This window comes from Marinimicrobium sp. UBA4209 (genome assembly GCF_002381585.1).
Taxonomy (GTDB): domain Bacteria; phylum Pseudomonadota; class Gammaproteobacteria; order Pseudomonadales; family Cellvibrionaceae; genus Marinimicrobium; species Marinimicrobium koreense.
Genome location: NZ_DFTP01000094.1, coordinates 53,245 through 97,915 on the forward strand (window position 1 = coordinate 53,245; position 44,671 = coordinate 97,915).

Consider the following 44,671-nt stretch of genomic DNA (forward strand, 5'->3'; position numbering starts at 1 on the left):
GACCATGCATACCGACTCGCCGGCGGTGATTCAGGCGGCCGAGGCACGCGGCGTCTACTCCGTAGGCTTCAATTCGGACATGAGCAGCTATGGTCCCAAATCCCACCTGACCGCGGCGGTGATGCACTGGGAAAGCATTTATCGCTCCAAGATTCAGGCCGTAATTGACGGCACCTGGGAACCGACCGCCCTCTGGCATGGCCTGAAGGAAGGCGTCGTGGATGTGGCGCCGTTTAACGACGCGGTGCCCGAGTGGGTTGTTGAAAAGGTCAATAGCGTTAAAATGCAGATCATCAATGGCGAGCATGCCGTCTTTGAAGGCCCGATCTACAATCAGGCCGGTGAGCTGATGGTGAAAGAGGGTGAAGAGCTGAGCGACGAGGATCTGCTTGAGCTGGAATGGTACGTAAAAGGCACCGACGGATAAAGGCAACAGGGAATCAGAGCCCTACAACGGAGAACATGATAACAATGGTCAATAAAGCACTGGAAAACGCGATGGACTTCGACCCCAACGAAACCCCGACCGGCAAGTACAGGGCGGGGAAAATTCGGGACCGCAACCTGACCAATATTATCAAGGCGGCGGAGGAAGAGTTTGTTCAACACGGCTACCGGGGTACCAGCATCCAGGCCATCGCCGATCGAGCCCAGATTCCGAAGGCCAATGTCCATTATTATTTCAAGAGCAAGTCCAACCTGTACATTGCGGTGTTGGATAACCTGATCCATCTGTGGAACAACTTTTTCGACGAAATTACCGAAAAGGATGATCCGGCGGTGGTACTGGATGAGTTCATCCGGAAGAAGGTCGAGCTGTCCTACACGCACCCTCGCGCATCCAAGCTGTTCGCCATGGAAATCGTTCAGGGCGCACCGCATTTAAAAGACTACATTCGCACCGAAATGCGTCAATGGGTCCGACGCAAGGCGGCGGTCATCGATACCTGGATCGAGCAGGGGCGCATGGCGAAGGTGGACTCCATGCAGTTGATCTTCCTGATCTGGTCCTCCACTCAGCATTACGCCGACTTCGACACTCAGGTACTCACCATCATGAACCGGGCGGAGTACGAACCGGATATGATCCGCGATATTTCCGATTTTCTGAGTCAGTTGATCTTGCGCGGCTGCGGCCTTGAGCCCCCCGCGCGGCCGGCGGCGCAAACCGCGTTGGATGAAGCCGAGTCATGAGCGTTCTATGGCTGCGCCACCCGCTGGCATGCTGGACCGGCACAGGGGAGAACGCCGACAACGGGTTGGTGGTGCGAGACAACCACATCGTCGAGCTGGTGGCGAAAGGCCGAGAGCCCGCCACCGCCTATGATCAGACATTCGATGCCTCAAACCATGTGCTGCTTCCCGGCCTGATCAACTGCCACCATCATTTTTACCAAACCCTGACCCGGGCCTTTCCCCCCGCATTGAACAAAGGTCTGTTCGACTGGCTACAGACGCTCTACCCGGTGTGGACGAACCTTGACGATGATGCCATTTATGCATCAACCCGACTGGCATTGGCCGAGCTATTGATGTCCGGCTGCACCACCGCTGCTGATCATCATTACGTATTCAGCACGCTATTGCCCCGCGCCATTGATACTCAGGTATCGGCCGCACACAGCATCGGCATGCGGGTCACGCTGACACGCGGTTCCATGAGCCTTGGCGAATCAGCAGGGGGGCTGCCACCGGACTTCTTGGTGGAAACCGAGGCAAGCATTCTGAGTGAAAGCCGGCGACTGGTTGACCGCTATCACGACCGGCGCCCCGAGTCCTTTTGCAGAATTGCTCTGGCGCCTTGCTCGCCGTTTTCAGTGACTCCGGATCTGATGCGTGAGAGCGCCCAACTGGCAGTCGAGAAAGATGTGCTGCTGCATACGCACCTTGGGGAAACCGAAGACGAGAACCAGTTCTGCCTGAATCGCTTCAACCAGCGACCGGTGGACTATCTGGACAGCGTGGGCTGGCTGAACGAGCGCGTCTGGCTCGCCCATGGTATTCACTTCAACGATGGCGAAATTCAACGTCTGGCGGGCAGCGGGGTGGGCGTATGCCACTGCCCCAGCTCTAACATGCTGCTGGGCTCGGGCCAATGCCGGGCGCAGGAGATGCGCCACGTTGGGGTGCGCTTGGGCTTGGGGGTAGACGGCTCGGCTTCGAACGACGGCTCCAACATGATTCAGGAGGCGCGCCAGGCCATGCTGATGCAGAAGCTGACTTACGGCGCAGCGGGATGCAGTCACCGGGATGCGTTAACCATGGCGACCAGCGGTGGCGCGGCCCTGTTGCAGAGACCGGAACTGGGGACGCTGGCAAAAGGACAACAGGCCGACCTGGCACTGTTTCGTCTGGAGAAACCACGCTTCTCCGGGCACGGGGACCCAGTTGCGGCACTGCTGTTGTGCGGGGCTCATCGAGCGGACTTCGTCATGGTGGGAGGGCGCTGGAAAGTGAAGGCTGGCGAGCTGATTGACAATGATATCGACCGGATTATTGCCGAGCATACGCAGGCAGCCCAACGTCTTCGCGACAAAGCGGCCTGACTGACGTCGATAAAGACCGATTGAAGGGGCCGCACGCGCGACCCCGGTCAGAATGCGCTAAAGCGCTCCCGGAATTTTGTCCTCGTAGGTGCCCCATCCCTTCAACAGCGTCTGCACGACGCGATTGCCCAGGCCGAAAGCCGCTTCATAAGCCGGCAGACTGTCATCCGGATAAGGCGCGGTGGTGCTCCAGGCCGCTGTTTTATCCGGCGGCTGCAGACTGAAGTTACTGACAGTGCGAAGTACCAACACCCGATCAGTATCCACGCGGCCGGTTTTTGCCAGTCGGTGCAGCGCGGTCAGGGTGCCGTTGTCTTCCATATTGGTGGTGACCATATTGGCATCATCACCCGCATGCAGCTTGACCCAATCATTGGCCCACTTGTTGAGCAACTCACCGTGCCAATAGGTGCTGGCCCCCAACGTATCGCCTATGGTAACGAAAGGAGGTCGTTGCGCATTGGGGTAGCCTTCATAATGTTCGCGAAAGCTTTTCAGCCCAGGCGTGTCCGCCACCGGATGGTCCTTGGTCAATTCATAGGCCCAATCTACCAGGGACGAATTCAGATCGTAGGAGATGGTATCCACCGTCCAACCGGTGGACTCCTGATTCGGCTCTTTGGCACCCAGTGGAATCAGGCCATAATCCCAACTGTCGGGAATTTCCCGACCGTCAATCTCGTAGAGAAGATCGCCATCCACTACGTGTTTGGCCCATACCCCCGTGCCCAGCGATACATCCAGCGGATCGCCACCGCCAATACCCGCAATCACCCAATAGGCATTGGACAGATCGAAACGATCATCCAGACCCAGCGCCATGATGGACGCGGTGGCGTTGGTCACACCACCGCCGGTGCAGATCGCGAGCACACCGTCGTCGTTGACATGCAGATCGTGAGCTCCAAGGGGAAAGTCCACTTTCTCGAGCTTCAGCCGTTCAATCCAGAACTGGTACTCCCCAGGCTCGTCTCCCGTCAGCTCACCATTTTCGAACATGGCGACCACTACCACTTTTACCGGAATCGCCGCCTGGGCGGCAAAAGACATAAATAACGCGGCCATCAACAGCCCCGAACGCAGAATCAATGTTTGCACAAGCTACCTCTCCTGTTGGATGAAAAAGATCAGGATGGCTTATGCAAAATACTGTCCAATTGGACAACATATTGCGGAAGGCCGCGAAACGTCTCGGCAAATGCGCCGGAACGCTCGCCAGGCCCGACAGAAATCGCACAGTTTGTGGGCAGCAACATCACAAGGAGCGCCTTTTTTGCTCATTCCCCAGGCCATTGACGCTATCAATTCCCATTTTTTGACGATCCAGTCAGGTAAATTAAGGTTGGGTACAGAAATTGCTGTCATGCACAAGACGCACCGGAGTTGAGCTCTGATGGTCCATATCGACGTGACGATCCAGTGCTCCCCGCTTTTTACCAACACACTACGAGAAGCCACTATGATGATACTTTCCTCATCCCTTTTACGGGCGACCTTCGGGGTCTTATGCCTTTTGCTGCTTTCAACTCTCAGTCATGCGAACACCGATCTGGTGTACGAGCCCACGGAGACCATCGTCATTCTCGGCGCCGTCCCTCAGGAAATTCCGGTACTGACCGATGCCCTGAAGGACCCGGAAAAGAAAAGCCTGTGGGGAATCCCCTACTGGCAGGGAACGCTGCACGGCAAACCGGTAGTGGTGGCCATCACCGGTATCGGTAAAACCTACACTGGCATGACCACCACTCTTTTTCTCCGGGAGTTCCGCCCCCGTCTGGTGTTGATGACCGGTACCGGCGCCCGTGTGAACCCGGATTTGAGAACCGGTGATGTGGTGGTGGCCACCCATACCTATGAGCACGACTACGGTAGCTTGACATCCAGTGGCATGACCTACCGCCCCATGAACAGCCCGGACGACGGCAAAGAAGTGGAGAATGAATTTACCCCAAGTGGGAATCTTCTGAAACTGGCAGAGAAGGCGATGGAAACCTATCCCGCGCAAACTGTCAGTGCCAACAACGACACCTACAAAAACACTGTCCGCTTTGGGGTGGTGACCTCATCGGATCTGTTCGGGGTGACCGAACGTCGGCTCACACTACTGCGGGAGAAGTTCAAGGCCGACATTATGGAGATGGAATCCGCCCCCCTGGGGCATGTGTGCGAGACCTTCGGGGTGCCCTATCTGATCATCCGCTCCGGCAGCAACCTGGCCAAGGAAGAGCCCAACAACGATTACTTGCGCTTGGGCCCAATCGCTGCCCGGGAGGCGGCCAAGTTCTCCCTGCATCTACTTGAATACCTTTGATCAACGCACTGCGGCCTCCGATGATGGATCATTTGGCGGGACAGTCCTCTGTTTTTTGGGAAAGAAGCTCGGCATGCGTGAACACCTCCGACAGAATCGATTGCTCGATCGCGCTACGCCGGTCGGTCAGCACGGGGATGCGCACCACCAGGTGAACTTCTTCGGCGCTCGGCATCTGCAGGGTAATGCGTGGCTCCACCGAGGGGGCGTCCAGGCCGCGATATTCGTTCAGTCTTTTGAGATAGCGCTTGGCCTCGGCCAGATAGGACGCACAGTGATCATTGGCCGAGGCCAACAGCGCCTGTTGCGCGGCCTGCCAGTTGGCGGTGCGCTTGAAGGGGATGGTGAACACGTGCAGCACATAGTCGTGGGTGTAGCTTTCGTTGATCACCGGCTCGGCCACAAACAGGGCGTTGGGAATCACGATCATCCGCCCGGTGCGCTGGTGGGTCAACTTGCCCGGGCCCACTTCCAGAATGGTGGTCGCGAGCAGACTCTGGTCGATCACATCGCCGCGAAAGTCCTTCACCTGAATGCGGTCCCCGATGTTGAAGGACCCAGCCCCGGCTTTGAGAATGGAGCCGGTCACACACAGAATCAGCTCCTTGGTGGCCACCACAAACGCCACGGCGATGGCCACCACCGACAGTGCCAGGGTGCGCAGCTCTTCCCCCCAGATGATGATCAACCCCAGCAGCATGAACAGCAGCAGGCCGTTACGCGAGTGCACCAGCCAGCGGCGGCGCAACTCCATGGAGGCGACGTTGCGGCGGATGTAGCGGGCGGACAGCGCCCGCACTACCACCACCACGGTGATCAGCAACGCTGTGCTGATCAGCAGCTTCAGCAGCGTTTCCGAGGCGGCCAGTTCGGCGGGGTTGATACCAATGGTTTCCAGCATGGTGGTGTCCTGATCTTACGCCCGACGCGGGCATCGGTAATGGGCGCAGTGTAGCAAATCCGGCGGCAAAGCCATGAACACCGGGCATAAAAAAACGGCGCCCCGAGGAGCGCCGTTTCTCGTTGCTTGCCTCGAGGGGCAAGCGACCTAACGAAGCGACAATCGCTTACATAGGCTGGATGTTTTCCGCCTGAGGACCTTTCTGGCCCTGAGTCACGGTGAAGCTTACTTTCTGGCCTTCGGCCAGGGTTTTGAAGCCAGTGCCCTGAATGGCGCTGAAGTGAGCGAAAACGTCCGGACCGGACTCCTGCTCAATAAAACCAAAACCTTTTGCTTCGTTGAACCACTTAACGGTACCAGTAACTGTAGACATAGTCTTACCTTAATCAATCAAAATGTGTAGATGACCCGAGGGTCGGTTGTGCTGGAAATGGTGCTATTACTTATGACGGACAGGACGACTTGCTACAGGCAGGAATCGAAATGGTTGTGCATAAATATAAAACAAGCTTTCTAGCAGGACCCATAGTATCTGTTCTACAGCCGGCGTCAAGACTTTTTGGATGGCTGGGCATAAAAAAAACCCCGCAGCCATGGGGGCTAACGGGGTTTTTTCAAAGTATGGTGCCCGGAGGCGGAATGCTCGCCCCATCCATGGGGCTCGGCCTGCGGCCCGCCCTTCGGGCGTCCAAAATTGTTCCAGACAATTTTGTCGAACCAGGCGGTGGCTCTCATCCAGCCACCTGGCACCATAAAAAAACCCCCGCCTTTGCAGGCGAGGGTTTTTGTATGGTGCCCGGAGGCGGAATCGAACCACCGACACGAGGATTTTCAATCCACTGCTCTACCGACTGAGCTATCCGGGCTTTTCTTGTCTTGGTCTGCCAGCCCCGGGGGCTCGGCGACAAGAGGCGCGTATTAAACCGTTTCAGGCTCAATGAGTCAAGAGGGGTTGGCAAATTCCTGAGGACTGATGCCTAACCGCCATGTTTTTTCAGGCACTGCTCCAGTTGAGCACGGCTTTCGTCCAAGTGGGCACTCACTTTTTCCCGCCAGTGGGGATAAGGCGCCTCGGGGTTCAGGGCGTCGCAGACGGTCAGTACCTGATGCAGGTGTTCTTCCGCCTCCAGGCACTGGCGAATCAGGCTGACGGTCTGGTCCGCGGAGAACAGGGCCCTGATGCGGTGGATCAGGTGTTCACCGGCTTCTTTTTCGCTGTTCGGGGCCGCCGGCAGGTCGCCGGCGTCGCGGATGGCGTCGGCCAGGCCGTCGGACAGACTGTCGCGGGCATCGGCCAGGCTTGAAAACAGGGCCGCCACGTCATCATCGTCAATGAACTCCGCCAGGTCGCGCAGGTTGTCCGCGCTTTCCTGTACCCCAACGTGCAGGTTTTGCAGGGCGGTTTGCAGATCGGTTCTGAGCAGATTCATAGCATTGGCCTGTCGGTTTCAAAAGCATTGTTCTCCGGTGCCACCACTTCCAGCGCACCGGGGATACAGTGGAACTGTGCCGGCGTGGCGGTTACCGGCTCGCCGTCCGCGTGTATCGACATACCGGTCGGACGGGTCTCTATCTCGATCCGCTGACCCCGCGCGGTCACGACCCGGTGGTCCAGGTCATACTGGCCTTCGCGCAGCAGCGGCGCCAGCGTCAGAAGCTCCCAGACGCCCAGGGGACGTACGCTGTACAGCGACAGCAGGCCATCGTCAATGCTGGCGCAATCCCGGACCACGTTACCGCCACCGTAGTAACGGCCGTTGCCCACCGCCAGTTGGATGGAGCGCAGTTTCTGGCGCTGGCCATCGACGGTCAGTCGGACGCGGAACTGACGACGGCGCAGCAGCGCGGCGAAGAACGCTCTGAGGTAACTGAACACGCCCCACTGTTTCTTGACCTCATCGGTCAGCTCTTCTGTGACCTGCACCCCCAGGCCAAGGTTCGCCACATTGAAAAAATACTGGTCGTTGACCACGCCCAGATCGATTCGGCGACGCGGGTTGGCGGCAATGACGTCAAAGGCGGCGTTCAGCTCCTGAGGCACCCCCAGGGTGCGGGCTAGGTCGTTGGCGGTACCGAGCGGTAGGATCGCCAGCGGCAGTTGGCATTCATACAGGGTCTGGGCCATGGAGCTGATGGTGCCGTCGCCCCCGGCCATGATGACCAGATCCAGTTGCTCGCGGCGCTCGCGCACCGCCCGGCGGCTTTGTTCCGGCCCCTTTGAGAGGTAGAGCTCCACCTCAAATCCGGCGCTGCGCAGGCGCTCGACCCCTTCATCGAGCGTCGCCTCGGAACCCCGACGGCTGCCGGGGTTGATGATCAACAGGGTGCGAATGGCGCTGGCCATCGGGGGCGTCCGTCAGGATGCGCCGTCGGTGTCACTGGGTGGGACGTAGCCTTCGGCCTTGTCGTAATCGTCCCCGGAGAGAAACTTGTCCATCTGCTCGCTCAGGTAAGTGCGCGAACCCATGTCCATCAGATTCAGATGCTTTTCATTGATCAGCATGGTCTGATGCGCCAGCCACTCCTGCCAGGCCTGGCGGGAGATGTTGTCATAGATGTCCTGCCCTTTGGGGCCGGGCAGTGGAGGACGCTCCAGGCCCTCCAGCTCACGTTGGTACTTGCGACAGAATACGGTGCGGGACATACGGCGTGCCTCCTAAGCCTTCAATGTGGCCGGGATACTACTCACTCTGTTCGGCCTTTTCCACAGTGACCCGCTCCAGAGCGCGCTGACGATAGTATTCGCGGAGCACGCCAAAGGCCTCCTTGGGTACGCCGGTTTCGGACAGCAGGCCCTTGCGGTTGAAGTCGTCCTGAACTCCCGGCAGCGTACGACGCGGCGAGCGGAAATCCGCCAGAATCCAGGGTGAGGTACCGACAAAACCATCGATCTTGTCGAGCATAGCCAGGGTTTTGCGGTACAACTCGGCCTGATAGGCCTCGGTCCAGAGGGTGTTGGAGTCGCCCTGCAGGCCCTGCTTGGCACCGGCTCCGAACTCGCTGATAAACACCGGCTTGTCGTAGGGTATGTGCCAAGTGACCCGCTCGGCTTTTTCGTGTAATCCATCGTACCAGCCGATGTATTGATTGAAGCTGACAATGTCCATCAACTCCGCCAGGGGATCCTCCACGATGGCACGCTCGGGATTCTCGGGGTCGTAGTGCTTTTCCATGGCGGCGCTGATCAAGCGGCTACTGTCCAGGGAACGGGCCCGGTCGGCCAGACGGGTCAGGAACCGATTGCGCGCCTCACTCACCGGCGTTTCATTGGCCAGTGACCAGATGATGATCGAGGCGCGGTTTTTGTCCCGTCCGATCATTTCTTCCAGTTGCGCCTGGGCATTCTGGTAGGTCTCTTCGCTGTCCCAGTTGATGGTCCAGTACACCGGAATTTCCGACCAGAGCATGACGCCCAGTTGGTCTGCCAGACGGACAATGTGTTCGTTGTGCGGGTAATGTGCCAGGCGCACAAAGTTGGCATTCAGGTCGCGCGCCCACTGCAGCTGCTTGCGGGCTTCTTCCACGGAGGTGACGCGACCACCGCCGTCCACGGCGTATTCTTCATGCAGGGAAATACCCCGCAGGAAAACCGGTTTGCCGTTCAACAGCAACTGTTTGCCCTCGGCTTCAATGGTGCGCAGCCCCACTTCGTCATCCAGCCGGTCGTTGCCCGTGCGCACAATGACCTGATACATGCGCGGGCTGTCCGGCGACCACAGCTGGGCACCCACAGCTTGAGCGCTGAAGGTCGCAATACCCTCGGCGTTGGTGGTGGCCCGGACATCGATGTTGAGTTGCGGCAGAGTCAGGCGCACTTCCCGACCGGCGCCGGCACCATCGACCACCGCGTAGCCGGACAGCTCCCCGGTTTTGTGGTCATTGAGCTGAATTTTGTAATCCCGCACGAACACTTCGGGAGTCACCAGCAGGCGCACACTTCGGGTGATGCCGCCATAGTTCCACCAGTCGGTGTTAAGAGTGGGCACACCGTCACGCTCGCGTCTGTTATCCACCTTCACCACCAGAGAGTTGTTCTGGGGCTTCAGCTTGCCGGTGGTTTCAAAATAGAACGGGGTAAAACCGCCGACGTGGTGCCCGAGCTTTTCGCCATTGAGGTACACATCGGCGCGATAATTCGCTGCGGAAAAATGCAGGAACGTGCGCTGCTTGCCTTCGGTCGTGGGCGCATTGAACAGTTTGCGATACCAGATGGAGCCTTCGTAGTAATACAGTTTTTCTTTCTGGGTATTCCAGTCCCCCGGCACAGTCAGGCTCTCGGAGGCGTCAAAGTCATATTCGATCAGTTCGCCGGAGTGGCGCGGTTTGGCATCACGAAAATAGGCACTGCGCGGCGGATTGTCCATCTGGTCAAACGGCTCGTAGCGATAGTTGTAATAGCCGTTTTCATAGGGGTCGACGATAATTTTCCACTCCCCGTTCAACGGCAGGGCCGGCCGGGTGTAGGTCTGAAAGGGCTCAAATTCCGTTGCCGATGCCGCCAGCGATGTCAGCCCAAACAGGGTGCTCAAAGCGGTCATTATTATCGTTTTCATCTGAATCTCCTGTGGTATTTATTCCGCCGCGGTCAGGGCGCGCGGGTCCAGCTCCGCCAATTGCTGTAACAGCTTTTTGACCGGCGCGGCCAACCCCAGTGCTTCGGGCCGATCGAGCCGATACCAGGTCTGAGCCCGCTCGCCCACCCTGTCCGGCTCCCGCGCCAGCTGCAACAGCACCGGGGTGATATCCAGGTGATAATGGCTGAAGGTGTGCCGATAGCTGTCCCAGATTTCCCGATCGACGACTTCGCCATAGTGGTCCTGCACATGAACCTGTGCGTCTTTCTCCCGCGCCAGCTCCGGGAACCCCCAGAGGCCACCCCAGATGCCCTGGGGTGGGCGCTGCTGCAACAGTATATCCCCCGCGGGGTTGCGCAACATCAGGAACTGCACGGCTTTGACCGGTTTGTCTTTTTTCGGTTTCTTGCCCGGATAATCGGTGGGATTACCCTGGGCCCGGGCGATGCAGCTGTCATTCACCGGGCACTGGTCGCACTGCGGGCGGGTGCGGGTGCACAGGGTCGCCCCCAGATCCATCATGGCCTGGGTGTAATCCCCCACCCGACGTTTTGGCGTATTGACCTCGGCGTACTCCCAGAGGGCATTCTGCACCGCGGTCTGGCCCGGCCAACCCGGTACCGCATAGTGACGGGCCAGCACCCGTTTGACGTTGCCATCGAGAATCGCCGCGTGTTCACCATAGGCAATGCTGGCAATGGCGCCGGCGGTGGACCGGCCAATACCCGGCAGATCGCTCAGCGCCTCGACACTGCGGGGGAAGGCACCGCCATGCTCGCTCACCACCTGCTGGGCGCAGCGGTGCAGGTTGCGTGCCCGGGCGTAATAGCCCAGTCCGGTCCACAGGTGCAGCACTTCATCTACGGGGGCTTCAGCCAGTGCCTCGACCGTGGGAAAGCGCTCCATGAATCGTTCGAAATAGGGAATGACCGTGGTCACCTGGGTCTGCTGGAGCATGATCTCCGACAACCAGACCCGGTAGGCATTGATGTTCTGCTGCCACGGCAGATGCTTGCGCCCGTGACGATCAAACCAACGCAGCACGGCACGGGCAAAGGGGGTATCACTCATTTACGGCTCGTTTCACTTCAGTCGGGTACCACACACACCGTCGCGACCATCAGCGGCGGAACAGATCTTTCAGCCGCTCTTCCGCACTCGGTTCGGACTCGCCGGACTCATCGGTCGCCTCTTCATCGTCGCCACCCAGCAGACGCTCGCGTACCCGGTCTTCAAGCTCGCGTTTTTCCTCATCGAGCTTCTCCCGGGCGCGGGCTTTCTCCTCGTCCACTTTTTGCTGGGCGCGGGCCTTTTCCGCTTCAATGCGCTCGCCGTGCTGCTCTTTTAGTTTGTAGGCGGCGAAGTCCTTGATCAGGGACTGCACTCCGTCGCTGTCGAGCCCACAGTCGCCAAGTGGGTTGAGGTCATCCAGTGAACCCCGGCAGCGCAGCAGCGACAGGCTCCGGTCCAGCCAGTAATTGCTGGTGACCTGACAGCCCCCTTCACTGGTGCTCTCACTGCCCAGGCGCATGGGCAGGGTAAAGTCGTACAGCGCCTGTTTCATGTCCAGTTTACCCTGGGCCCCAAGGGTCAGGCGCTCCACTCCGGCCTGCAGGTATTCCAGACGAATCACCTGATCCTGGATGGTAACTTTGCCGGACAGGGCTTTCATTTCGGTGTAATCCGCCCAGGCTTTCTGCGGATCGGCTTGCGCCTGCGTCACCCGGTTGACGATTTCGCAGAACTTCTGCTCGACGTTCAGCGGCGCGAGCCGCACTTGAGCGCCGGAGAAGGCGGCCTGCGCATCCAACGCCGAGGTGAGTTCATTCAGGGTCAGGCCCCGGGTATCCGCGGCCACATCGGCGTTCAATGCGCCGGTCAGTTGCAGCTTTTCATCAAACTCCAGGGCGGTCAGAAGAGGGCCGAGTTCCAGCCCGCTCAGGTCCGCCACCAGATCCACCACTGCTGTTTCACCGGTACCGTCCAGGCGGGCATTGGCATCGAGCCGGCCCTGGTAGGCGTTGAGCGTGGCCCGTTCCAGATTGACCACGCCGTCGCGAGCCAGCAGGCGCACGCTCAGGTCCTGCATTTCCAGGTCCTTGACCGTCAGGGCGCCGAAATCCAGACCAAAGGCGACATCCAGTGAGCGGATCAGCTCAAGTGGGATCAGGGGCTCGTCTCCGGTGCTCCCGGTTTCTTCCTCCACCGCTTCCTCGGACGGAGGCGGCAGGTAATGGTCGATATTGATCCGGTCGCCCGTCAGTGCGACGTTCAGAGCCATTTGCGACAGATCGGTGATCGCCGCCCGCCCTTCAATGGTGGTTTCATCCAATTCCAGGCGCAGCGGATCGACCGATACCTGCTCGGTAGTGCCTTCGACCCGGGCGCTCACCGCAACCCGGGACAGAGCCTCCGGGTCCGCCAGTTCTGGCGCTGGTAAGGACAGTACCGCCATCAGCGCCTTCGGGCTGAACGGCTCCAGGGTCAGGTCGCTCTGATAACGCGGACTGGTCAGCAGCTCATCCACGCGGGCGTTGATGGTCAGGCGAATATCGTCGGAGGCGCCGGCCCGAGCCAACTCGACCCGCAAACGGCCGTTGCTCAGCTCCAAATGAGAAAAGTCCTGCGCCAGAGTGATCCGCCCATCCAGTTCTCCCGCCACCGCCAGTGGTTCATTGCCGAGCGTGGCCGGATCTTCAATGGACGCTTCCCAGCCCAGGGCGAGATTGAACGGCTGGCCCTGCAGGTTGAAGCCGGTAATGCCCACGTTCAGCGGCGAGAGGGTGAGGTCCTGCCCGGTCCCGAGGTCGCGATAGTGCAGTGAGGCATTGCTCAGGGTGATCTGCTCCACAGCCAGTTGCAGCGCCTTGCCGGACTCGGCTTCACTGGCGGTTGCGGGTTCCGGCGCGGGCTGCTCCGGAGTACTCTCCTCCGGCAGCAGCGCTTCCCAGTTGCCCTGCCCCTGCTCGTCCACTATCAGGTCCAGCGCCGCACCATCAATGAGAATGTGGTGCACCGACACTTCGCCCTGCAACAGCGGGCGAATGGCCAGGCGCAGGCTGGCCTGGTTGAGCTCCGCAATGGCGTCATCCGGCGCGCTCACCGCGGCGACCCGGATATCGTTGACCTCCACCCCCAGGGCGGGCCATAACTGCCAGCCCAGATTGCCGTTGATCTCCAGCGCAACCCCCTGCTCCTGGGCCAGGCTCTCGAGGCGTGGTTTGAACATGTTGGGGTCGAACACAAACACCAATGCGACTGCTGCGATCACAATCAACAGCACCAGCGCTACCAGAACCTTGAGCAGACGTCTTAACAGTTTCACCCGGCACTCCCCTGTCGCACTTTGGCGGAAATAGTGATGGAAAAGGGCTCAGTGTAAGCCCAAAGCGGAAGCAGCCCAAGTGTAGACGTCTCAAGGACCACTTCGCGGGTTAAAAACGTTAAGAAAGCGTTTGCTTCTGTAAATAAGAATACTTATCATCTTAGGCAGCGTTACACTTCCTGTTTGTATATCAGCATTCTCTGCACATTAGGTGGCTTCTTTATGAAACAACTGACCCGCACTTTGATTGGCGGCCTGCTGGCTGGAACCACCGGCCTGTTACTGGCCGCCTGCAGCGACTCCGGCGAACAAGGCCAGGCCGAGCAGACCGAGGCCAAACCCACCGTCACGGTGTATTCGGCCCGCGCCGAACACCTGATCCAGCCGATTTTCGAGCGCTATACCGAGGAAACCGGTGTGAAGGTCCGCTTCATTACCGACAGCGCCGGTGCCCTGATCCAGCGGCTGAAGGCCGAAGGCAGCAATACCCCGGCGGACCTGCTGCTGACCGTGGATGCGGGCAACCTCTGGCAGGCTTCCCAGGAAGGCCTGTTCCAGCCGGTTGAATCCGAAGTGCTGGAACGCAATATTCCCGACCATCTGCAGGCGGACAACAACGACTGGTTCGGCCTGTCGGTGCGTGCCCGCACCATCGTCTACTCCACCGAGCGGGTTGACCCCAGCGAGCTGAGCACCTACGAGGCGCTGGCCGATGATCAATGGCAGGGCCGCCTGTGCCTGCGAACCGCCAAGAAGGTATACAATCAGTCTCTGGTCGCCACCATGATCAACACCCTGGGAGAAGAGACGACGGAAGAGATCGTTTCCGGCTGGGTGGACAACCTGGCCACCGCTCCGCACTCCAACGACACCTCGGCCATGGAAGCGGTGCTGGCGGGTCAGTGTGATGTCACCCTGGTCAACACCTATTACTTCGGCCGCCTTCAGAAAGAGAATCCGGAGGTGAAACTGGCCATCTTCTGGCCCAACCAGGACGGTCGCGGGGTGCACGTCAACGTCTCCGGCGCCGGCCTGACCAAGCACGCCAAACAACCCGAAGCGGCTCAGGCCCTGCTCGAGTGGCTGTCCAGCCCGGAAGCCCAGGAGCAATTTGCCGAGGCCAATCAGGAGTACCCCGCCAACGGTAGCGTCGAGCCCTCTGACTTCGTCGCCGCCTGGGGCGATTTCAAAGCGGACTCGGTCAATGTAGAATCCGCCGGTCGCCTGCAAAGCGATGCCATCAAGTTGATGGATCGCGCCGGCTATCGGTAATCGGTACCCGCAGGTACCGTCGTATCGGGAGTCGGCCTGACCGGGCCGGCTCCCGTTGTTGTTTTTAAACCCGTGCTTCAGGGTCCTCGATTGACCAATCCAGCCATGACTCACAGCGTGATTCAGCGCGAACGCCGCCGCCATTACTGGCAGGCCCGCCTATGGCACCTGCCCGTCTGGTTCATGGCGGTACTGGTGCTAATGCCGGTGAGTGTGATCGTCCTGAGCTGGGGGGATGCACAGACGGATATCTGGCAGCACCTGATTCAGACCCAGCTCGGGCGGCTACTGGAAAACACCCTGATTCTGGTGGTGGGGGTCGGGCTCTGGACGCTCCTGCTGGGCGTCAGTCTCGCCTGGCTGGTGGCGGTCTGTGACTTTCCCGGCCGACGCTGGCTGGATTGGGCGCTGATGCTGCCTCTGGCGGTCCCCACCTATGTGGTCGCCTTTGTGTTTCTGGCGATCACCGATTACGCCGGACCGATTCAGAGCCTCTGGCGTGCCTGGCTCGGCCCGGACGTCGCCTTCCTGCCGGTGCGGGGCCCGCTCGGGGTCGTGTTCATCATGACCTGCGTTCTCTACCCCTATGTCTACATGCTCGCCCGCAGTGCCTTTATCGCTCAGGGCCGCGGCCTGACCGACGCTGCCCGGCTGCTTGGCGAAGGCCCCTGGGGCGCCTTCTGGCGGGTCGCCCTGCCCATGGCCCGGCCAGCCATTGCGGTGGGCATTTCCCTGGCGCTGATGGAAACTCTGGCGGATTTCGGTGCGGTGGCGGTGTTCAACTACGACACTTTCACCACCGCCATCTACAAGTCCTGGTTTGGCTTTTTCAACCTGACCGCCGCCGCCCAGCTCGCCTCGTTACTTCTGCTGTTTGTCGCCCTGGCGTTATTCGCCGAACAGAAAGGCCGGGGCCGCAGCCGCTTCCACCAGACTCCGCGCCGGGAAACCCAGCGCTACCCTCTCAAGGGCGCCCAGGCCTGGCTGGCCAGTGGCTACTGCATTACGGTGTTTGTGGTGGCCTTTGCCATCCCCATTGGCCAACTGGCCCTGTGGACCTGGGCCGAAGGCGCCGCCGCCCTGGACAACCGCTACTGGAGCCTGATTCGCCACACCTTCATTCTCGGCGGTGTCGCAGCGCTGGCCACCACTCTGCTCGCGTTGCTGGTGGCCTACGGCCAGCGCCTGCTGGGCAAGCATCAAGTCAGTGGCGCGGTGCGCCTGGCCAGTCTGGGCTACGCCCTGCCCGGCTCGGTGCTCGCGGTGGGTATCATGATCGGTTTTGCGTTTATTGACCGGGAAATCATCAACCGCGTCCAGGCATTGCTGGGCCTGGAGACCCAACAGTTGTTGGTGGGCACCCTGCTGGCACTGATTCTCGCCTACGCCATCCGCTTTTTCTCGGTAGCGTTTGGCCCGGTGCAGTCGAGCCTGGAGCGCATTCGCCCCAGTTACCAGGAGGCCGCCCACAGTCTGGGCGCCAATCAGTGGCGGGTGTTGCTGCGGGTGTACCTGCCTCTGCTGACGCCCGGATTACTGACCGCGGCGCTGCTGGTTCTGGTGGACACCATGAAAGAGATGCCCGCCACCCTACTGTTGCGCCCCTTCGGTTGGGACACCCTGGCGGTGCGCATTTACGAGCTCACCGGCGAGGGCCAGTGGCGCCGGGCCGCCCTGCCGGCCCTGACCCTGGTAATCCTGAGTATCGCGCCCGTGATGTTGATGATCCGCCAGAGTCGGCTGCCAGCGCGCACCGCCACCACCCTCAGCTCCGGTTCCGGCCCGAAACCCTGACCGGCCAACGAGTCACCACTGGTTAAAACGCCCCCGGGCCGCTAAAATAGCGGCCTTTTACCGGTCTTACGGGAGCTACGGCTTCCGCCCGATCCCACGTTCTGGACCAGCACACTATGGGCAACCGCACCCCTTTGTATGACACCCATGTCGCCATGGGTGGGAAAATCGTTGATTTTGGCGGCTGGGACATGCCGCTGAACTACGGCTCGCAAATGGAAGAGCACCACCAGGTGCGGCGGGCCGCCGGCATGTTCGATGTGTCCCACATGACCGTGGTGGACGTCTGCGGCACCCACGCCAAACCCTACCTGCAGTACCTGTTGGCCAACGATGTCGCCAAGCTCGACGGCAAGCCCGGCAAGGCCCTGTACAGCGGTATGCTCAATCACGAGGGTTGCGTGGTCGATGACCTGATTGTCTACAATCGGGAGGGGCACTTTCTGCGCGAGGGTCACTACCGCCTGGTGGTGAACTGTGCCACCCGGGAGAAAGATCTGGCCTGGATGCGCGAGGTCGGTCAGGATTACGATGTCGAAATCGATGAGCGCCCTCACCTGGCGATGATTGCGGTTCAGGGCCCCGAGGCGATTGCCCGGGTGACTCAAGTGTTGCCCCAGTACGCCGAAGGCATTGAGCAACTGAGCCTCTTTCAGGCCTATGAGGCGGACGACTGGTTTATCGGCCGAACCGGCTATACCGGTGAAGACGGACTGGAAATCGTGTTGCCTGGCGAGCAGGCGGAAGCCTTATGGAAAGCCCTGGCTGAGGCCGGGGTAGCGCCCTGCGGCCTGGGCGCGCGGGACACTCTGCGCCTGGAAGCGGGCATGAATCTGTACGGTCACGAGATGGACGAGCAGACCTCGCCGCTGGTGGCCAATATGGGCTGGACCATCGCCTGGGTACCGGAGCAGCGGGACTTTGTCGGCCGTCAGGCGCTGACCGACCAGAAGGCGACCGGTGTGCAGGACAAGCTGGTGGGCCTGAGTATGACCGCGCGCGGTGTACTGCGTGCCGGTCAGCGTGTCCGCGTTTCCAGAAGTGAGCGCGAAGGCATCATCACCAGCGGCAGTTTCTCCCCGACCCTGGGCCACAGCATTGCCCTGGCCCGGGTGCCCATCGAGGTGGGCGAGCAGTGCGAAGTGGAACTGCGCGGCAAGTGGGTGACCGTGTCGGTCACCAAACCGGCGTTTGTCCGCAACGGCAAAGCCCTTATTTAAATTTTATTCAACTGACCACAGGAAAGCGAGCCATGAGCGAGATTCGCAACGAACTGAAATACCTGCCCAGCCACGAGTGGGCTCGGCTGGAAGAAGATGGCACCGTCACCATCGGCATCAGCGATCACGCCCAGGACAGCCTGGGTGATGTGGTGTTTGTGGAACTGCCGGAAGTGGGCAGCACCGTCAGCAAGGGCGAGGAAGCCGGCGTGGTGGAATCGGTGAAAGCCGCCTCGGACATTTACTCGCCGGTCAGTGGCGAAGTGATCGCCATCAATGACGCGCTGGAAGATTCACCGGAAACCGTGAATGGTTCGCCCTACGACGATGGTTGGTTCTTCCGCGTGCAACCGACCGACACCTCGGAGCTGGACGATGCTCTGGATGCCGATGGGTATCGGAATGCGGTGGAGAGTGAAGGGGCTTAAGAAATAGCCTGGGAAGCACGCATAAAAAACGGCGCCCGAGGGTGCCGTTTTTTGTTTGGTGGTGTCGTTGGGTGAGTTTACGGCGGATGCGGGCTTTGCCCTCCGAGGCGTCGGACCGATCCACCACGGCAGGTCGCGTAGGGGCCGAGCGCAGCGGTATTAAGCCCACATCCGCCGTTACCCAACCCGACCACTTTCCCCCGGATTAAAAACTCCCCTTAACCCCAAACGACGCGGTCCGACCGTACTCTTCCAACTGGTAGGTGTAACCCTCCGACCCCTGATACAACTCCAACGGTTCGTCATTGATATTCACCAACTCAAACACCAGGTCCAGACCTTCCGCCAGGCGATACGACGCCGTCAGGTCCACCTGGGTGTGCGGCGCCACATAAATATCAAACGCCTGACTGTCACCCACCTCACTCAGATACTCATCACGGTGAGAAATACTCAGGCGCGTACTGAAGCGGCCCATCTCGTAACCGACATACAGGTTACCGGACTGCTCGGCCGACTCAGGCAGAGCAAAGGTTTCCCCGTCCCGCTGCTCCAGCGACAACTCAGTATCCAGGAAAGTCAGGTTACCGCCGACCAGGAAGGCGCCCAGTTGCTCTTCCAGGTTGAACTCCACCCCGGTCACCGAGGCGTCGGTGCCATTGACCGGTGTGGTCACTTCGTAACCGGCAAACTCGGCGTTATTGGTGGTGGTGAACTCGGCGATGTAATCGTCGATATCCTTGTGGAAAATACCGGCCGACAGCACACCGCCATCGCGGTACCAGTCAAACATGATGTCAAAGTTGGTGGACTGGTAGGGGTCCAGCTCGGGGTTGCCGGCATCGATTTCCAGGTCTTCCCGGTTGATGGAAAAACGCGGGGAGATATCAGAAAAGCTGGGACGGGCGATGGTGGTGCTCCAGGCCGCACGCAGCACCATGTCGTCGCTCAGGTTGTAGCGGTAGTGCAGTCCCGGCAGTACATTGGAGTAATCGGACTCGACAGAGCGGCTGGTGATCGACAGATCGCCGTTCTCATCAAATTCCAACTGATTGCCCGTGGCGCTGTAGTCGGTGTACTCCACTCGCGCCCCGGCGATCAACTGCCAGTTATCGGCCTGCCAGGTGCCCATCAGGTAGCCGGCGAGCACATCTTCATCGGCGACAAAATCTTCGGCCTGCTGCAATTCGCGCGCTTCGTCCTCATCCTGCGGGCGAATCTGGAATGCATCGCGGTCGGCATAGAAATCGCTCAGGAACATTGATTCACTGATTCCCTCCCCGAGATTGGCGAAGGGGTAGTCCGGCGCGCCGATGGTGTAGGGCTCAAGGCCCAGTTCCGGCACATCGCGCAGCTCGATTTCATTGACGTCGACATCTTTGCTTTTGGCCCGGAAATCGATACCGGTCTTCAGAGAGAAGTTGCGCTGACCAAAGGCATCACGGAACAGAGCGTTGGCCGAGAAATTCAGGTCGTCATCGTCGATGAATTTCGGCTCCAGTACCACGCGATCCAGCAGGTACTCGGCGTGATTCAGGTGGCTGATATCTTCGGCGCCCTGGTTCAGAATACGGAAGGAAGGAATACCCTGGCCGATGGTAAATTCACCGTCGAGCGCTTGCGTCTGGTACTCAAACCGTCCTTCGGTTTCATCGGGCACCTTCTCGCGAGTTACCGAGTAACCCAGTTGATAATCCAGCTCCATGGATTCCATGATGTGTTCGCCACCCAACGCCAGCGCCGTGGTGTCCTGTTCTTTGGTACGGAAACGGATGCGTCGACGGAAGCCGTCCTCGGCGATGTCTTCAAAGGTACCGTTGTTACCATCGAAATCGGCCAGTGTGCCGTCTTCAAATACATAGATGCTACGCTGACGGGTTTCGGCATCGCTGAAACGGCTGAACACGGTATTCATGTAGTAGCGGCTGGTGTCATCCGGGCGATATTCCAGGTTGACGTTGGCACCGATACGCTCGCGGTTGACGTAGTACTTACGCAGCTGGACTTCCTGCAGGGCCTTGACAGTCTCGCCGAGATCATCGTTTTCGTAATAGGCGGCTTCAATATTGTCTTACTGGAACTCGCGGTCCAGAAAGTTCGCGCCGAGGGAAATACCGAAATTCTCAGAGCCTCCAAAGGCATTCACCACGTCGGTGTAGTTGGCCTGCAGTTTGGGGCTGGTCTTTTCGCTCAGCTCGTTGTAAGACCCCTCGGCACGGTAACGGAAAGTGTCGCCGTCATAGTCGAATGCGGACCCGGACTTCACATTCACCGCACCGCCAATGGCATCGCCGGGCATATCCGGTGTGGGCACCTTGGTGATTTCGATCAGCTCAACGGAGCCGGTGGGAATCACATCCAGCGGCACCGCGCGGGAGCCGTCTTCCGGAGTACCGATGCGCATACCGTTAATGGACACCGAACTCAGCCCCGCACTCACACCGCGCACGCTTACAAAGCGACCTTCGCCCTGGTCACGGGAGATGGACACACCCGGCAGGCGCTGCAGGGACTCGGCCACGTTCTGGTCCACAAACTGACCCATGGCGTCGGAGGCGATAAAATTGGTAATGCTGTCCGAGTCGCGGTACAGGTCAATGGCTTCGTTGCGCGCTTCGCGCTGACCGGTAACGATCAACTCCTCTTGCAACACAGGCTGCTGTGCCTGAACAAAAGAAGTGCTGCCAGCTGACAGCGCGGTAACGGCGATGGCCAACGGCAATTGGCGAACGTTCATAAAACCCCCTTATAACGAAATAGATCACTTCTGGCGCAATAATCTTTGAAGGGGAAATAATGAAGGGAGAATATGACAGCAATATTCCAGGTAGGTGACAACCGTGTGAAATAGGTCGTGGGTGACCAACGCTAGCAGAGAACTCAACCCAGCATTGGGCAACTGATCAATCTACTGGTAGCTCCTTATTGTCCGCCAGTCTCCCTCTGCGTCAACTGATAGGACAAAAAGCCTCAGATGTTGATAACTTCCTCCATCCACGGAATCCCGGGAAGAAATAAGGACGTCCTCGACTCCATCGCCGTCAAAATCCCCACGACCGACCAGCTCCAGTCGCTGCAAGCCTCCCGTAGTATAAAAATCTACAACCTGTGGAGAAATGACGTCCACGTTTCGAATTTCATTGATATCACTCCAATACTTAACTTCCGGGTCGCGTCGACTCTCTTCGGACTCCGTCTTCGACGTTTCAAATGCCAAATCCGAAGGAAAATCGTCCGGACTAGAGTCGGTTAGAATTGGCTCTGGAATATAGGAGATACTAGACCGGTCTGCGTCCCTTAGAAGTTCCGTCGCCCGACACATGACACCCAACTCAACAAAGGCGTTCATTTCGTGCTCACGCACAGTACGGGTCTCTGGGGTGACACCTTGAAGGTACTCCTCGCAATTTGAAAAGGTTTCTTCTCCTTCACCGCGAGTTTTGGTTACGTCAATCGAAGCATACCAATTCTTGCTTAGCAGCCCGGATAGTTGGTCTCTTCGCTCAACATCCACGTGTTCAGCCAAGAGCTCCGGCAGCTTGAAACCAGAGTACCACAGGACGGGATATGCGCGTTTCTCTTCAGCTCCACCCCGCGAACAGCCTACCAATAAAGATAGAAAAAGTGCTAGAACCACCGCCGGAGCGATGTCTTTGCCTTTGACAGAAAACATAGAAGTGATCCTATTACTTTGAATTACCTGAACCAGCGGCTTCCTTGGAGTCGTCCACACACGCTTCCAGGAGGTCTTTGACGTATTTATTCCGAGCATCAGATATGGGAGATTTTCGACTTGAGTTGTCCGCGGCTTTCTGCCAATCCTTCGCTTTTACTGCGGCATTGAAGTTTGGCCAGTTATTATTGAGCTCGGTCATTCCGAGATTAAATATCAAGTCAAACAAAGCCAGGCGAGCCTTACTGGGGAAGCTGTCAAAATCACTGTATATTCTTTTCAGTTCACTTTCAAAACTTTGGATATGTTTATTTGTCAGTTTATCAATTTCAGCGTCGGGCAGCCTCAGTTTTGTATGTTTTTTGTACATTGAGGCCAGTCGATTGGCGGGTTGTTTTTTGACACTGTCGTAATCCGCTTTTATTTCTTCTTGAGTAGCTGGCAGATTTTTACTGTTTTTGAAGGCTAGAAGCTGAGCCGACGCCACTGTACTCAAAAGGTGTCCGATCCCTACGGTAACAAAGCCTTTAGAGTCCAGGTACATATGTGACACTTTCCCTTCGTACTTTTCCAGGTTCTTGCGCAGTATTGCTTTTTCCTTTTCCGTTGCCATGCAGCGTGCTCCTTTGGGTAATCCATTGTCAGTAATCCCTTTCCATGCTCATCGATACGTTCAAGCATAAAAAGTCGTTATCGAACAGGCGCGCCCAGTATATCCGACCAATCCAGTATTCCGAAGAGAATCAGGCGTCAATTGGCCTGTCGGCTAACCCCCCTATTGAGTTCCGTTTCCAGCCAGCTTTTCCCCGGTTCCGGGGTACACTGTCCTCATTGATCTGGGGGACGGCACCGTGACCAACAGCCACTACCGACAAGCCCGACTGGCTCGCGACCATCGTTTCGATGGCCGGTTTTTCGTTGCGGTGAAAACCACCGGCATTTATTGTCGCCCGATTTGCCCGGCTCCGGCGCCGAAAGAGCGGAACGTTCTCTATTTCGACAGCGCCATTGCCGCCGCCAACGCCGGGTTTCGCCCTTGCCTGCGTTGCCGGCCCGATAGCGCCCCGACCTCCTGGGCCTGGAAAGGTACCGACACCACCCTGGAGCGGGCGCTACGGTTGATTGATGATGGCGCCCTGCTGACGGGCAGCGTGACTGACCTCGCCGACCGGCTCGGCATCAGCAGCCGTTACCTCGGCCGGCTGTTTCAGCAAAACGTCGGCACCAGCCCGAAGCAGTACGGCCTCTATCAACAGGTGCTGTTCGCGAAGAGCCTGCTTCAACAGACCCGGCTGCCGGTTACTGAAATCGCCCTGGCCTCGGGCTTCGGCAGCGTGCGCCGCTTCAATGACTGTTTTGCCAGCGCACTGCGACTGACCCCCAGTGCCCTGCGACGCCAAGCTCACAGCCAGCACCCGGAGCCCGGCATCCGCCTCTTGCTCAGTTACCGGCCACCCTACGACTGGCCAGCGCTGCGCGACTTTCTCAAAACCCGCCTGATCGATACCCTGGAGTGGTGCGGAGATGACTACTACGGCCGGACCTTTCGCTTGGCCAACGGGCACAGTGGTCGTTTTACCGCCCGGCACCGGCCCGAGCGCTTTGGCTTCGAGGTCAGCCTGGAACTGAGCCAACCAACTGCTCTGTTGCCGGTGGTTCGCACCATTCGTCGACTGCTGGACCTGGATGCCGACAGCAGCACCATTGATGCTCACCTGGCGCCGATCCAGGCGCAGCTGGGTCCAATGCGGCCGGGTTTACGGCTGCCGGGTATATGGGATCCGTTTGAAGCCGGCGTTCGCGCCATTCTCGGGCAGCAAATCAGTGTCGCGGCCGCGCGCAACCTCGTCCGCCAGGTGGTCGCCGAGTTTGGGCAGCCGATCCCCGGCCAACACACTGAGTACCGGCTGTTTCCAAGCCCGGCCATGCTGGCCAGTGAAGACCTCGGTAGCCTGAAGATGCACGGTCGCCGGCGCCAGACCCTGCTTGACCTGGCGGAGCTGTTCAACACTCAGCCAACGCGGGCGGCAGATCCTGAAAATTGGCTCGCGCTCAACGGCATCGGCCCCTGGACGGTAAACTACGCGCGGATGCGGGGCCTGGGCGACAGTGATGTCTGGCTCGGGTCCGATCTTGGTGTGCAAAAAGCGCTGGGGGAAAAAAGCCGCCGATGGCGGCCCGAGGATGCCTCACCCTGGCAGAGTTATCTGACCGTTTATCTGTGGAGTCTGTTATGACAGCCCGTTACCAAAGCCTGCTGGACACACCGATCGGCACGGTGCGCATTCTCGGCGGTGACGATGCCATCACCCACATCGATTTTATCGATGCCGGTACGGCATCCGCCCAGCCAGACAACGCCCTGACCCGACTCGCCCGCCAACAACTGAGTGACTATTTCGCCGGTCAGCGCAGGGCGTTCGACCTGCCATTGGCCGCCGCAGGCACCGACTTCCAACGGGCCTGCTGGCAAGCCCTGCTGACCATTCCCTACGGCGAGACCCGGTCCTATGCCGAACAGGCAAAACTCATCCAGCGACTCAAGGCCGTCCGGGCCGTCGGCGCCGCCAACGGCGCTAACCCGATTGCCATTGTAGTGCCCTGCCACCGGGTTATCGGTAAAGACGGCAAGCTGACCGGCTATGCCGGCGGTGTTGAACGCAAAGCCTGGTTGCTGGCGCTTGAGCGGCGCGGTGCACCCGCTCTGTAACGCTTCCGGCAGAACCAGACAACGGGTTCGACCACTTGCGCGACGTCCTTCTGGCCGCGGGCGGTCGATGATACCGCCTTCAGCTTTGGCCCCTGCCTTGCGCTGCCCCAAGCATTGACTCGAGGTGCGCTAAATAGCGCTCAAACGCCTCTCGGCCGGACTCGGTCAGAGATACCTCGGTGACCGGTTTGCGGCCGTCAAAGCGTTTTTCAATTGCCACGTACCGACGACCTTCCAGCTTGCGTAAATGAGTGCTCAAGTTACCGTCAGTGGTTTTGACCCGGTCGCGGATAAAGGTGAACTCTGCTTTATCAACGCCGGCCAGTACGGCGATGACCGCCAAGCGAATGCGCGAGTGAATCAGATCGTCGATCTGGGTATGGTCAAAATCCGACACCTCAGGCTCCCACCGCGTCCAACCGATGGTGACGCATCCGAATCAAGAGTACGCCGGGCAGCACGTAGAACAGCAACAACAAGACACCCATCAATAAAATGGCGGTTTCACCCGGCCAGATAAACATTGCCAGAGACCCAAGCCACCAGCCAAAGGCCATGTTTCGCAACCAGCCAAGCCCCGCCAGTATGCCGGTAAGAAAGATGCCCACGGCAATCAGCCCACCAAATACGGCAGGAAGGTAGGCGCCTGGCAAGGCCCCTTGCCCCAGCCCCACAAAAAAGAACAACAGCTGGGTGATACCCAGCGCTACCCAGACCATGCCAATTAGCCGTCCCGCGTAGGTCTGCACCGGTTCGCGCCTATCCCGGCGCACCAGAATGACATTCCCGAGCATGCCCAGGGTGATGCAGGGCACCCAGGTCGCGTAGGGTGCATAGGGTAGAACACCGACCACCTGTAACCAGGTCAGCAGGAGCCCCGCGCTCACCACGACGCCCCAAACTATGAAATAGCCGCCACTGATACAGGCCGCCCGGCGGGTTTCGCTCATCAGCTCCCGAATGTAAGCCAGGTCGCTTTGTGCACGTTCAGTCATCACGCTCTCCTTATTAGCCAAAAGAGTAAAAACATCTCTCAGCGCTCTGGCGTAAGCCCACTTCTCAATAGCCGCTGATTACATCTATGCTTTGTTTTTCAAAGTACTTTGTTTTGGATGATCCGTCAACTTAAATTCCACTGCCGGGCTGGGCGCTTGCCTCCAGAGTTAAGGGTCAGACTGGATTTAGACTGGGGGCAGAAGGGGGATAGCGAGGGGAACGGCACCCCATGGGTGCCGCTGACGATTCGATCAGGCTCAGTCCTGGCGCTGAGTGACTTCCAGCAGGTGGTAACCGAACTGGGTCTTTACCGGGCCCTGCACTTCGTTGACCGGCGCGCTGAAAACCACCTTGTCGAACTCCGGTACCATTTGGCCCGGACCAAAGGTGCCCAGGTCACCCCCATTGCGGCCCGAGGGGCACTTGGAGTGATCCTGCGCCAGTTTGGCAAAATCCTCACCGGCTTCGATTTTGGCTTTCAATTCATTACAGGTGGCTTCGCTGTCGACCAGGATGTGACGTGCGGCTGCTTGAGGCATAATCGTATCTCTTTGTCATGGGTGAACATTGAGGGCATACGATAATCGGTATCCCGGTTCAGATCCAGCCCGCAATGGGTTACCGTGAGAGCGCTCATCAACAGGAGAACTTATTGTGTCAGACAAGACGATTCGCTGGGGTATTATCGGTGCGGGTGTCATCGCTCATAAAATGGCCGAAGCCATTCAGTTGGAGGCGGACAACGCGCTGATCTCCGTCGCCTCCAAATCCCCGGAAAAAGCCGAAGCGTTCGCCCGCGAGTATGCCATCGAGGCCGACACCTATGAGTCGCTGGTGGAGCGCGAAGATGTTGACGTCATCTATATTGCCACGACACACAACTTCCACGCGGACAATGCGCTCATGGCACTGGAGCACGGTAAACACCTGGTAATCGAAAAGCCCTTTACCGTCAACGCCGAGCAGGCCCGTCGTCTGAAGGATGCCGCCAAGGACAAGAGCTGCTTTCTGATGGAGGCTATCTGGACCCGGTTTTTGCCCAGTATGAAAGCGCTGCGTGAGGCCATCAGGAACCACACCATTGGCGAAGTGAAAGTCGCCACGATCAATTTCGGTGGCATTGCCCCGGAGCATTACCGGGGACGACTGTTTGATCCGGCACTGGCCGGTGGCGTCACGCTGGATATGGGCATCTACCCGATCAGTATGCTCTGCTACGTGCTGGGCGAACGGCCCGCCAGCATTCACGCCACCGCCCGGTTCAGCGACACCGGCGTCGATGAAATCGCCTCCTACCAGTTCGTTTTCCCCTCGGGCTGCATTGCCACGGTAAACACCAGTTTCAATCTGTTGATGCGTCAGGAAGCGCTGTTCTTTGGTGACAAGGGCTATATTGACTACCCGGAGTTTCAGCAGAGCGACGCCTTTACCGTCAAGTATTTGAAGGATCGAACCATCGACCGCGAAGAGACCATCCGCACGGAAAACGCGGACAACGGCTTTATATTTCAGGTCCGGGAAGCCGCCCGCTGCCTGCGCGCCGGCCTGAGAGAAAGCCCGGTGATTCCCGTGGCAGAAACGGTAGACATTATGGCGATCATGGACGAAATACGGCGGCAGCTGCCTCTGCAATATGCATTTGAGAATAAAGGAGTATGACGATGACCAATACGGTACCCGGCCCCGATGGCCAGCCGCGCTGTTTCTGGTGCAAGGCGGCACCGGAGTTTTTTGAGTATCACGATCGGGAGTGGGGCTTTCCCGTGGATGACGATCGCCACCTGTTTGAGAAGCTGTGCCTGGAGAGCTTCCAGTCCGGTTTGAGCTGGCGCACGATTCTGGCCAAGCGGGACAACTTCCGCAAGGCGTTCAAGAACTTTGATTTTCACAAGGTGGCCCGCTTTACCGAGAAGGATGTTGAGCGTTTATTGGAAGACGCCGGCATTGTTCGTCATCGGGGCAAGATCGAGGCGGTGATCAATAACGCGCAGCGGGCCAAAACATTGGTTTCCGAGGAGGGCTCATTAGCGGCCTACGTGTGGCGTTTTGAGCCCCAGGAGAAACCGGATGTGGATCCGCAGACGCTGAGCACCTCGCCGGAGTCGGTCGCTTTATCAAAAGATCTCAAGAAGCGCGGCTGGAAGTTTGTCGGGCCGACCACGGTGTATGCGTTTATGCAGTCGATGGGTTTGGTGAATGATCATGCCCACGAGTGTTGTATGCGGCCGGAGATTGATCGGGCGCGTAAGCGGTTTAAGCGGCCTGGAGCGTGATCGGGAGGGATCTGTCGGATTACGTGCTGCGCACTAATCCGACCTACTGGGTTGCCGTAGCGGGTTCTTGTCGGATTACGCTTCGCTAATCCGGCCTACGCGATTCGTCGAGCCTGGTACCGGTTCGGCGGCAGCGCTCGGAGCAGTATTTGACGTTTTCCCAATCCTTCTCCCATTTCTTCCGCCAGGTGAAAGGCCGCTCACAGACCGGGCAGGTTTTGGTGGGGAGGTCGCGCTTTTTACGGGCTTTGGCCATGAGAATGGATCCAGCGGATCAGTCGCGCACGATGAAATCTGAACCGGCCGGCTCGCCCTCGGCCTCGCTGACCTCCACCCGAGTGACCTCTGCCAGCGCCGGGCCCTGCCAAAGCCAGGTTTCGAAGGTTTGCAGTGTTTCGGGAGCCCCCTGAGCCAGCGCTTCGACCTGGCCATCGGGCAAGTTGCGAACCCAGCCGGTGAGACCCAGCTCCCGGGCTTTGCGTTGGGTATTGGCGCGATAGGAAACGCCCTGGACCCGCCCGTGAATCAGATAGTGTTTAGCGTCAATCAACGTATTGCCTCGCTTGCCGGTTCGGCATAGTCTGTCAGTTGCCATTCGTAACCCAAGAGTCTGCCATGTCCGAGCGTGCCTCCGAAACCTCTGCCGACCCCATCACCATTGTCGGGGGTGGCCCCAAGAAGGTGCTGTATACGCTGCGCACCCTGAGCCGGATCGGGCTGCTCAACTCCACCAAGGCACTCAAGGCACGCAATACCTGTAAGGCCTGCGGGCTGGGCATGGGCGGCCAGCACGGGGGTATGACCAACGAGCTGGATGAGTTCCCCTCGGTGTGCAATAAAAGCATTCAGGCCCAGTCCTCGGATATCCAGCCACCCATCCCCGACGAGCTGTTCGAGCATACGCTGGATGATTTCAAAGAGCTCTCCGCCCATGAGCTGGAACACCTCGGGCGGTTGAACACGCCGCTGTACAAGCCCGCCGGCAGTAATCGCTACCAGCCCATGGACTGGGATCAGGCCCTGACATTGGCCGCCGAGCGGTTCGCGGCCACCGACCCCAACCGCAGTTTTTTCTACTCCTCCGGCCGCTCCTCCAACGAGGCGGGCTTTGTGTTGCAGTTGCTGGCCCGACTGTATGGCACCAACAACGTCAACAATTGCTCCTATTATTGCCACCAGGCCACGGGCGTGGGCTTGGGTAACGTGATCGGCACCGGCACGGCCACCATCAGCCTGGAAGACCTGGGCGGCGCGGACCTGATTTTTGTGATTGGCGCTAACCCGGCCTCCAATCACCCCCGCTTTGTGCACCAGCTGCAGCACTGCCGCGAACGCGGTGGCCAGGTGATTGTGATCAACCCGGCCAGGGAGCCGGGGCTGGTGCGCTTTGCCGTACCCAAAAGTGCCCGCTCCATGTTGAGTGGCGGCACCTGGATCGCCTCCCGCTATGTGCAGCCAAACATTGGCTCGGACCTCGCTCTGCTTAAAGCCGTGGGCAAAGCCCTGCTCGAGCAACATGCGCTGGATACCACTTTTATTGAAGCCCACACCGAAGGCTTCGATGCCTACCGTACGGATCTGGAACAGACGGACTGGGCGTCGCTGACGTCCGCCTGTGGCCTCAGCCAAACCGATATCGAAGCCCTGGCCACCGACTACGCCCGGGCCGAGCACGCGGTGTTTGCCTGGGGCATGGGCATCACCCACCACCGCAATGGGGTGGACAATGTCGAGGCCATCGCCAATCTGGCGCTGTTGCGCGGCATGCTGGGCAAACCGTCGGCGGGCCTGCTGCCTTTGCGGGGCCACAGCAACGTGCAGGGCATCGGCACCATCGGTGTAAAACCGGTGCTCTCCGAGGATGTGCTGGCGGCGCTGGAATCACATTTTGATCTGGAACTTCCACGCACTCAGGGGCTGGACACCCTCGCCTGCCTGCGCGCCGCCGACGCCGGGGACATGGACGCGGCCCTGCTGATGGGCGGCAACCTCTACGCCGCGACACCGGATTCGACCTTTGCCCAGCGGGCGCTGGACCGGGTGGGTTTCAAGCTGTATCTGACCACCACCCTGAACCAGGGGCACATTCACGGCATGGAGCACAGCGAAGCTCTGATTCTGCCAGTGACCGCCCGGGACGAAGAGCCCCAGAGCACCACCCAGGAATCCATGTTCAACTATGTACGGCTGAGCGATGGCGGTATTCGCCGCCTGACCAATGTGCGCTCGGAGGTGGCCATTCTGGCGGAACTGGGTAAGCGCTTACTGCCCGCCGGGCCTTTTGATTTCGGGGCCCTTCGGGAACACGACCGGGTGCGTTCCGCCATAGCCGCAACGGTGCCCGGCATGGAGGCGCTGGCCGATATCGGCACCAGCCATCAGGAATTCACCATTGGCGGTCGCCTGCTGACATCGCCAACCTTCAACACCCCCAACGGAAAGGCCCGTTTTCAGGTGCACTCTCTGCCGGTCGCCCGAGAGCCGGATTTTCCTTTTACCCTGGCCAGTATCCGCAGTGAGGGGCAGTTCAACTCCATCATTTACGAAGAGTCCGACAGTTACCGGGGCACCGAGCACCGCTGGTGTGTGTTGGTGGGGCCGGAAGACCGGGAACACCTGAGCCTGAAAGCCGGCGACAAAGCCACTTTGCGTTCGGCTCACGGGGTGATGGAAAACCTGACGGTCTACCCGTTCAACCTGCCCGCTGGCTCCCTGCTCGCCTACTACCCGGAGGCGAACATTCTGATCGGCACCGAGCAGGATCCCCGCAGTCAGACTCCGGCGTTCAAGTCCGTTCCGGTGCGACTGGAAGCTGGCGCATAATTCATTCCGCCTGAGGTTTGACCTGCGTCAAAACCGGCGCCGATAACGCCGCGGCCCGGGTTTATCCCGAGCCGATTTCCCTCAATAATGCCCCCTCTGTGCCGATAGCCTTTGATGTCGAGCCCGCCTCGGCCGCACTCACGACATTCTCCTTTCTCTGACGGTGGTCTCTTACCCATGCGCAACCAGCTTGCCTTTGCACTGAACGCACTGATGCGTGCTCTAGGCTTCAAATCCATCAACGCTCAGTTCGCGGTGTCCTTTCTGGTGATCATTGCGCTGGCGATGACTTCCGCAGTCCTCAGCTATCGATCGAACCCTTCCAGCCTGATTCCGCTCCTGAATACAGGTATCGTGGTCGTCGCGCTGATTACTCATCAGTTGGGACTGACCTGGCTTGTGCAACAAGTGACCTTACTGCGTAAACACTTGAACAAGATGAGCGCAGGTGACTTCGCCAGCCCTATAATCGAAGAAGCCAGCGACAATGAAGTGGGCCAGATGTTTTCCGCCTACAACACGGTGATCCAGCGGGTGGGCGACCTGACCCGGGGGATTCAACAGCTCTCTGGGACCATCGTCACCCAGATGGAGACCCTCGAGCAGGCCGCGGCGAACACCGAGCAGAGCAGCCAGAGCCAGAGTCGTGAGTTGGAGCAGGCCGCCTCGGCGATGAACGAGATGTCCGCCAGTGTCGGGGAAGTGGCCAGCCATGCCAGCGACGCCGCCGCTCAAGCCGATGATGCCAACCGGGAGGTTGGCCGCACCCACGGCGTGGTGCGCAACACTCACCGGACCTTTGATGAACTGAACACCACCATGAGCGACACCGTCGGCATCATGCAGGAGTTGGACCGCAACAGTCAGGAAATCGGCAAGGTACTGACCGTGATTACCGGCATAGCCGAGCAGACCAACCTGCTGGCCCTGAACGCCGCCATTGAAGCGGCCCGGGCGGGGGAACAGGGGCGCGGCTTTGCCGTGGTGGCGGACGAGGTGCGCACCCTGGCCCAGCGCACCCAGCAGTCCACGGCGGACATTCAGGAAATCATTGAGCGCCTGCAGAAGCAATCCAACCGGGCGGTGACCTCCATGGCCTCGAGTACCGAAAAGGCCCACGCCAGTGCCGAGCAGATCAGCGAGGCCAACCAGGCGCTGGAGCACGTGGTGGAAGCCATCGACCGGATTCAGGAAATGAGCACCCTGATCGCCACCGCCGCTCAGGAGCAGTCCCAGGTGGCTCAGGAGATCGATCAGAACATCACCAACATCTCCCGCGTTGCGGACGAGAGCACCCGCACCAGCGGCGAGCTGCGTAACTCCGCGCGGCACCTACAGAAAGACACCCAGAGCCTGGGACAGCAGTTGGCGGCGCTTAAAGTCTAGTGTACTCCGCCACTAAGGCGCCCGTCGTTTCTCGATGGGCGCCAAGCTGGCATAATGACCGCCAACGAGCACAACCCATACGGTAACGATTATGCCCTCCCTACAGGATCAACTGCAGAAAGCCGGACTGGTGGACGACAAGAAGGCCAAGCAGGTTAAGAAAGAGCAGCGTAAACAGAAAAAGCAGGCCCGCCATACCGGTGAGGACCCCCACGCGGAAATCCGACAGTCGGCGCAGGCGGCTCGCGAAGAGAAGGCCGAACGGGATCGGGCACTGAACCGCGAACGCCAGGCCGCCGCCGAGAAAAAAGCCATTGAAGCGCAAATCCGCCAGTTGATTCAGACCCACAAACAGGCCAAGCGCGGCAGCGGTGACGGGGAAGTGGAGTACAACTTTACCGACGGCACCAAGATCAAAAAGCTGCTGGTCAGCCCTCGGGTGCAACAACAGATCATCCGCGGCCAACTCATTGTGGTCCGCGCCGGGGAGAACTACGAACTGATTCCGAAAGTGGTATCCGACAAGATCGCCGAGCGCGACCCGAACTATATTGTGGTCGCAAATCAGAAAACCCAAGAAGCGGTCGACGAGGACGATCCCTACAAGGACTACGTGATCCCCGACGACCTGATGTGGTAACTCGCTATAACACGAACCAGCCCACCGCTACGGCACACGCCAACACCACCACGCCAGCCACCACATAGGGCATGGCACCCGACTCGTTGGCCCGCACCTCGGGCTGGGCGGCGTGACTGGGAATGGCCCGATCGGCCTGAGCGCGCAGTTCGCGGAAGGTGGTCAGCAGGTCTTCAATGGTTTTCTGGTCGAACTGGTAGGGATCAAACCGGTCATACCCTGCCCGTGCCAATAACCCTTTCACCGCGGCATTGGTGGGAATGTACTTCATGGACCAGTCGGTAAACTGCCGCTCGGTGATATTGCGCTGGAGCACGACCTTGAAGTCCTTGTGGCGATCATCGCCTTTCAGCTTGGCGAGCATTTTATCCACCACTTCGCGCTCACCTTCCAGACACTGAAAGAAACACCCCTCCCCATAATAAAGCACACCGCCGAGCCCCAGGCGGGGGTTGTTGGTGCGGGACTGTTGCAGAATGCGCGCCACGTGCGGCTCCACACCGCCGGAGGCGGGCATGGCTTTGAACGTGGCCCGGCTGATGTAAACCACCTGAACGAGATCGGTCATGGGAGAAGGCTCCATTTGTGCGTTATTGAGAGTGCTTCTATATACGCACTGGCGATCGGTCTGGATGGCCGGCCCGGCAAAAAAGTGGAAAAGCGTGCCATCCCTGGCACCTCAGTTCATCAGGAGGGATGCTTCTGCTGTTTGCGATCGTACTCATCCGCCACCCGTTCCAGCTCGCGTTTCACATCGTTGGGCGAACCGGTATGGCGGGCCAGCAGACTGTAGGCCGTGGGCACGATAAACAGGGTAAACAGCGTGGCCGCCAGGACCCCGGAAATCACCACCACCCCGATCACCGCCCGGGTTTCCGAGCCGGCGCCCGAGGACATCACCAGGGGCACGGCACCCACCGCTGTGGTGATGCCGGTCATCAGGATGGGCCGCAGACGGGCCAGGGAGGCCTGCTCCAAGGCCTCGTCAAAGGCGATCCCCCGGTCCCGCAACTGGTTGGCAAACTCCACAATCAGAATGCCGTTTTTGGCCGCGAGCCCCACCAACATGACCAGACCAATCTGGGAGTAAAGGTTGAGCGAGTTGCCGGTAAGGTATAACCCCAACAGCCCCCCGAGCATGGCCAGTGGCACCGTCAGCATGATTACGAAGGGGTGAATATAACTCTCGAACTGTGCAGCCAGCACCAGGAAGGTGATCAGAATCCCGATCATGAAAATAAAGGCCACCGAGCCGCCGGCCAGTTTGTAATCGCGGGACTGGCCCTTGTAGTCGATCACCGCATTCTCCGGCAGGTGCTCCGCCACCAGGCCTTCCATATGCGTCAGGGCATTCCCCAGGGTGAGGCCATCGGTCAGGTTGGCTTCAATGGTGATGGCTCGAATCCGGTTATAGCGTCGCAGCGTAGCGGCGTCGGCAAACTCCCGCAGCTCTACCAGACTCGCCAGGGGCACCAGCTCGCCACTGCGTTCGGAACGCACAAAAATATTCTCCAGGCTGTCCAGTGTGCGCTGTTCACTTCGCTCACCTTCGAGCATCACCTCGTATTCTTCGCCGTCTTCAATGAAGGTGGTGACCCGACGCGAGCCCATCATGGTTTCCAGCGTGCGCCCGACGTTGGCCACACTCACACCCAGGTCGGCGGCGCGGTCCTGATCGACAATCACCTCGACCTGCGGACGGGTTTCCTTGTAATCCCAGTCAATGCCCGTCAACCCCGGATTATCCGCTTCGATTTTTTCCAGCAGGATATCCCGCCATTCGGCCAACTCCTCATAGGAGCCACCACCGATCACAAACTGCAGCGGCTTCTGGGTGGACGAACCAAAGCCCTGACGCATCACCGGAAAGGCCGTCACGCCCGGCAAGTCGGCCAGATCCGCACGCACATCATCCATGATGTCAAAACCGCTGCGCCGCTCGGACCAGTCGGTCAGGGTCGCAATCACAATGCCGCTGTTAAACCGCTCCAGTGCCCCCCAGGCCCGGGGCGCACGGACCAGCAGACGGGCCATCTCCCCCTGGTCGACGTATTTCATCAGGCGTTTTTCGATCTCGTCCATGTACTCCACCATATAGGAGTAGCTCGCCCCTTCCGGACCATCGACAATGACAAAAAAGGCCCCCCGGTCTTCCCGCGGTGCGTACTCCTGGGGCAGCTGTTGCGACACCCACCAGGTGCCCGCCAGCAACCCGACAAACACCACCGCCACAATACGCGCGTGGCGCAGGCATTGGTGCAGGGCTTTGCCATAATAGTGACGCAAACAGATAATGCCCTGATCGAGTTTGGTCACCAGCCAGGAGGTGTTTTCTTTTTTCTTGATCAGCTTGGAGGCGAGCATGGCCGAGAGCGTCAGGGCCACCAGCGAAGAGAAACCCACGGCCGCTGCCATGGTGAGGGCAAACTCGGAAAACAGCCGCCCCACATCGCCGGTCAGAAAAGCGATGGGCACAAACACCGAAATCAGTACCAGGGTGGTGGTGACCACCGCAAAACCCACCTCCCGCGTGCCACGATAGGCGGCGAGCAACGGCGGTTTGCCTTTTTCCTCAATGTGGCGAACGATGTTCTCCAGCACCACAATCGCATCGTCCACCACCAGACCGATGGCCAGTACCAGTGCCAGCAACGTCAGTAGGTTGATGGAAAAGCCGAGTACCGCCAGCACGGTAAAGGTGGCGATCACCGATACCGGTACGGTCACCGCCGGGATCAACATGGCCCGGGCGCTGCCGAGAAACAGGTAAATCACCAGAATCACCATGGCGATCGCAAACGCCAGAGTGTAATACACTTCCTTGATCGCCTGACCGACAAACACCGAGCTGTCGAAACTCTGCTCCAGGCGCATGCCCTCGGGCAGGGTTTCATTGAGGCGTTCGACCTCCTCCCGTGCCGCGCGGGCCACATCCACGGTGTTGGCGGTGGACTGTTTGACGATGCCGATGCCCACCATCGGAATGCCGTTACCGCGGAAAATATTGCGGTCTTCCTCGGTGCCCTTTTCCACTCGCGCGATATCTTTCAGGCGCACCAGATACCCATCGCTGCCCTCGGCCAGTACCAGTTGATCGAAATCACTGGCCTCCCGATAGAGCCGGGCCATTCGTACCGTGAAATGCCGCTGATCCGATTCGATACTGCCCGCGGGCAACTCGACGTTTTCTGCGCGCAGGCGGTTTTCCACATCGGCTACCGTCAGACCGCGAGCGGCCATTTCCTGACGGTCCAGCCAGATGCGCATGGCGTAGCGCTGCTGCCCGCCGATACGAACGCGGGCCACTCCGTCTATGACCGAGAAGCGGTCCAAGAGGTAACGTTCGGCATAATCCGACAACTCCGGCACGGTGCGCCCCTCGCCGGCCAGATTGAACCAGACAATCACGTCTTCGTCGGAACTGACCTTCTGTACTTCCGGCGGATCGGCCTCGGTGGGCAGATTGTTCAGGGCGCGGGAAATCCGGTCACGCACATCGTTGGCGGCGGCATCAATGTCCCGGTCGACATTAAAGCGGATGGTGATATCCGAACGGCCGTTTTCGCTTGAGGACTCGATGTACTCCATGCCCTCGACTCCCGCCACCCGGTCTTCGAGCAGTCGGGTCACACGGGTTTCCACCACCGCCGCCGCAGCGCCCGGGTAGTTGGTGCGAATGGACACCACAGGCGGATCGATATCCGGGTATTCACGCAACGTCAATCGATCGTAGGCCAGCAGGCCCAGGGCGATCAGGATCAGGGAGATGACCGAGGCAAACACCGGCCGCTTGATGGAGACATCGGACAACAACATGGCGTGTCTCCTCGGTTATTGGGATTGATTGAGCAATTCGGGTAAGGGGTCGCTGCCACTGTCTTCGGCGGTAATGACCACCGGCTGGTCGGCGCGCACTTTCTGTAACCCGTGGGTCACCACTTTTTCTCCCGCCGACAGGCCTTCCAGAATTTCCACTCGCCCAAAAAACCGTTGCCCAATTTTGACGGGGCGCTGCTCCGCCACCGGCTCACTGTCCGGGTTCACGATCACGAACACATAGTGGCCGCCACCTTCGGACATCAACGCCGCTTCCGACACCATGACCGCTTCGCGCTCGCGGGTGAACAGCTCCACCGTCATCAACAACCCGGGCTTGAGCTGCCCGTCATCGTTGGGTAGCACCGCCCGCACCATAAAGGACCGCGAGACCGGATCCACCTGATTGTCGATACTGGATACCACACCTTCAAACAGCTGGTTACCCAGGGCCCGACTGCGTGCGCGAATCTCCAGCCCCGGCTCCACCGCTTGCAGGTGTACCGCCGGCAGGGTGAAATCCAGCTTCATCTGACGATCGTCCACCAGCGTGGTAATCAGATCTCCCGGGGTGACCAGAGCACCGACGCTGATATTGCGCAGCCCCACCACCCCGTCGAAGGGCGCACGCAACCGGAGGTCTTCCAGTCGCGCCTCAAGGGCGTTGTAGCGGGCCTGGGCCGAATGATATTCGCGCTGCCGCTCGTCCAACATGGATTGCGACGCCGCCCCCTGATCCACCAGCGAACGCACCCGGCGCCACTGCCGCTCCGCGTCCTCGGCGTTGGTGCGCGCCTCCTCGAGCAGGGCAATCTCCTCCGCACTGGTCATTTCCACCAGCACCCGGCCCTTTTCTACCCGCTCACCGTCTTCAAAGTTCAGGCGGGTGACCGTTTTGGTGACATTGGAGGTCAGGTGGATGGATTCATTGCCGCGCAGCGTACCCAGCGCCTCGATGCGGTTGCGGATCGGTTTCTGAACCACGGTCTGGACGACGACCCCCGGATCACCGGACTGGCTGTGTGCCACGCCGGCCGGAAACAGAGACAGAATCAACAGGGTCATCGCCAAGAGTTTATTCATCAGGTGCATGCTCGTTGGGGGATCGTCGGGTAAGCCCTCGATTTTACGCCCAGACACCGCACACCAGACGACTCCGACAGGCGCTTTAACACTAATTTACATGGACCCGTCGGGCTTTTTGGGCAGCAGTCTCCGCCTTGATGACAAAGCAACCCAGCACTGGAAACAAATCTTATTGTAAATGAGAAACTATCTCGTTATCATGCGCCTTATTCAACACCTCTTGCTCAATGACTCTCCGGAACCGAACCCGCTATGCGCAATCCTTCGTCGTCCCTGTTTAACCTCAAATCGCTCTCCCTGCTGATTTCAGCCAGTGCGCTGTGTTCGCCGTCACTGGCGCAGACCGGGTCGACCGAGCGGATTGAAGAGATGGTCATTACCGCCGACGGCTCCCAGGTGCTGCTGCCCGAAGCCTATGCCGGTGGTCAGGTGGCCCGCGGCGGCCGGGTGGGCGTGTTCGGCAACCTGGACATGATGGATGCACCGTTCACCAGTACCAACTACACCGCCGAGCTGATGCTGGACCAGCAGACCAGCAGCGTGGCGGACGTGCTCCAGAATGACCCGGTGGTCCGGGTGGCCAAAGGCTTTGGCAACTTCCAGGAGCTGTATGTGATTCGCGGCTTTCCGGTGTTCTCCGACGATATGACCTACAACGGTCTATACGGCATACTGCCCCGGCAGTACGTCGCCTCGGAGTTGTTGGAGCGGGTGGAAGTCTTTCGCGGTGCCAACACCTTCCTAAGTGGTGCGGCGCCCGGTGGCAGTGGCATCGGCGGCTCGGTGAATCTGGTACCCAAGCGGGCGCCGGAGGACGGTGTGCGCCGGGTAACGCTCGGCCTTGAGGGCCAGAGCCAGGGCTACGCCGCTCTGGATTTCGGCGAACGCTTCGGGGCTGAGCAGGAAACCGGCGTGCGCGCCAACCTGGTTCGTCGGGACGGCGAGACCGCTGTGGAGAACCAGGAGCGGGAACTGACCCTCGCCGCCATCGGTACCGATTATCGGGGCGATCGCCTGCGCCTGTCCGCCGACCTGGGTTTTCAGGATCACCGCATTGATGCGCCCCGCCCCAGTGTGACCCCCACCGGCGAGCTGCCCGAGGCACCGGACTCGGACCGCAATTTCGCCCAGCCCTGGACCTACACCGACGAACAACAACTGTTTGGTGTGGTGCGGGCCGAGTATGACCTGACCGACCACATCACCGGCTGGGCCGCCGCCGGGCTCCGAGAGGGGGAGGAAGACAACATTCTGGCCAACCCCAACAGCGACGCTGAAGGGAACACCAGTACCTACCGGTTTGATAACGTGCGGGAGGATTCTGTGCGCTCCGCCGAAATCGGCGTGAAAAGTGAATTCCAGACCGGCACGGTCAGCCACCGACTGGTGGGGTCGGCAACGGACTTCTCCTCCGAGTCCCGAAACGCTTATGCGTTCTCAGACTTTGCCGGCTTTTCCGGCAACCTGTACAACCCCGAACCGGTTGCCCCTCCCGCCCCCGACTTCTTTGTCGGCGGTGATCTGTCCGCCCCCGGTGTGACCGAGCGGGTGGACAATCAGAGTGTCGCGTTGGCCGATATGCTGGGGCTGCTTGGCGACACCCTGCTGGTCACGCTGGGCGCCCGCTATCAGGATATTCACACCCGAAGCTATGATTACACCAGCGGCAATCTGACCTCGGAGTACGACGAAGGTCGTCTCTCCCCGGTCGCCGGCGTGGTCTATCAGCCCAGCGACCAGGTGTCCCTGTACGGCAACTACATCGAGGGCCTGATGCCCGGCGAGGTGGCCCCGGCCACCAGTGGCGGTGAGCCGGTCGACAATGCCGGCGAAGTCTTCGAGCCCTACCAGGCCGAGCAGATCGAAGTGGGGCTCAAATACGACGCCGACACCTACGGCGGCAGCATCAGCCTGTTTGATACCGCGCTGCCCAGCGGCTATGTGGAGAACAACCGGTTTTCCGTTAACGGCGAGCAGCGCAACCGAGGGCTGGAGCTGAGCGCTTTCGGCCAGCCGCTGGACACAATGCGTGTGCTGGGTGGCCTGACCTTCCTGGACAGTGAACAGACTCAGACCCAGGGCGGCCTCTACGACGGCAAGCAGGCGGTGGGAGTACCCGAATTCCAACTCAACCTGAACCTGGAGTGGGACCTGACCGTCCTGCCCGGCCTGACCCTGGATACCCGGATCATTCACACCGATGATCAGTACGCCAATGCCGATAACACCGTGAGTGCCTCCGCCTGGACCCGCTGGGACCTGGGCGCCCGCTATCAGACCGAGTGGGACGGACGGGGCCTGACCCTGCGAGCCCGAGTGAACAATCTGTCGGATGAAAACTATTGGGCCTCCGTCGGCGGCTTCCCGGGCTCGAACTACCTGGTGCTGTCCGAGCCGCGCAGCCTGGTTCTGTCCGCCTCGGTCGAGTTTTAAACCATGAGCTGGATACTGGGAACCCTGGCCACCGCCACCGGCTTTGCCGGTGTACTGAGCCTTTACCGCAGCTGGCGTTTGCCCCTGCCCAAGCCGACGCACTGGCGCCGTCTGGGCTGGATACTGCTGATGCTGTCACTGATTGCCTGGCTCTGGGCCCAGCCGGTGGAGTTTGCCGTGTGCTTCGCCCTGACCGTCCCGGCCCTGCTCGCCTGGCTCTGGATCGGCTGGGTCAGCCCGGACCGACAGCCCGCGCGGGACACCAAACTGGAACAGCGGACTCTGAATTGGCCCCGGATCACGTTACTGGGTGTGCAGGTGCTCAAACTGGTGATCAGTGTGCCTCTAGCGGGTCTTGTCAGTGCCCTGCTCAGCTTTACGGTCACCGATCTGCTGCCCTGGGAAGCGGTCAACCGCCTGGTGACCGGGGTGTTGATGATGCCGGTGTTCTGGGGTCTGGCCAGCTACTGGGTGCTGGCCGACACCCGACTCTGGCGCCCGACCCTGGCGTTGATCGCGACCGGCGTGATTAGCGCCGGCTACCTCTTTCTTCTATAACGACGCTCTCCTATGGCCTTCAGACTATCTCCCCAACTGGTAAAAAACTCCCTGGCCAGCCACAGCTGGATGGGCATCGCCATCGGCGCGCTGATGTATTGGGTGTGCCTGTCCGGCACGCTGGCCGTACTCTATCCGGAGTTCGAGCGCTGGGAGACACCGACGGTGTCGGAATACACCGAGGTAAACCCCGAGGCCATCCAGAGCGCCTACCAGCGTTTCATGGAGGGCCAGGAGCCCACCGAGCACGCCTACGTCCTGCTGCCCCGCCCCGGCATGCCCCGCACGGTGTTGATGTCCGACCACAGCGCCCGGGTGCTCAATGCCGACGGCACCCTGGGGGAGCCCGCCGCACACCCCTGGACTCACATACTGACCGACCTGCATCTGTACCTGCACTTGCCGAGCAGTTGGGGCATGGTGCTGGTGAGCACGCTGGGCGCCATGCTGCTGGCGCTGATTGTTTCCGGCGTATTGGCCCACCCGCGACTGTTCAAGGATGCCTTTCACTTCCGACGCAAGGGCAACGCGCGCCTGGAGCAGACCGACCTGCACAACCGCCTGAGCGTCTGGGGGCTGCCCTTTTACATCATGATTGCCGTGACCGGCGCCTTTTACGGTCTCGCCAGCATGCTCAGTTGGGCGGCGGCCGAAGCCTTTTACGACGGTGATACCGATGCGGTGATTGAGACGGTGTACGGTGGGCACCCGGAGAACCTGCCTGAGCGCGAGGGCCCTCTGGGCATAGCTCGCGTCCTGCAGGACAGCATGGAGCGCGCCCCGGAAGGCACCCGCCCCATCTACGTCACCGTTGAGCACCCGGATACCGACGAGGAGCACCTGTTGGTGGGCACTCACTACCCGGATCGACTCATCTATGCCGAGCAGTTTTACTACGACGGCGCGGGCAACTTCCTTAACAAGGTGGGCTTTAGCGACGGAGAACCCGGGCGGCAGGCGATATTCTCGGTCTATCGCATCCACTTTGGGCACTTTGGCGGCCTGGGCGTGAAACTGCTCTGGGTGGCGCTCGGTCTGGCGCTGACTGTGGTGTCGGTCAGCGGCATCAATATCTGGCTGGCAAAACGCAAACACCGGGATGCCCTGAACAACCTCTGGACCGGCATTGTCTGGGGTACGCCCTTGGCGTTTGTCGTCAGCGCCATCACCCAGGTGCTGCTCCAGTGGCCCTCCAAGTGGATTTTCTGGGGCGTGATCCTGGCCGCCATGATCCTCGCGCAATGGCGCGACCGGCATCCCCCCACCAAGCGTTGGCTGCTGGGGCTGACCAGCGCCGGCCTGGTGCTGCTCGCGCTGGGCCACGCCCTGCGCTTCGGCGCCGATGCTTTCGCCGGTGCGGCGCCGGGCATCAACGCCGGCCTGCTGCTCGCCGCCCTGGCACTGGGCCTGATGGCTTGGCGACAGCCGGCACACTGAACCTCTCCACTCTCCGGGCTCCGGGCCGCCAACCCTCAGGGTTGCGGCCCAGTCGCTTGTGACGCCACCGCCGGCTTTGGTATAAGATGCCCTACAACGCCGGAACCCAACCCGCCACCACGTGGTCTCACCGGCACCAAACGGACACTTACCCTTTGCTAGAGGACACCTCCATGAAAAAATTATCTCTGTTGATCCTGATGGCCAGCCTGGCCAGCGCCTGTACCTGGGTGAAAGTGGATGAGCAAGCCGAAGACATCGTCGTCGGCAAAGAGGCCAACGTGCGCGGCTGCGAGAAGCTGAGCGACACCAACGTCAGCGTCGCCGACAGCATCGGGCCAATCAGCCGCAGCGAAGAGAAAGTGGCGACCGAGCTGCTGAACATGGGCAAGAACGAAGCCATTCGTCTGGGTGGCGACACCATCGTGCCCAAGGGCGAGCCTGAGGATGGTCGCCAGACATTCTCCATCTATCGCTGTCAGTAATACATTCGAGGCCCGGTTACGCCGGGCCTTTACTGCGCGGGCTCAGTCGCGGCCCGTCTTACCACTGATGATGATGCGCTTCAGAATCACATCGACGATAGGCTTGACCACTTCCAGATCTACGCCATCCGCCGTAGTCAGTGTCAGCCAATAACTCTGATCATCCTGCCGAAGCAAATAGTACACCGGCCGCAGTTTGACCCCATCCAGCCGGTACCGATAAACGCGATACCAGACTTTCGCCTCGCTCTGGGTCAGGAAAATGCCCCGGTCCTCCACCTCGATTGAACGCGCATCTGCGCGGCCGCGCATTTCCATTTCCAGTTTTTCCCAGAGCACCGAGACACGCTGTTTACCGGTGACTCTGTCGGCCGCCAGAAAATACCCCGGCGCCCCCTCGATATACCCGACCAACACCGGCGCATCGTCCGCAGCATCACTCCTGACGGACTCAAGCGACAGAGCGCTGGGGGGCTGAAGCGTCAAACCGGGGGCAAGCACTATTGACTGGCGTTCCGATGCCGTTGCGCCAGCGGCAAACAGAAGCACCAGCAGCGCCACTCGGGAGCGGTCAACCAAGCCATTCCTTATGGTTTTTATGACCATTAAAGCGGGCCAATTGAACACAGGCAGAATCCGACGGGAAAAGTCACTCATCTTATTTTATAGTACCACCAAGGCCCATTCGCGGACCCGCAAATGAGACTATATACTCGTCAAGGGATTATGCGCCACTCCTGGCGGCAGACAAGACCTTAGCGTCTTTTACTCCCTTTTGAACAAACACGCAACCGGATACAAATACAGAACCCTGTAGCGGAAAACACCAACCCGTTCGTCACTGTAATACAACGGAGCTGATCCGTTGGGGAGAACGTTGAATTGAAAATAACACCGACCGTGCTGCTGACCCAGCTGATCACATGCGCAGTTCATGCGTCTGGGGATGCGTCGCGTCTGGGGGAAACCGCACAATTCAACATCTCTGAAAGCAGAGCAGACGTATCGCTCACGGAGTTTGCACAACAGTCAAATATGACTGTTATTGTCCCGTTCGAGCAGGTGGTGAATATCAAAACCCAGCCGCTACAAGGTCACTACACCATTGTGGAAGCGGCGCTCCATCTGATTGAAGGCACTGGACTGAATCTCTCCGTAAGCGGCAGCGGCAAGCTCTTTATCCGCACCGATGACGACTCTAAGGGGAAAGATTCAATGCTACAAAAGAATAAGTTATCCAGCGCTATCATCGTGGCCATGTCTTCGTTGGCAGGCGCTCAAGCCATTGCCCAGGACGCCGCCGACGGCAATTTTGAAGAAGTGGTTGTAACCGGGATTCGCGGCTCGCTCGAACGTTCCATGGACATCAAGCGGGATTCTTCCGGCGTGGTTGACGCTATTTCCGCCGAGGACATGGGTAAATTTCCCGACACCAACGTGGCCGAATCCCTGCAGCGGATTACCGGCGTTTCAATCGACCGCAGTGGCGGCGAAGGCCAGTCGGTCACCGTGCGAGGTTTCGGTCCCTCCTTTAATACCGTGATGGTCAACGGTCGGCAGATGGCGACCGAGAACCAGGACCGGGCATTCAGTTTTGACACACTGTCGGCCGAACTGGTTCGCGGCGTGAACGTCTACAAAACCAGCAATCCATCCATGGCGTCCGGCGGCATCGGCTCGGCCATTGATGTCCAGACAGCCCGACCGTTTGATTTCAATGGCCTGGAAATGTTCGGCTCGATCAAAGGCACCTATGAGAGCCTGAATGAAAAAACCTACCCGACCGTATCGGGCCTGATCAGTAATACCTTTGCCGATGACACCCTGGGGGTTTTGTTGGCGGTGTCCCACTCTGAGCGGGAGAACTACGTCAACTCCCTGTTCACCGCCGGTTATCGGCCCGGACTGAATCTGTTCAACGAACAGGGCGATCTGCAGGCGGGCAACGTAACGCCGCCCAGAAACCTGGATATGCGTACCGAGC

42 protein-coding genes and 1 tRNA gene are annotated in these 44,671 nt (G+C 59.6%); 20 read left to right on the plus strand and 23 right to left on the minus strand.

Annotated features, from left to right (window positions below; all coding sequences use genetic code 11):
- The 3 genes from B3187_RS13750 to B3187_RS13760 all read left to right on the plus strand — a co-directional run.
- On the plus strand, window positions 1–427 hold a 427-nt coding region (locus B3187_RS13750; protein WP_286807049.1), incomplete at its 5' end, for a BMP family ABC transporter substrate-binding protein.
- Window positions 428–471: 44 nt separating this feature from the next.
- Complete coding sequence (locus tag B3187_RS13755; protein ID WP_265366732.1) at window positions 472–1,194, plus strand: TetR/AcrR family transcriptional regulator; 723 nt, start codon at window positions 472–474, stop codon at window positions 1,192–1,194.
- Window positions 1,191–2,546 carry an 8-oxoguanine deaminase gene (locus B3187_RS13760; protein ID WP_286807050.1) on the plus strand — a complete coding sequence of 452 codons (1,356 nt, stop codon included), beginning with the start codon at window positions 1,191–1,193 and terminating at the stop codon, window positions 2,544–2,546. The genes B3187_RS13755 and B3187_RS13760 overlap by 4 nt, the downstream gene beginning before the upstream one ends.
- Before the next feature lie 57 nt (window positions 2,547–2,603).
- Here B3187_RS13760 and B3187_RS13765 read toward each other — a convergent pair whose 3' ends face one another.
- On the minus strand, window positions 2,604–3,644 hold the full coding sequence (locus B3187_RS13765) for a purine-nucleoside phosphorylase (RefSeq protein WP_286807051.1): 1,041 nt from the start codon (window positions 3,642–3,644) through the stop codon (window positions 2,604–2,606).
- Window positions 3,645–4,059: 415 nt separating this feature from the next.
- Between B3187_RS13765 and mtnN the strand changes: the two genes are divergently transcribed.
- Window positions 4,060–4,857 (plus strand): 5'-methylthioadenosine/S-adenosylhomocysteine nucleosidase, encoded by a 798-nt coding sequence (gene mtnN, locus B3187_RS13770; protein ID WP_286807053.1) that lies wholly within the window; start codon window positions 4,060–4,062, stop codon window positions 4,855–4,857.
- A 28-nt stretch (window positions 4,858–4,885) separates the two neighbouring features.
- On the opposite strand, the gene B3187_RS13775 is transcribed toward mtnN, so the two are convergent.
- The 9 genes from B3187_RS13775 to B3187_RS13815 form a co-directional block, all read right to left on the minus strand.
- Window positions 4,886–5,758, minus strand: coding sequence for a mechanosensitive ion channel domain-containing protein (locus tag B3187_RS13775; RefSeq protein WP_286807054.1), 873 nt, complete (start codon window positions 5,756–5,758; stop codon window positions 4,886–4,888).
- A 166-nt stretch (window positions 5,759–5,924) separates the two neighbouring features.
- Window positions 5,925–6,131: a cold-shock protein gene (locus tag B3187_RS13780; RefSeq protein WP_024462033.1), complete on the minus strand. Its 207-nt coding sequence runs from the start codon at window positions 6,129–6,131 to the stop codon at window positions 5,925–5,927.
- A gap of 417 nt (window positions 6,132–6,548) precedes the next feature.
- A tRNA-Phe gene (locus tag B3187_RS13785) sits at window positions 6,549–6,624 on the minus strand.
- A 111-nt stretch (window positions 6,625–6,735) separates the two neighbouring features.
- Window positions 6,736–7,188 carry a hypothetical protein gene (locus tag B3187_RS13790; protein ID WP_286807056.1) on the minus strand — a complete coding sequence of 151 codons (453 nt, stop codon included), beginning with the start codon at window positions 7,186–7,188 and terminating at the stop codon, window positions 6,736–6,738.
- Window positions 7,185–8,102, minus strand: a complete 918-nt coding sequence (locus tag B3187_RS13795) for a lipid kinase (RefSeq protein ID WP_286807057.1) — start codon at window positions 8,100–8,102, stop codon at window positions 7,185–7,187. The genes B3187_RS13790 and B3187_RS13795 overlap by 4 nt, the downstream gene beginning before the upstream one ends.
- A gap of 12 nt (window positions 8,103–8,114) precedes the next feature.
- On the minus strand, window positions 8,115–8,402 hold the full coding sequence (locus tag B3187_RS13800) for an oxidative damage protection protein (RefSeq protein WP_024462030.1): 288 nt from the start codon (window positions 8,400–8,402) through the stop codon (window positions 8,115–8,117).
- A gap of 37 nt (window positions 8,403–8,439) precedes the next feature.
- A complete protein-coding gene (locus B3187_RS13805; RefSeq protein ID WP_286807059.1) occupies window positions 8,440–10,311 on the minus strand; it encodes a glycoside hydrolase family 2 protein in 1,872 nt (623 codons plus the stop codon).
- 18 nt (window positions 10,312–10,329) lie between these two features.
- Window positions 10,330–11,403: an A/G-specific adenine glycosylase gene (mutY, locus tag B3187_RS13810; RefSeq protein WP_286807060.1), complete on the minus strand. Its 1,074-nt coding sequence runs from the start codon at window positions 11,401–11,403 to the stop codon at window positions 10,330–10,332.
- Between the two features lie 49 nt (window positions 11,404–11,452).
- The gene (locus B3187_RS13815) at window positions 11,453–13,657 is read right to left on the minus strand and encodes an AsmA family protein (protein WP_286807061.1); all 2,205 of its coding nucleotides are present in this window, start codon (window positions 13,655–13,657) and stop codon (window positions 11,453–11,455) included.
- 222 nt (window positions 13,658–13,879) lie between these two features.
- Here B3187_RS13815 and B3187_RS13820 point away from each other — a divergent pair, with 222 nt between their 5' ends.
- From B3187_RS13820 to gcvH, 4 genes are all read left to right on the plus strand, one after another.
- Entirely contained in the window at window positions 13,880–14,929 is a 1,050-nt protein-coding gene (locus B3187_RS13820) for a Fe(3+) ABC transporter substrate-binding protein (RefSeq protein ID WP_286807062.1), read from the plus strand.
- A gap of 105 nt (window positions 14,930–15,034) precedes the next feature.
- Window positions 15,035–16,723: an ABC transporter permease gene (locus B3187_RS13825; protein ID WP_286807063.1), complete on the plus strand. Its 1,689-nt coding sequence runs from the start codon at window positions 15,035–15,037 to the stop codon at window positions 16,721–16,723.
- 116 nt (window positions 16,724–16,839) lie between these two features.
- Window positions 16,840–17,943, plus strand: a complete 1,104-nt coding sequence (gcvT, locus tag B3187_RS13830) for a glycine cleavage system aminomethyltransferase GcvT (RefSeq protein WP_286807064.1) — start codon at window positions 16,840–16,842, stop codon at window positions 17,941–17,943.
- A 32-nt stretch (window positions 17,944–17,975) separates the two neighbouring features.
- A complete protein-coding gene (gene gcvH, locus B3187_RS13835) occupies window positions 17,976–18,371 on the plus strand; it encodes a glycine cleavage system protein GcvH (protein ID WP_024462023.1) in 396 nt (131 codons plus the stop codon).
- A 205-nt stretch (window positions 18,372–18,576) separates the two neighbouring features.
- Here the strand turns inward: gcvH and B3187_RS13840 are convergent, their stop codons facing one another.
- From B3187_RS13840 to B3187_RS13855, 4 genes are all read right to left on the minus strand, one after another.
- Window positions 18,577–20,436: a TonB-dependent receptor gene (locus tag B3187_RS13840; RefSeq protein WP_286807094.1), complete on the minus strand. Its 1,860-nt coding sequence runs from the start codon at window positions 20,434–20,436 to the stop codon at window positions 18,577–18,579.
- A gap of 6 nt (window positions 20,437–20,442) precedes the next feature.
- A complete protein-coding gene (locus B3187_RS13845; RefSeq protein WP_286807066.1) occupies window positions 20,443–21,108 on the minus strand; it encodes a TonB-dependent receptor plug domain-containing protein in 666 nt (221 codons plus the stop codon).
- A 171-nt stretch (window positions 21,109–21,279) separates the two neighbouring features.
- Entirely contained in the window at window positions 21,280–22,044 is a 765-nt protein-coding gene (locus B3187_RS13850; protein ID WP_286807067.1) for a hypothetical protein, read from the minus strand.
- A gap of 13 nt (window positions 22,045–22,057) precedes the next feature.
- The gene (locus B3187_RS13855; RefSeq protein ID WP_123639306.1) at window positions 22,058–22,657 is read right to left on the minus strand and encodes a glycoside hydrolase family protein; all 600 of its coding nucleotides are present in this window, start codon (window positions 22,655–22,657) and stop codon (window positions 22,058–22,060) included.
- Window positions 22,658–22,895: 238 nt separating this feature from the next.
- Here B3187_RS13855 and B3187_RS13860 point away from each other — a divergent pair, with 238 nt between their 5' ends.
- Both B3187_RS13860 and B3187_RS13865 read left to right on the plus strand, forming a co-directional pair.
- Entirely contained in the window at window positions 22,896–24,281 is a 1,386-nt protein-coding gene (locus tag B3187_RS13860) for an AlkA N-terminal domain-containing protein (protein ID WP_286807068.1), read from the plus strand.
- Window positions 24,278–24,754 (plus strand): methylated-DNA--[protein]-cysteine S-methyltransferase, encoded by a 477-nt coding sequence (locus B3187_RS13865; protein ID WP_024462017.1) that lies wholly within the window; start codon window positions 24,278–24,280, stop codon window positions 24,752–24,754. Before B3187_RS13860 ends, B3187_RS13865 begins: the two co-directional genes overlap by 4 nt.
- A 79-nt stretch (window positions 24,755–24,833) precedes the next feature.
- Here B3187_RS13865 and B3187_RS13870 read toward each other — a convergent pair whose 3' ends face one another.
- The 3 genes from B3187_RS13870 to B3187_RS13880 all read right to left on the minus strand — a co-directional run bounded on the left by B3187_RS13870 (window position 24,834) and on the right by B3187_RS13880 (window position 26,289).
- A complete protein-coding gene (locus B3187_RS13870) occupies window positions 24,834–25,151 on the minus strand; it encodes a winged helix-turn-helix domain-containing protein (RefSeq protein WP_024462016.1) in 318 nt (105 codons plus the stop codon).
- Between the two features lies 1 nt (window position 25,152).
- On the minus strand, window positions 25,153–25,749 hold the full coding sequence (locus B3187_RS13875) for a hypothetical protein (RefSeq protein WP_286807069.1): 597 nt from the start codon (window positions 25,747–25,749) through the stop codon (window positions 25,153–25,155).
- A 258-nt stretch (window positions 25,750–26,007) separates the two neighbouring features.
- Window positions 26,008–26,289, minus strand: coding sequence for a peptidylprolyl isomerase (locus B3187_RS13880; protein WP_123639311.1), 282 nt, complete (start codon window positions 26,287–26,289; stop codon window positions 26,008–26,010).
- A gap of 115 nt (window positions 26,290–26,404) precedes the next feature.
- Between B3187_RS13880 and B3187_RS13885 the strand changes: the two genes are divergently transcribed.
- Complete coding sequence (locus tag B3187_RS13885; protein ID WP_286807070.1) at window positions 26,405–27,409, plus strand: Gfo/Idh/MocA family protein; 1,005 nt, start codon at window positions 26,405–26,407, stop codon at window positions 27,407–27,409.
- A 2-nt stretch (window positions 27,410–27,411) separates the two neighbouring features.
- A complete protein-coding gene (locus tag B3187_RS13890) occupies window positions 27,412–28,023 on the plus strand; it encodes a DNA-3-methyladenine glycosylase I (protein ID WP_286807071.1) in 612 nt (203 codons plus the stop codon).
- An 85-nt stretch (window positions 28,024–28,108) separates the two neighbouring features.
- Here the strand turns inward: B3187_RS13890 and B3187_RS13895 are convergent, their stop codons facing one another.
- The gene (locus tag B3187_RS13895) at window positions 28,109–28,279 is read right to left on the minus strand and encodes a DUF2256 domain-containing protein (RefSeq protein WP_286807072.1); all 171 of its coding nucleotides are present in this window, start codon (window positions 28,277–28,279) and stop codon (window positions 28,109–28,111) included.
- Window positions 28,280–28,297: 18 nt separating this feature from the next.
- On the minus strand, window positions 28,298–28,618 hold the full coding sequence (locus B3187_RS13900) for an acylphosphatase (protein ID WP_286807073.1): 321 nt from the start codon (window positions 28,616–28,618) through the stop codon (window positions 28,298–28,300).
- A 20-nt stretch (window positions 28,619–28,638) separates the two neighbouring features.
- On the opposite strand from B3187_RS13900, the gene B3187_RS13905 reads away from it, so the two are divergent.
- The 3 genes from B3187_RS13905 to B3187_RS13915 all read left to right on the plus strand — a co-directional run bounded on the left by B3187_RS13905 (window position 28,639) and on the right by B3187_RS13915 (window position 32,872).
- Window positions 28,639–30,846 carry an FdhF/YdeP family oxidoreductase gene (locus B3187_RS13905; protein WP_286807074.1) on the plus strand — a complete coding sequence of 736 codons (2,208 nt, stop codon included), beginning with the start codon at window positions 28,639–28,641 and terminating at the stop codon, window positions 30,844–30,846.
- Window positions 30,847–31,023: 177 nt separating this feature from the next.
- The gene (locus tag B3187_RS13910; RefSeq protein WP_286807075.1) at window positions 31,024–32,232 is read left to right on the plus strand and encodes a methyl-accepting chemotaxis protein; all 1,209 of its coding nucleotides are present in this window, start codon (window positions 31,024–31,026) and stop codon (window positions 32,230–32,232) included.
- 91 nt (window positions 32,233–32,323) lie between these two features.
- Window positions 32,324–32,872 (plus strand): DUF2058 domain-containing protein, encoded by a 549-nt coding sequence (locus B3187_RS13915; RefSeq protein ID WP_286807076.1) that lies wholly within the window; start codon window positions 32,324–32,326, stop codon window positions 32,870–32,872.
- Between the two features lie 4 nt (window positions 32,873–32,876).
- Here B3187_RS13915 and B3187_RS13920 read toward each other — a convergent pair whose 3' ends face one another.
- The 3 genes from B3187_RS13920 to B3187_RS13930 all read right to left on the minus strand — a co-directional run bounded on the left by B3187_RS13920 (window position 32,877) and on the right by B3187_RS13930 (window position 37,771).
- Window positions 32,877–33,440 (minus strand): BLUF domain-containing protein, encoded by a 564-nt coding sequence (locus B3187_RS13920; protein ID WP_286807078.1) that lies wholly within the window; start codon window positions 33,438–33,440, stop codon window positions 32,877–32,879.
- Window positions 33,441–33,559: 119 nt separating this feature from the next.
- A complete protein-coding gene (locus B3187_RS13925; RefSeq protein ID WP_123639324.1) occupies window positions 33,560–36,688 on the minus strand; it encodes an efflux RND transporter permease subunit in 3,129 nt (1,042 codons plus the stop codon).
- Between the two features lie 15 nt (window positions 36,689–36,703).
- Complete coding sequence (locus B3187_RS13930) at window positions 36,704–37,771, minus strand: efflux RND transporter periplasmic adaptor subunit (RefSeq protein WP_286807079.1); 1,068 nt, start codon at window positions 37,769–37,771, stop codon at window positions 36,704–36,706.
- 255 nt (window positions 37,772–38,026) lie between these two features.
- On the opposite strand from B3187_RS13930, the gene B3187_RS13935 reads away from it, so the two are divergent.
- From B3187_RS13935 to B3187_RS13950, 4 genes are all read left to right on the plus strand, one after another.
- Window positions 38,027–40,207 carry a TonB-dependent receptor gene (locus tag B3187_RS13935; RefSeq protein ID WP_286807080.1) on the plus strand — a complete coding sequence of 727 codons (2,181 nt, stop codon included), beginning with the start codon at window positions 38,027–38,029 and terminating at the stop codon, window positions 40,205–40,207.
- A gap of 3 nt (window positions 40,208–40,210) precedes the next feature.
- On the plus strand, window positions 40,211–40,765 hold the full coding sequence (locus B3187_RS13940) for a hypothetical protein (RefSeq protein ID WP_286807081.1): 555 nt from the start codon (window positions 40,211–40,213) through the stop codon (window positions 40,763–40,765).
- Window positions 40,766–40,777: 12 nt separating this feature from the next.
- Window positions 40,778–42,202, plus strand: coding sequence for a PepSY-associated TM helix domain-containing protein (locus B3187_RS13945; RefSeq protein ID WP_286807083.1), 1,425 nt, complete (start codon window positions 40,778–40,780; stop codon window positions 42,200–42,202).
- Window positions 42,203–42,375: 173 nt separating this feature from the next.
- The gene (locus tag B3187_RS13950; protein WP_286807084.1) at window positions 42,376–42,687 is read left to right on the plus strand and encodes a DUF4156 domain-containing protein; all 312 of its coding nucleotides are present in this window, start codon (window positions 42,376–42,378) and stop codon (window positions 42,685–42,687) included.
- 42 nt (window positions 42,688–42,729) lie between these two features.
- Here B3187_RS13950 and B3187_RS13955 read toward each other — a convergent pair whose 3' ends face one another.
- Window positions 42,730–43,266: a hypothetical protein gene (locus B3187_RS13955; RefSeq protein WP_286807085.1), complete on the minus strand. Its 537-nt coding sequence runs from the start codon at window positions 43,264–43,266 to the stop codon at window positions 42,730–42,732.
- Between the two features lie 456 nt (window positions 43,267–43,722).
- Between B3187_RS13955 and B3187_RS13960 the strand changes: the two genes are divergently transcribed.
- The coding region (locus B3187_RS13960; RefSeq protein WP_286807086.1) for a TonB-dependent receptor plug domain-containing protein at window positions 43,723–44,671 on the plus strand (949 nt) is incomplete at its 3' end.

What these genes read in the sequence shown, in the direction of transcription:
- B3187_RS13940 (WP_286807081.1), top strand. Translation starts at nt 40,211, where the DNA reads ATGAGCTGGATACTGGGAACCCTGGCCACCGCCACCGGCTTTGCCGGT.
- B3187_RS13930 (WP_286807079.1), bottom strand. Translation starts at nt 37,771, where the DNA reads ATGAATAAACTCTTGGCGATGACCCTGTTGATTCTGTCTCTGTTTCCG.
- B3187_RS13845 (WP_286807066.1), bottom strand. Translation starts at nt 21,108, where the DNA reads ATGAACGTTCGCCAATTGCCGTTGGCCATCGCCGTTACCGCGCTGTCA.
- B3187_RS13800 (WP_024462030.1), bottom strand. Translation starts at nt 8,402, where the DNA reads ATGTCCCGCACCGTATTCTGTCGCAAGTACCAACGTGAGCTGGAGGGC.
- B3187_RS13795 (WP_286807057.1), bottom strand. Translation starts at nt 8,102, where the DNA reads ATGGCCAGCGCCATTCGCACCCTGTTGATCATCAACCCCGGCAGCCGT.
- B3187_RS13855 (WP_123639306.1), bottom strand. Translation starts at nt 22,657, where the DNA reads ATGGCAACGGAAAAGGAAAAAGCAATACTGCGCAAGAACCTGGAAAAG.
- B3187_RS13895 (WP_286807072.1), bottom strand. Translation starts at nt 28,279, where the DNA reads ATGGCCAAAGCCCGTAAAAAGCGCGACCTCCCCACCAAAACCTGCCCG.
- B3187_RS13915 (WP_286807076.1), top strand. Translation starts at nt 32,324, where the DNA reads ATGCCCTCCCTACAGGATCAACTGCAGAAAGCCGGACTGGTGGACGAC.
- B3187_RS13890 (WP_286807071.1), top strand. Translation starts at nt 27,412, where the DNA reads ATGACCAATACGGTACCCGGCCCCGATGGCCAGCCGCGCTGTTTCTGG.
- B3187_RS13790 (WP_286807056.1), bottom strand. Translation starts at nt 7,188, where the DNA reads ATGAATCTGCTCAGAACCGATCTGCAAACCGCCCTGCAAAACCTGCAC.
- B3187_RS13880 (WP_123639311.1), bottom strand. Translation starts at nt 26,289, where the DNA reads ATGCCTCAAGCAGCCGCACGTCACATCCTGGTCGACAGCGAAGCCACC.
- B3187_RS13805 (WP_286807059.1), bottom strand. Translation starts at nt 10,311, where the DNA reads ATGAAAACGATAATAATGACCGCTTTGAGCACCCTGTTTGGGCTGACA.
- B3187_RS13825 (WP_286807063.1), top strand. Translation starts at nt 15,035, where the DNA reads ATGACTCACAGCGTGATTCAGCGCGAACGCCGCCGCCATTACTGGCAG.
- B3187_RS13820 (WP_286807062.1), top strand. Translation starts at nt 13,880, where the DNA reads ATGAAACAACTGACCCGCACTTTGATTGGCGGCCTGCTGGCTGGAACC.
- B3187_RS13910 (WP_286807075.1), top strand. Translation starts at nt 31,024, where the DNA reads ATGCGCAACCAGCTTGCCTTTGCACTGAACGCACTGATGCGTGCTCTA.
- mutY (WP_286807060.1), bottom strand. Translation starts at nt 11,403, where the DNA reads ATGAGTGATACCCCCTTTGCCCGTGCCGTGCTGCGTTGGTTTGATCGT.
- B3187_RS13900 (WP_286807073.1), bottom strand. Translation starts at nt 28,618, where the DNA reads ATGGCAACTGACAGACTATGCCGAACCGGCAAGCGAGGCAATACGTTG.
- B3187_RS13850 (WP_286807067.1), bottom strand. Translation starts at nt 22,044, where the DNA reads ATGTTTTCTGTCAAAGGCAAAGACATCGCTCCGGCGGTGGTTCTAGCA.
- B3187_RS13945 (WP_286807083.1), top strand. Translation starts at nt 40,778, where the DNA reads ATGGCCTTCAGACTATCTCCCCAACTGGTAAAAAACTCCCTGGCCAGC.
- gcvH (WP_024462023.1), top strand. Translation starts at nt 17,976, where the DNA reads ATGAGCGAGATTCGCAACGAACTGAAATACCTGCCCAGCCACGAGTGG.
- B3187_RS13905 (WP_286807074.1), top strand. Translation starts at nt 28,639, where the DNA reads ATGTCCGAGCGTGCCTCCGAAACCTCTGCCGACCCCATCACCATTGTC.
- B3187_RS13920 (WP_286807078.1), bottom strand. Translation starts at nt 33,440, where the DNA reads ATGACCGATCTCGTTCAGGTGGTTTACATCAGCCGGGCCACGTTCAAA.
- B3187_RS13925 (WP_123639324.1), bottom strand. Translation starts at nt 36,688, where the DNA reads ATGTTGTTGTCCGATGTCTCCATCAAGCGGCCGGTGTTTGCCTCGGTC.
- B3187_RS13875 (WP_286807069.1), bottom strand. Translation starts at nt 25,749, where the DNA reads ATGACTGAACGTGCACAAAGCGACCTGGCTTACATTCGGGAGCTGATG.
- B3187_RS13950 (WP_286807084.1), top strand. Translation starts at nt 42,376, where the DNA reads ATGAAAAAATTATCTCTGTTGATCCTGATGGCCAGCCTGGCCAGCGCC.
- B3187_RS13760 (WP_286807050.1), top strand. Translation starts at nt 1,191, where the DNA reads ATGAGCGTTCTATGGCTGCGCCACCCGCTGGCATGCTGGACCGGCACA.
- B3187_RS13780 (WP_024462033.1), bottom strand. Translation starts at nt 6,131, where the DNA reads ATGTCTACAGTTACTGGTACCGTTAAGTGGTTCAACGAAGCAAAAGGT.
- B3187_RS13935 (WP_286807080.1), top strand. Translation starts at nt 38,027, where the DNA reads ATGCGCAATCCTTCGTCGTCCCTGTTTAACCTCAAATCGCTCTCCCTG.
- gcvT (WP_286807064.1), top strand. Translation starts at nt 16,840, where the DNA reads ATGGGCAACCGCACCCCTTTGTATGACACCCATGTCGCCATGGGTGGG.
- B3187_RS13775 (WP_286807054.1), bottom strand. Translation starts at nt 5,758, where the DNA reads ATGCTGGAAACCATTGGTATCAACCCCGCCGAACTGGCCGCCTCGGAA.
- B3187_RS13755 (WP_265366732.1), top strand. Translation starts at nt 472, where the DNA reads ATGGTCAATAAAGCACTGGAAAACGCGATGGACTTCGACCCCAACGAA.
- B3187_RS13865 (WP_024462017.1), top strand. Translation starts at nt 24,278, where the DNA reads ATGACAGCCCGTTACCAAAGCCTGCTGGACACACCGATCGGCACGGTG.